The following is a 50,601-nucleotide window of genomic DNA, read 5'->3' as shown; positions in this document are numbered from 1 at the left end:
GCAATTTCGTCGGCAGCGTCAGATGTGTATAAGAGACAGGCCCGCTAGCGCGGTAGCGGCCACCGCGAGGCCCGCCAAGATAGCTCGGTATCGCACGGGGTAGTTCACGCGGTGATCTCCTCGATAAGCGCCTCGACCTCGGGGTTTTCAGTGGCGAGTGGGTCGTTGAGGACCGCACTGGAATTCCCATTGGCTTCCATAAGGCGCAGGGTGGACCAGTCCACCGCCACATCGCGCCGGGCTTGCCGTGCCGCGGCCAGGAAACGCCCCCGCAGTGCGGCTCGGGTGGTTTGCGGCGGAGTCGTCATCGCTGCGGTGGCGCGTGCGGGCGCGATAACCCGGCGCAGGAGCCCGGATTCTTCCATCCGGTCGCGCAGACCTCCTTCGGTAATATCGTGATATGCCAAATCCAGGCGTGCCACGCGGGTATCGCAGAGTTTCGCCCCGGTGCGTTCCCGGTAGCGGGTGAGGAGGGCAAGTTTGGCAGCCCAGTCGATTTCGGTGGCAATAGCGCTCGGATCACGGCGTTCCACCGCGTCAATGGCGCGCTCCCACAGCTCGAGGAGATAGCGCCGGGTGGGGTCGAGCTCCGCCAGGTATCCTTTCCGATCCAGGTGGTTCAGCGCGGCCTCGTACATCCGCTGCTGTACCGAAATCGGATCGGTCAATCCGCCGCTGGCCAGTTCCAGATTCGCCCGCCCTGATAGGTCCGCGCCCGTGATCCGGATGGCGTGCATGGGGTCGGCGAGCTCCAGGTCCGGAAGGATAGCTCCTTCTTCCACGAGGGTGAGGAGAGCTTCGGTGGCCGCAACTTTGAGGCCGGTTGTTGCCTGGGAGATATTGGAATCCCCCACGATGACGTGCATGCGCCGATAGAGTTCCGCATCAGCGTGGGGTTCATCGCGGGTGTTGATCATGGGTCGGGACCGCGTGGATGCCGAAGAGATAGCCTCCCACATTTGGTGGGAGCGCTGGGAGAACTCATAGCGAACCTGCCCGTCTTCCCCGCGGTGCAGGCTACCGGCTCCCGCTACGATCTGCCTGGTCACGAAGAAGGGGATGAGCCGAGCAATGCGCTGGCGGTAGTCAGGGCGCCGGTGCACCATGTAGTTTTCGTGGCAGCCGAAAGAATGCCCCTCTGAATCAACATTGTTTTTCAGGAGGTGGATAGCCCCAGGTACGCCGTCGTCCTGTAGTTTTTCATTGGCGCGTTTCGCGAGCCGCGCAAAAATGAGTTCGCCGGCGCGGTCATGCGCGAGGAGATCGTCAATGTTGTCACATTCGGCCGTGGCATATTCCGGGTGTGCACCCACGTCCAGGTAGAGACGTGACCCGTTTTCTAGAAAAGTGTTCGTGGACCGATGCACGGCAACTACCGGCGCGAAGAGTCGCTGTGCGGATTCTTCGGCGTCCAGCGGTGGGCGTGTACCGCGCTGCGCCGCGCAGGTGATCCCGTACTCGGTCTCAATGCCCATAACGCGACGGGGTATCACTGTCCGCCTTTCTGTACGAATCCTTGCACGAAGGAGGACGCATTGCTTTCCAGCACGGCGTCGATATCGTCGAGCAGCGCATCAATACCAAAATCTTGGTTCTGTGCCTGCGGGGCCTCCACTTCGGGGTGTTCTTCCTGGCGGCGTTGGGGCTGCAGGAATTCTTGACTGGACATTTCTTCCTTTCCTCTTCTCTGGTAGTGATATGCGCACGGGTGGCCGGGTGCTGCGGGCCGAGTGCGCGGGCGGGGCAGGGTGCCGGTCCGGGCGCGGTGGCGCGACTTCGCCTAGGAACCCGCCGCGGTGAGCGCGGCTATAACGTCGTCTATCGTGTGTGCGGCGGTCAGGGTAGCTCCCAGTGCGGCTTCGTTCGCGGCGTTCGGATTGGGCAAGTTGAGGCGATGAAGCTGGCCGGTGCTATCGCGTAGCAGCACGCTCGACCAGCTGGCTGCAGCCACGTGATCGGAAAAACGGGAGATGAGCTGCCCGCGGAGATACGCGCGGGTGGAGCCCGGGGCCTGCCGGGCAGCGTGGGCGATCTCCGCCTCCGAGAACAGCTCCTCCACCCGGCCCGCGGCCCGGAGCTTCGCTACGATGGAGCGCTCGGGGCGCAGGTCGTGCCATTGGACATCGAGGGCACGCAGCTTATCCGAATCCCAGCTTCCCCCACCGCGTTCGCGTAATTCGTTGAGGATCTGGTATTTCGCTACCCATTCCACCTGGGGTGCGGCGGAAAAAATATCACGGGAGAGCAGGTCAAGAATGTTTTGCCAGCGTTCGAGAATCTCGGCGGTATCCGGGTCTACCTCACCGTGTTCGGCCAGCGCATCGCGCACCGCATCGAGGTAGATCTGCTGAATCTCCAGGGCGGTGCGCGGTTCGCCTTCGTGTACTTCGAGTTTGGTGGAGAGGGTGGGATCCTGGGATACCGTCCACGTGAGGGGCACGGGATTATCCATGATGACGGATTCCAGCCCGAGCGGCACCGCATCCTGTTCTAGCATCCACAGCACCAGCGAGGTGGTGCCGACCTTGAGCAGGATAGACACGTCGAATTGGTTGGCATCTCCCCCGATGACGTGCAGGCGCCGGAACCGCTGCGCGGCCGCATGGGGTTCATCGCGGGTATTGATAATGGGCCGGTTGAAAGTAGTTTCCAGCCCGACGTCATTTTCCACGTAGTCAGCGCGTTGCGAGATTTGGAATCCGGGTTGTTCGGAGCGCGGGCCGAGCCCCACGCGCCCGGTGCCGCACAGAATCGGCCGGGTCACGAAAAATGGAATGAGGTAGCGGATGATTTCCGTAAAAGGTAGCGCCCGATCCACCAGGTAGTTTTCGTGGGAACCGTAGGCCGCGCCTTTTCCGTCCACATTGTTTTTGTAGATCGCAAATTCTCGCCCGCGCTCGCGCAACAATTCCATGCCGCGCCGCGCGATGAGTTCACCCGCGCGGTCCCACAGCACCGCTTGCCGTGGAGTTGCGGTTTCCGGCGCCGAATATTCCGGGTGGGCATGATCAACGTAGAGGCGTCCGCCGTTGGTGAGGACCGCGTTGGCGGCGCGCGGGCGGCGCAGCTCTGCGTCATCTTCCGTACTAGGTACGACGACGACGCCAGCGGGCGGGGCGGGATGTTCGGGGTCATCGGTGAGCTGAGAGGGATCCGCCTCCTCCCGGCTCATCCGGAAACCGCGCGCGTCATTGAGGGGGTCTTCCCCGGTGTAGTCCCAGGCCACCGGGCCATGCGCGCCGGCTCCTTCCCCGCCCTGCCCGTAGCTTTCTACAAAATCGGCCGAGAGCACCACGGGATTTGCCCGCGGCGCAGCGGGTTCCATAATCCCAAATTCTGTTTCCAGGCCGATGACTCGACGTGCTGTCACCGTGACTCCTTCCCCGTTGTGTTGCGTGCGGGCTGCGCACTTGCGTCGGCCTGGCATGCCGGATCAACCTGGCGCGGCCGCACCGCCACGATTCGCTCCCCGCGGTTTTTACCGTTGACTTTGGCCCATTCATCCGGGTTGGAGATCTGATCCAGTTCCGAGCTATCACGCGCTTCAGCGTGGACCGCGGCCACGGCGTGTTCCGCGGTAATGCCGCGCACACCGCTCGTCAAATATGTTTTGATAGCTGCCTTTTTCGCGCGATCAACAATGCCTGCCAGCAGCGCCCCAGATACAAAATCGGCAAGGTAAAGAGTTTCTTTCCGCCCCGAGGCGTAGGTGACATCAACAAATCGATTCTCCGGGGATGCCTCGAAAACGCTATCCGCGATGAGGCGAGCCAGATGGGCAGCAGCTCCGGCCCCGCCACCGTAGGCTTCGATATCAGCCGGAGCGTAGGGCAAATCCGGAGTGAGGTACTTGGAGAGAATATCCACGCTTCCCGCGTAATCGGGGCGTTCTACCCGAATTTTCACGTCGAGTCGGCCGGGCCGCAAGATAGCCGGGTCGATCATATCTTCCCGGTTGGAGGCGCCGATAACAATGACGTTAGAAAGTTGTTCCACCCCGTCAATTTCGGCAAGAAGTTGGGGCACCACGGTTGTTTCCACATCGGAAGAAACCCCTGAGCCGCGGGTGCGGAAGAGGGCTTCCATTTCGTCGAAGAAAATAACAACGGGAATACCCGAGGAGGCCCGGTCCCGGGCCCGCGAAAAGATTTCGCGGATCTGGCGTTCGGTTTCCCCCACGTATTTATCGAGAAGCTGCGGGCCCTTGATATTGAGGAAGTACGAGGATGCCTTGGCTACCCCCTGGGCGCGCGCAGCATTCTCCGCGAGGGAGGTGGCCACCGCTTTCGCGATCATTGTTTTCCCGGTTCCCGGAGGCCCGTAGAGCAAAATTCCCTTGGGTGGGCGCAGGCCGTGCTCTCGGTAGAGTTCGGGTTGCTGGAAGGGTAATTCGATACTGTCACGAATTTCCTCAATCTGGGCATCCAGACCGCCAATATCCGCGTAAGAAACATCCGGCACCTCTTCGAGTAAGAGGTGTTCGACATCCGGCCGTTCCACTTTTTCAACCAGGAACCCGGTTTTCAGATCCGCCATGCAGGTATCTCCCACCCGCAGGCTAGAGGCTGAGAGTTTCCCGCCGATGCGCAGCACCTTTGTTTCATCCGCGTGCACTCGCACGAGCACCCGCTGGGGATCCAGGACAAGCTCCACGGCCACAAGTTGCCCGGTATTTTCGTAGCCGCCGATGCCGACCACCACGAGTTCTTCATTCAGGCGTACTTCTTGGCCGGGGCGTAATTGTTCCAAGGCGACATACGGGGACACAGCCACATTCATTTTTCGGCCGCCTACGAGGGCGTCAATGGAATGATCAGAAGAATGCCCGCGAATAAAGGTGGCGAAAGTAGCCGGCGGCCGGGAAAGGGAATCGAGTTTCTCCCCCAATTCCTGGATCCGTTTGCGGGCGGCGACCAGCGAGGTGGAAAGCCGTTCATTTTTCTCACGCAAGGACGCGATTTCGGCAAGAGCCGCGCTCGACTCCGATGTGCTCATGGCTTCCTTTCTGATCGTCCCTTTATTCTAGGACAGGCCAACCTTACCGCCCACCCCGGGATATAGCATCCCCGGCGCTCCCGAAGCTAGGCCACTAGTCCTCTACCTGGCGGGATTCCTCCACCTGCCCTTGTGTTTCCGCGTGCCGGAGTTCCTCTGCTTGCCGCTGTTTTTCGGCTTCGCGGACGGCGATTTCCGCCGCGATTTTCTCAGCTATCTTGCGAGAATGTTCCCCCGGGGTAGATACCCCGCTTTCTTCTACGTCGGCTCGGTGTGCCAGGTCACGGCGGACTTTACGCAGTTTCTTTTCTGCAATCGGGCGTTCTTGAAGTGGTGCAGCTGCGCTATTTTCCCAGGGCATAGGTTCGGCGTAGGCGCCCTTGGCCGGGCGGGATGCCGGAGTTAGCCGGGTGGGCCCGGCTAGCCGACGCGCCAAAATGAGGAAGCCGGTATGCGCGACCATCCGGTGATCGGGACGCACCGCGAGTCCCTCTAAGTGCCAGGTACGCACCAGAGTTTCACTGGCCTCGGGGCCGGTGAAAAGTCCGGTGGCTTTGAGATCTTCGGCGCAGCGGGAGAGCTGCGTCGTCGTTGCAACGTAGGCGAGGAAAACCCCGCCGGGCACCAGAGCCTGCGCGGCCGCCGGAATGATTTCCCAGGGAGCGAGCATATCGAGGATAACGCGATCAAAACCTGCCGGGTGAGCAGCCAAAATATCAGCGGCCTCCCCGCATTCCACCCGCCAGTTATCCGGGTGCTTCCCCCACCAGGACACCAGATTGGCCTGCGCTATCTCCGCGAATTCCGGGCGGCGTTCCGCGCTCAGAAGAAAACCTTCGGTGCCGACCGCCTGGAGCAGCGAAATGGAGAGCGCGCCGGAGCCCACCCCGGCTTCAAAAACTCGCGCACCCGGATAGATATCCGCGGCGTGGATGATTTGCGCCGCATCTTTCGGGTACACAATGGTGGCACCGCGGGGCATGGAGAGCACGTAATCGCTCAGGAGCGGGCGCAGCGCAAGGAATTCGCGGCCCTCCTGGGTGGTGATGAGGCTGCCTTCCTCTTGTCCAATAAGTTCGCTGTGGCGGAAGGAACCGCGCGTGGACTGGAAATAGCCATCAACCGTGAGGTTGATGGTGTAATGCCGCCCTTTAGGATCGGTGAGTTGCACGCGTTCACCGGGGCGGAAGGGGCCTCGTCGTAGTGTCATTCCTCCAGTGTAGTTTGTCCGTGCGACAGATTTTTCTGTCGCAGCGAGTTGTTAAAGTGGAATCATGACTCGTCACGCCGCACTATCACCATCACGTGCCAAAGATTTCAAGCAGTGCCCGCTACTCTTCCGTTTCCGGAGCGTCGATCACCTTCCCGAAGCGCCTTCCCTCGCCGCGCTACGCGGCACTCTCGTGCATTCTGTTTTGGAGTACCTGTACGCCGCACCGCAGCACGAACGCACCGAGGAATATGCCCAGTCCCTCCTGCTGCCGCGCTGGGAAGCCCACCTGGAAAAGTCCCCTCAGGATGCCGATCTTTTCGAATCCGCGGATGCACTCTCGCAATGGCTGGAGCAGGCCCGCGCTCTTATTAGTAACTATTTCCATATGGAGAATCCGCGTTTTTTGGCGCCGCGGGATCGGGAGAAGTTCATCAATGCCCGCCTGCCGTCCGGTTTAGCGCTGCGCGGAATCGTGGATCGAATTGACGCGGCACCCGATGGAGCCTTGCGCGTGGTTGACTACAAAACGGGGAAGTCACCACACCCGCGCTACCAGAACGAAGCGCTGTACCAGATGCGCTTTTATGCGCTGCTTTTAGAGCTGACGGAAGGGCAGCGCCCGGCTCGCACCCAACTTGTCTACCTCAAAGATGGACGCACCCTCACCTATGATCCGCTCCCGGAAGATACCCGGCGCATTGCCATGGATTTAGAGGAAACCTGGCGGGCCATCGCCGCACGCCTGGATTCGGGGGAATTCGAACCGCGTACCTCCCGGCTGTGCGATTGGTGCTATTTCCAGCAGATCTGCCCGGCCTTCGGCGGTACTCCCCCGCAGCTCAGCAGTGAGGGGGTGGAGCAGATGCGCACTGCACATAGTTAACGCCGTGCCGCATCGCCCGTGCTGCCCTCGGGCACCAGGCCCGCCCTCAGGCACCACACCTGAGCCATCTGCCTCAGGTGTGGTGCCTCGAACACCTGGCCCCTGTTCTGCGGTTAGTGGGTAAGAAGCCGAATCCCCAGGAGTGCATCAACGGCGCGGGCCACCTGTTCCGTATCAGGTGCCCCGGCTGCCGCCCAGTCATCCAGGATGCGCAGTGCCTGCGGAGTATCCAGATCATCGGAAATAGCGTCAATAAGTGCCCGGCACGTTGGAGCTAACTCCGCGGGTGTTGTGCCTGGCGCAGCGGAAGTTTCGGATGCGCTCGCAGCGGCCGCGGGCTTTGCAAGCGCACTGCGGGCTGCCTGCTGCCAGCATTCCAGGCGGGCTTCGGCACGCCGGAGCGCACTCGCCTCGTATTCCCAATCGGAGCGGTAATGATTGGCCAAAAGAACCAGGCGAATAGCACTCGGGTGCGCACCTGCCGCGGTCAGCTCTGAAACTCGAACCAGATTGCCCAGCGACTTGGACATTTTTTCGCCCTGGTAGGCCACCATGCCCACGTGGAAGTGGATATCTACCCGGCCGCGATCATCGGTCATCTCCCGCAGATGACTCTCACTCATTTCATGGTGCGGGAACAGCAGATCACGCCCGCCGGCCTGCACGGTGATATGTTCCCCCAGGTAGGTACGGGCTATCAGCGCGCATTCCACATGCCAGCCCGGCCGCCAGAACCCGGGCTTCTCCCCCGCGGGCCGGAAGTCATTGCCACGCACACCCTTCCACACCAGCGGGTCCAGGGTGCGGCGTTTGCCGGGGCGAGTTGAGTCGCCACCGTGCTCGTCAAAAATCTGCTCGAGATCCAAATACTCAAATACCGGCGCGGCGGCAAAACTCGGATCGCGGGTGAGATCAACATAGATATCTTCCGAGCCATCCCCATTGGGAAGTCGGTACGTGAGACCGCGAGCTTCAAAATCGCGGACGACCGCCTCCACCTCGTCCAGCACCTCGGACACCGCAACCCAGTTCCCGGGCGGGACAACTCGCAGCGCATCCATATCGGAACGGAAAAGCGCTATTTGAGAATTGGCAAGTTCGCGCCAATCCACCCGCGTTTGCTCGGCGCGTTCGAAAAGCGGATCGTCAATATCCGTAATGTTTTGGGCGTAGCGAACCGGAAGGCCAGCCGCCATCCAGTACCGCACCAAGGTATCGGCGCTCACATAGGTAAAAGCGTGCCCCAGGTGAGTGGCATCGTAGGGTGTGATACCGCAGGTATAGAGGGTAGGTTGCCGAGTTTCTACCCGGCAGATTTCCTCATTATCGGAATCGTAAAGGTTGAGGTCCGGGGTGAATCCCAGTGGTGGTACCTCCGGGCGTGTCCAAGTCTCCATCTGGTTATCCGTTAGTCTCCTACGTCGCGAGTCCTCCGCGTGAGGAACTCAAGCACAGTTTACCCAGTACGCCGCTAGCTCTCAGAGAACACCGGTGCAAGGCGAGCCATCGCGGCGTCGTCGTTAAAAAACAGAGAGCGTACCGGTGCCCAAGAGCACCACCACGAGTAGCGCCAATCCAAGACGGTAGATCACGAAGGGCAGGTACGAACGCGTGGAGACCAAACGCAAGAACCACACGATCACCGCGTACCCCAGAACGAAAGAAATCACCGTGGCAAGAATCGTGGGCCCGGCCGGAATCGAGGCGTCTCCGGCGTATTTGACCAGCTGGTAGAAACCGGAGAGCAGCACCGCGGGCACCGCCATAAGGAAAGAGACCCGCGCGGCAGCTTCGCGCGTGTAGCCGAGGAGCAGGCCGGTGGTAATCGTTCCACCCGAACGAGACACCCCCGGAATAAGCGCGAGAGCCTGCCCGCAACCGAGAAGCAAGCCGTCGCGGTAGCTCATATCGCGCAGCTCTTTGCGCTGGCTGGCCCAGCGATCCGCCAGCCCGAGGAAAATCGCGAACAGCGCCAGCACAGCCGCGGTGATATAAAGATTGCGCAGCGATGTTTCAATCGTGTCCGCGAAAAGAAGGCCGAGAATGCCAATGGGAAGCGTGCCGATAATGACCACCCAGCCCATGCGTACATCCGCGTTCGTGCGCGCCACCCGCCCGGTCCACGAACACAACCACTTCCGGATAATGCGCACGATATCTTTCCAGAAATAGCAGAGTACCGCTGCTTCGGTACCCAGTTGAATAATCGCGGTGAACGCCGCACCCGGATCTCCCCACCCGAAAAGATCACCGACAATCCGGATGTGCGCCGAGGAAGAAATCGGCAAGAATTCCGTTAGCGCTTGCACAAAGCCAAGAATGGCTGCTTCTAGATAACCCACGGGGCCTAAGCATAGCGGGCGGGGCGTGCGCGCGCGGTGAGGTGTCCGGCTGACACAGTGGTTTAGAGTGGAGCTATGGATTATCGTGCGGTTGGTGCCAGCGGGCTTCTTGTATCCGCTCTCGGCTTGGGAACGCTCACGTGGGGTCGCGATACCGATGAGGAGGAGGCCCGCGGGCAGTTGCGCGCTTTCCTCGACGCGGGCGGCACCCTCGTAGATACCTCACCGGCTTTCGGTGATGGCGCGGCAGAAGCACTGCTCGGCTCCTTGCTCGGCTCTTTTTTTGGCGACGACGCCGCTCGCTCCCAGCTCACCATCTGCACCCGCGTAGGTTTCCTCGATAATCCGAGCGGTCCGAGCTATAGCGTGTCGCGGGCCGGTATTGAACGTTCCCTCGCCGCCTCGCTCTCCCGGCTCGCTATCGAGACCGTAGATATCGCCGTAGCCGGTGGCCCCGATGGCGTGACCCCGGATGAGGAAACCGCACTAGCCCTGGCCGGGCTGGTGACCCGCGGTAAAGCACGCTACATCGGAGTATCGGGGTATGAACCCTGGCGGGTGGCGGCTATGCAAACTATGCTGCGGGAACGCCATCTGCCTCCGCTGACCGTGGTGGAAGAAGAATACTCGCTGGTGGAGCGCAGTGTAGAAAGATCCACTCTTCCCATGTGTGAAGCTATGGGGATCGGGGTGCTCGCCACCTCAGCACTCGGCCGCGGGGTGCTCACCGGGAAATACCGGCATTCTATTCCCGCCACCTCGCGGGCTGCCTCCGATCACCTGGCTGCTTTTGTGGCCCCCTATTTGAGCGAAGGACCGCGCCGGATCGTGGAGGCCGTGGCGAAAGCCGCTGACGGCTTGAACTGGAATCCCGCAGAAGTTGCGCTGGGTTGGCTCCTATCCACCCCCGTAAGCGCGGCGCTGGTGGGCGCACGTACCGCCAGTCAATTAACAAGCCTGCTGGGAGGAACCCTCGCGGGTGGTGAAGAACTTCCCGATCTGGTGATCGAGGCGCTCAACGATATTTCTTAGGAACGGGATGCGGGGGCGTCGTCGTCTTCTTCGTCATCGAGACCGGGGTAATCCTCATCATCGTCATCGTAATCATCGTCTGAATCGTCATCATCGTCGTCCAGATCGTCGTAATCATCGGTGTCGTAGAGGTAATCCTCTGAATCGTCATCCTCGTAAAAATCTTCGCTATCGCTATCGAAGACATCCAGCGGTGTTTCGACATCAAAATTCGTGAAGATGACGTCATCGTAAATGGTGTAAGCATCCGCCAGCTTATCGGCGGCTTCCAGCACCGCCGGAGCTTCCGGGTCATCAGCGGTAGTAGCCGCCTGGTGGAAATCCTCGAAAGCACCGATGAGACGGTCAAGCGCAGCGCGCGGATTCGTAGCCATGGCCCTAGAATACCCCGAAAGGCACGCGATTCGCTAACTTCTTCGGCGCCGAGCCTCTCCCCAGGCCGGGCCGGGGAACCCCAGCCATGCGAAAAGCCCCGGAATTTGTGTTTTCCGGGGCTTTCTCACCGTGCGCGGAGGGGGACTTGAACCCCCACCCTCTATACGAGGACTAGCACCTCAAGCTAGCGCGTCTGCCTATTCCGCCACCCGCGCGGTGATTGCCATTCAGCACGCCGTGCTGAGCAACAGAGAAGAATCTACCAGGCCCGCGCCTGCTTTTTCAAATCGCAGGCCCGCGCAGAGGTGTGATTCCACTTACGCCTGATTATGCCTGGCCACGCCGGTACTTGTCGTGCGAGCCGTGCTGGTACTTGTTCGGCCCGGCCCGCTACCGTTAAGCCTATGAGTACTCTCTTACCTGATTTTTCGCATGTGACCCCGGCATCCCAACTTGCCACGGTCCTTGATTTGATGGAGCACCAGCGCGGCGTCGTCGCCTCTCTTCTCGAGGTGACGGATGCGCCAACCGTTGATAATTTCCTGCGCCCCTTTGAGCTCTCCGGAGCGCAGCTCGAGGTGGAAGCTTCGATTTTCTACACCTATTGTTCCTCGATTGGCGGGGCTGATTGGGATCGCGTGGAGGCCGAGCTCAGCCCGAAGATGACCGCGCACGAGGACGCGCTCTATATGGATCCGCGGTTGTACCGGCGTTTTGAACAGCTATGCGAGGCGGACCTGGATCCCGAAACCGCCTATACCGCCCGCGAACACCTCAAGCGCTGCCAGCAGTCCGGTGCCGGGCTCGCTGAGGCAGCGCGGGGCGAACTGGCGGCTATCAATAACCGCATGGCCGAACTCTCTACCGAGATCGGTCAGCGTATCGTACAGGCCGGTCTGGATGACGCAGTGGAATTCACCGAAGCCGAGCTCAGCGGCCTTTCCGCTTCCCAGCGGGAGGGGCTGGCCGGGGAGGCCGCCGCGGCTGATAGCTCGGCCGCCTATCTCGCCACGCTGCGTCTTCCCACGCAGCAGCCGCTGCTGGATAATTTGGACGACGCCGCGGCTCGCGCTCGCCTCCTGGAGGCATCCCTGCGGCGCTGCGACGGCCACGACGCGGCAACCGATACCCGCGAATCCATTTTGGAACTGGTGCGGCTGCGGGCTCGGGCCGCCAAGCTGCTCGGCTACCCGAACCACGCCGCCTACGTGGCCGCGAATTCTTCGGCCGGGACGCTCGAGAACATCGATGCGCTTCTCTCCCCCATGATGGCGCCCATCGCCCGCAACGTTGCTGCCGAAGCTGAGGAGCTGGCCGCTTTCGTCAAGGAACGCTGGGGTAAGGACACCTTCACCGCCAGCGATTGGGTGCGGGCCCAGAATCAGGCGCGCGCCGAAAAGTTCAGCATTGATGACGAGGCCCTCACCCCGTACCTCGAACTCGATAACGTGCTGGAAAAGGGTGTTTTCTACGCGGCGAATAAGCTCTACGGGCTGACCTTCACCCGGACCGAAGAGCACGGGTACACCGATGACGTGGTCGTGTGGGAGGTTGCTGAAGAAGACGGCACCTTCCTTGGCTACTTCCTCGGTGATTACTATGCGCGGCCCGGTAAGCGCGGGGGCGCGTGGATGCACGCCATCGTGCAAAAATCCGCGGAGGGATCCCCCGCTTCGGTTATCTGCAATAACCTCAATATCACCAAGCCGGCTCCCGGCGAGCCCACCTTGCTGAGCTGGGACGAAGTGGAAACTGCTTTCCACGAATTCGGGCACGCCTTGCACGGTTTCCTCTCCGACGTGCGCTGGCCCTCGGTGGCCGGAACGAATGTTCCGCGTGATTTTGTGGAGTACCCCTCCCAGGTCAACGAGATTTGGGCCCGGCATCCGGAGGTACTCGCACGCTACGCTCGCCACTACCAGACCGGGGAAGTCCTTCCCGCCGCCCAAACTGAGGCCCTCGTTGCCTCGCGCGGCTACGGTGCTGGCTTCCGCATGTGCGAAATCGAGCAGGCGGTGCTTCTCGATCAGGCATGGCATCGGCTCAGCGAAGCCGAAGTCCCGGCAAGCCCCGCCGACTTCGAAGCTTTCGAGGAGAAGGCTTTGCGGGCCACGGGTGTCCAGCATGAGCTGGTGCCGCCCCGGTACCGCAGCGCCTACTTCAACCATGTTTTCTCCGGTGGATATTCTGCCGGATACTACTCTTACACCTGGTGTGAAGCCCTGGATGCGGATACGGTGGCGTGGTTCCAGAACGACGCCGCGCGGGAGGGCGATCTGGGCCTCAATCGCGAGGCTGGCGAGAAGTTGCGCCGCGAGGTCCTCTCGCGGGGTAATTCACGTGATCCGAAGGAGTCCTTCGCGGCGCTCCTGGGGCGGGACGTGGATGCCACCGCGCTGCTCAAGCGGCACGGCCTGGTGGAAGCCTAAGCCCTGAGGTTAGCTGCTTCTTGCGGTTCTTCTGAGATTCCGCGAAGAGCGCGAGGGTTGGCGCGAGGCCCGAACTGTGTGGCGGTTCGGGCCTCGCGTTTTTGTAGGCTTGCTGGCCTGCGTACACTAAAGCCATGCAGGAGTTCACACTAACCACGCCGTCGTACTTTCTCAGCGCTCCGCGCCCCGCGGATGTTCCCGCACTAGCGACGATATGCGCAGATCCGGATATTCAACGCTGGACCACGATTCCGGCCGGGTATTCGCGCTCTGATGCCGAAGCTTTCGTCACGGAGTTCGCGCCGCGGAAATGGGCCGAAGGTTCACCGGTGTGGTTGATCCGCCACACCTCTCAATCCGCGCCGCTGGGATGCGTTCAGGTAGATGTAACGGGAAACGGACGCATCGGCCGGCTCGGCTTTTGGGCCGCCAAAGAGGCCCGTAACACCGGCATGGTGACGGAAGCCGTTCGCGCAGCGCTGGAATATTTCTTTGATAAAACCGATCTTGCCGCCATGCATTGGGATTGTGAAGTGCAAGGTTCAGATATTAATTGGGCTTCGGCAAAGATCGCGTGGAAGCTCGGCTTTTCCTTCCTTGGTATTCGCCCGGCGGTCACGGTAAATAAGGGCGAGGTCTACGGTTTATTCCAAGCAACTCTCCAGCGCGGGGAGGCCATGGAGCCCGCGCACGCTTGGTTTGGGCCCAGTGAAAAGCATCCGGCTTTTTCCGATCCGCGCCGCCCGGAGGATCTGGTACGGCAATTCCACGAAACGTACGCCCTTCCCATCGTCACCGACGGGCCGAATGCGCATCGGCCGCGCCTGCCGATGCGTATGTCCCTTATCGCTGAGGAATTCACCGAATTGGTGACCGCTGCCTACGGTAAGGCGGCTGGTGAGCAGATCAGCGCAGCTTTTGAGCGCGCTGTTGATCTTGATGATGAGAGCCGCGATATCGTTGAGATTTCGGATGCGCTCGCGGATTTGGTGTATGTCATTTACGGGATGGCTTTAGAGCTGGGTATTCCGATGGCCGATGTGCTTGCCGAGGTACAGGCTTCGAATCTATCGAAGCTTGGGGCGGACGGGCGGCCGATCTATCGGGAGGACGGCAAAGTTCTCAAGGGCCCACATTTCTTCAACCCGGATATCCCGCGTGTTTTGGGACTGGCCCCGCACAATTCTGCGGAGCACTCGCGCTAATGGCGATTCGTTCCGGGGCTGTCAGTTTCGGGGGCGCCGGGAGTAGCGTCGTCACCCGGCGCCGCGTTCCCGGGGGCAGCTGCGTCGTCGTCAATAATGGCGTCTTCAATGTAATCGCTGAGGCTGGCGGAAAGAATGCTCTGGGATAGCGCGTCGATCCGCTTGGAGAGCTTGCGCTGCTCGCTGAGCCGCTGGGTGCGGGCCATCGCATCAAGGACGGGGATCGCCCGGTCAATAGAATCGAGTTCCGCACGCCAGGCCGCAGCTTTTTCGGCAATTTCCGGAGTGTTAGCCGAGGCGTAGAGATAGGTGACCTGCTCTTTGAGGATCTCGATGCGGCCGCTCAGGCTGTGCGATTCCCGCTCGTTTGGGTTTTTCCCGGCAAGCTGATGCATACGATTCTGGAGTTTGGACACAATTTGCGGATTCTCGCGGATGAGGGCGCGTAGTTGCGGTCCGTAGCGCGTGATCACGAAAACGATGGCGGGGCCGATCCGACGCGCAAGCCGCAACAGTGCCCGATATTTACCCATTACCTTGTGCCTCCAGATTCTGTGCGGGTGATGCTCCGGGTAGGGAGCAACTTCAGTTATCGTATCGATTGTTCACGGCTGGTTGCGTTCTTTTCGCTAAGAGGTTTTAAGCTACGACGACGCCGCACTTTCGCCACCGGCCCTATCGCGCGGCTAGCGAAAATCCCGGGAAGGCAGGCTGATCCCGAGCGGGATAGCTTCGATTCCATCCGCGTGGAAAACAGCGGCTCCGCCATCGCGTTCAATCATCCCGCGGATGACCAGGGTGTTCGAGGTGCGCGCAATCTCCCGGTATCGTTCCCACAGCTGCGGAGTGATGAGGACGTTGAGCATCCCGGTTTCGTCCTCGAGGTTGAGGAAGGTGATGCCTTTCGCGGTATGGGGACGCTGGCGGTGAGTAACAAGCCCGGCCACTTTGCACCGGCTTTTTTCCGGATGCGTGGACGCTGCGGCAACCGTAAGAATTCCACGCGCGCTAAGAGCTGGGCGAATAAATTCCGTCGGGTAGGAGTCGGGAGAAATACCGGTGGCGCGCAGATCCGCATGAGCTTGTTCCACGGCGGTGAGTTCCGGGAACTCCGGTACCGCTCCGAAAGGTTCGGTTCCGGGAATCGCGGGCTGATATGTGGTGCCCCGTGCGATATCAGCATTGCTCACGACTTGGGCAATCCAGACACCTGCCCGTCGGCTCAGCCCCAGACTATCCGTGGCTCCGGCGCGGGAGAGAATTTCAATATCCGCTGTTTTTAGCCGGGCTCGCTGCGCCAGATCCGCGAGGTCACGGAAAGGCGCGTGGGAGCGTGCCGCGAGAATTCGCTGGACTGCTGCGTTCCCGAGGCCTTTGATGCTAGTGAGCCCGAGCTGGAGGTAGCGCTGGCTATCCACGTGGACACGCGGATGTTCCCGTTTCTGATGCAGCTCCGTATCGCACAGTTTTTCCACACTTGCGTGTTCTTGCGAACGCGTGACATCCGCCCGCCGCACCACGAGGTGATGCCGCCGCGCATCGGCAACGAGGGATTGCGGGGAGTAAAAGCCCATCGGTTGCGCATTCAGCAAACCCATATAGAACTCTTCCGGGTGGTGAACTTTGAGCCAGGCGGAAGCATAAACGAGGTAGGCGAAGGAAAAGGCGTGTGATTCGGGGAAACCGAATTCGGCGAAGGCGGCGAGTTTCTCATAGATTTCTGCGCGCACCACCGGATCAGCTATCCCCTGTTTTTCCATGCCTTCCATGAGTTGGCCGCGCAGGCGTTCCATGCGGGCAGCTGAGCGTTTGGAGCCCATGGCTTTGCGGAGTTGATCGGCCTGCGCGGGGGTGAAGCCCGCGGCGTCAATGGCAATATGCATGAGCTGTTCTTGGAAAAGCGGCACCCCCAGGGTTTTTTCCAGCGCGTTTTTCAGGAGTGGATGGGGATAGGTAACTTTTTCTTTGCCTTGTTTACGCCGAATATACGGGTTGACGGATCCACCTTGAATAGGTCCGGGTCGGATGAGAGCCACCTCGATAACAAGATCATAGAAGCATTCGGGTTTCAGGCGCGGCAGGGTGGCGATTTGCGCGCGAGATTCCACCTGGAACACTCCGACGGTATCGGCTGCTTGGAGGAGCTTATAAACGTCCGGATCTTCTGCCGGCACATTGTGCAAGCTGAGGGGGTGGCCATTAGGAGCCAGAATTCCGCGGTGCGCGAGTTCGGTGAAGCTGATACGCAAGGCGGTGAGCATTCCGAGTCCGAGAAGATCGAATTTCACGAGCCCTGCGGTAGCGCAATCGTCTTTATCCCATTGCAGTACTGTTCTTCCCGGTTTGGAGGCCCAACCTACCGGGCAAACATCAATGACCGGGCGGTCACAGAGCACCATTCCGGAGGAATGAATACTAAGATGCCGCGGGAGCCGCTGTATCCGGTTAGCCAACGTGGCAACACGTTCGGGCATCCCGGCTGGCTGGAGCTGTGCGCCACTGCCCGAGCTGATACTGCGATGGTGGAATGCTGATGCCCACTGGTCGATACGGCCCTCCGGATATCCGAAAGCCCGAGCCACATCGCGGAGAGCAGAGCGGGGCCGATAGGAGATAACATTGGCGACCTGGGCAGCGCGGGAGCGTCCGTACCGTTCGTACACATGCTGGATGACTTCTTCGCGGCGTGAGGATTCGATATCAATATCAATATCGGGTGGTCCCGAGCGCCCCGGGGATAAAAATCGTTCAAAAAGCATGGCATGTTTCACGGCATCTACCGCGGTGATTCCCAGGGCGAAACAGACGGCAGAGTTCGCGGCCGAGCCGCGCCCCTGGCACCAAATGTCACGCGAGTGGCAAAAGGACACTATTTCTTCCACGATAAGGAAGTATCCGGGGAAACCCAGGTTGGTAATAACCTCGAGTTCGTGCTCAATCACTTCCCAAGCCCGCGGGTATTGCGCGGGTGTTCCGTAGCGTTCGCGGGCTTTACGCATCACCAGTTCCCTCAGCCACGTGGCTTCGGTATATCCTTCCGGGACTGGGAAAGGTGGAAGATTCGGCGCGACGAGGGAGAGGTCAAAGGCACATTCCGCTGCGATGCGAGCCGCGGCTTCCAGGTAGCGTTCACGCCCGCGGTGCAGAATACGCAAGGCGTGACCGGAGCGCAGATAGGCTCCGGCGGCGGGCAGGTAGGGATCTATCTCATCGAGAGTGCGGCGGGCCCGGGTGGCCGCGAATATATCGGCAATCGGACGGTCCGCGGGACGCGCATAGTGGATGTTTCCGGTGACCGCCGCGCGAACCCCAGCTTCCCGGGCTAGTTCTTCGAGAAGGTCACATCGCTGCGCATCAAGAGGCCCGGCATGGGAGGTGAGTTCCACGACGACGTTATCTTTCCCGAAGGTGTCGATAAGAAGATCAAGTTCTTGCCGGGCCGCGCGGCGGGCCCCACTGCCGCGCTGGGTATCAAGAATTCGTCGGAGGGCGCTTTTACGGCAGCCGCCGGTGAGGACGAGAATATCGCCATTATTGCGTGCAAGCTGAGCCAGAGTATGGTGTGCGATTCCTTTTGCACCGCTGGTGAGCATGGCTGTTCCGATAGCGCGGGAGAGGTGCTGATATCCGGCCGGGGTGCGGGCAAGGAAAACAAGATGGTCACCTTCCAGATCCGGGCCTTCGCGTGGCTGGGTGCTATCCAGTGTTATTTCGGTGCCGGTAATGGTGGGTAAGCCGGTCTCTCGCCCGGCTTGCGCGAGCTGCATGACGCCGGGAAAACCATCGTGGTCGGTGAGCGCGAGGGCTTCGATACGCAGATCCAGGCAGCCTTGCACGAGGTCTTCGGGCAGGCTGGCTCCGTCAAGAAAACTGAAAGCCGAGTGGGTATGCAGTTCCGCATACGGAATATAGGGAGGGCTGCTGATAAGAGTGGTCATGACTAGATATAGCTGGCAGCAAGGTACCAGCGCTCCTGTTCTCTATAGAGAAGTACAGCCCCGGTGGTGGTGACTGCTTGAATATAGGCGCGCCGGGTGGGGCGCGCCCACCAGCGCTGTTCGCTAACCCAGGGACCGGCGTAGTCGAGCACCCTGAGGAAACCTTCCGCACCGAAAAGAGGGTGGAGCGATGCGGTGGGAGGTCTGGTTCTACCCGTAGCTGAGGTGACACCGCCGAATACAGCAACACTTCCGACACCTGGAGCGGCATGTTCCGCGGGTAAAGCCGCACGGACAGTAACGGGAAAGGGATGCCAGCACTCCCCCGGGCACTGCAGCGCGGTGGTTGCTGTAATGGCAAGTGGTTGCCCGCAGGCACACAGTACAGTCACGGGATAGGGTGTGCGCAGGAGTTGTACCGGAGCGGGTTCGGGCAGCCGGCCCGGCCAGGGAAGCTGAGCCCGGGAGGTATCTACCGCCTGGCCCCAGGGAATTTCTTGTATATCTTCTTCGGGGAGGCGCCCGCCCACCCTGCGGGGTACCCGCACGTATTCTTCACCGAGGAGACTTTGGAGGCGGTGAGCCCCACGAGCTGCCGCCGCATCGCTGGCGATGCGCGTACCCCAGAGAGGCACCGGATGGTTGCCAGCGGGAGTAATATCTCGAGCTATCAGCTCTAATTGAGTAATACCTCCGCGGGTTTCCGCTGGAGCTTCGCTGGCATCATGCCGCCGTGCTATCCAAGCGGATATTTGCCACCGCACCCGATCCACCACATCTTCTTGGGTGAGGAGCTCGAGGTGCCAGCTGCGTGTCATCACTTCGCCGTGTGCGGCACTCGCCCGAATATCCAAGCGAGCTGAGCCAGCCGCACCGGCACGCATTTTTGTTTCGAGCTGCCCGGCGAGATTACGCGCGGCAAAAGCCGCGTGTTCCGCGTGACTCAAAGGCGGATCAAAAGTGGCAACCACGGATATATCACGAGTATCCGGAGTCGCCTCACGAGCTGTCAGGGTGCGCGCTGTAGCCAGGTCCCACAGGTATTGCCCCATATTGCCGAAACGCGTGACAAGGGAACGCTGCCCCAGCCCGATAGCATCAGCGATAGTAGTGATACCCAGATCATGAAGTAACTCCACACAATCGCGAAGCGCGGGGCGTGTTGCTGGTGTCGCGGCAAGAAGAAAAAGTGAGATCGGTTGGCTGGCCAGCGCCTGTTCCGAAGCACCCGGAGCAATAATGCGCGAAGTGCGAGCTGCCCACAAGCTAGGAAGAGTTCCTTCCGCGATTCCAACCCGGACTTCGCACCCGGCGGCATCAACAATATCTCCCACGAGGTTTTCACACAGGCGTTCTTCTCCCCCTTCGGTACGCGCCGGCCCCGCCGCTGAAAAGATAACCACCCCCGGTTCCACCAGCGAAAAACGCGCCACTCTAGTGGAGATAGCACGCAGCACCGGATCGAAGAAACGCAGTTCACGCGCCCCATCACGTTGGATAACCTGGCATTGAGGTACGAGAGATTGCAGCTGCCGGGTAGACATATCCACCCGGGCGCCTTGCTGCCAGGCCCAGATATTGAGACTGGCCACCCGATGATGTTCCACAACAGCTACGGGAATTTCTCTACTAACGATCCCTGCCATTTCCGCCGCGATAATGGGCCAGTTAGGAACCCATACCGTTGCCTGGCGCATTATTTTTCACCCCTCCCCCGCGTACCGTTGACGGGTACCAAACGGAGCCCGCCCCCGGTAACCTGCCCGCGCGGAACCCGGTGTGCCGGAGTAGCTTCGCGTACAGATGGCACCGCACGCAGGCCCGCGGCTGGATGCCAGCCAGTAGCATCCCATTCAATACGCAGGCGCGCACCGTGCCCGGAGCGAAGCTCCACAGTGATATACGCTATATGCCCGCTTCCGTTAGCCGGGCCCCTCACCGATTCATAGCGCGCATTCACCCGATCCCGAACCTGCCAATTTTCCGCAATAAGAAGCGTTTCCCGGTTACGTGCCCGCTGTGCAAGCCGGCGCTGCTCCCGCGTATCTAGGCGCAGCGCACTCCCCACAATCACCACGTCAAAAAGATCAATAGCGGCTGAAAGGGCTGCCCCGCTCCGCGCCGGCGGGAGGTAGGGAATAGTAACAATCCGATTGAGATCACTGCCTAACCCGACGCAGGCCTCCCAGCCCATATCAGGCATACCCAAGTAGATGCACCACGCGCCTTGTGCGCTCACCAGGGAGGCCACCAAGGCCAGTGCAATACGCGAACCGCTGACTCCGAGCGTCATTCCCGGGGCGAGGCCCCGCGGAAAAAGCGGAGAAAGTTCCGGGGGAAGATCCCAGCCTTTCCCGCCCGACTGCGGTTGTACTTGCGGTTGCGAGCCGGCTAATCCCACCGCGGATTCCGCCCGGGCAAGTGCGGCCCGCGCGGCCGCTAATTTCTGCGCACCCATAGCACCCCCCACAACACATTAGAACGCATGTTCGATTTTACGGTACGGCTTTACTCTACCGAAGGGATACGACACAAAAATCGCGCGCGAAATTCTCAGGCTAGTACCCTAGATGGGTGCTTCATATTGTTTTCTTCGAGCCGCGCATTCCTGGTAATACCGGCGCGGCCATTCGCCTAGCGGCGTGCACCGGCGCCACCTTGCACCTGATTGAGCCCCTCGGTTTCGATTTCTCTGACGCGCATCTCAAACGCGCCGGCTTGGACTACCACGACCTCGCCAGCCTCGTTATTCACCCGAATTTTGAGGAGTTTCTCACCAGCGCACCCGATGCTCGCATCTTTGCTTTTACCGGACACACCCAAAACAACTTCGCCGAAGTCTCCTACCAGCCCAACGACTATCTCCTTTTCGGGCCGGAACCAACCGGCTTGCCCGCGCGCGTCGTCGCCCACGAACGTATCACCGCGGCGGTGCGCATACCAATGCTCCCCCACCTACGATCTCTTAATCTTGCTAATGCGGCATCCATCGCCGTTTACGAAGCCTGGCGTCAGCTCGGATACCCCGGCGCCGCCCAATTTTCCTAAGGTATTTCACTGGCCCATCTCAGTGCGATGGCCCGCGCCTTATGTCCGGTGTATCAAACTACCTCACACCAACGCTGGCCAGGGCTCAGGCTACAAGCCCTCCTCACGAAGCGCCTGATCGTAGAGGCGCTCGGCTTCACCGAGGAGTTCCCCGGCGGACATTTCGAGCGCTCGGGCCAATTGGAGCAGTGTGCGCAGCTGCGGATTAGATGGCTTTCCGGTTTTATGATCGGAGCGCCCACTTTCTAGCGATTGCAACGTGGTGCGGTTGAGATTGGCGCGCAAAGCGAGATCTTCTTGCGACATTCCCAGGCTTTCACGCCGGTCACGTACTGTTTTCGCCAAGCGCCACGCGACGAGCGAATCAATTCGGGAACTGTCCTGCACCCTTCCACTTTCGTCGTGCGTAGCACCTTCTTTCCACCGGGTATACCCGGCATTAACAGTAATTATTTTCTCAATTAGCCGCTCTACATGCCGCTTCGTTACGCTCCGCTTCTCTCAGTGACGCTTCCACCCCGGGGCAGTATCAGCACGCGCCCGCTGCTTCTGCCTCAGTTGCGGGGGCGCAGCGCCCAGCAGGCCACCGCGCTCGCGGCAGCCACATTGAGGGAGTCCACGTGCCCGGCCATGGGAATAATGACCCGGGTATCCGCGCTCGCGACAGTGCGTGAGCTCAGGCCGTCCCCTTCCGTTCCGAGAATAAGCGCGACCCGCGAATCCGGGGCCAACACATCAGCTCGGTTCGCAAAATCGTCCAGAGTTTCGGCGTCGTCCTCCAAAGCTAGTGCGGCCGTGAGGAAACCGAGACCGTGCAATTTTTCGATACTGCGCGGCCATTCGTGGATTCGCGTCCACGGCACCTGGAACACGGTCCCCATGGATACTCGGACCGAGCGGCGATACAGCGGATCGGCACAGGTATCGGTCACCAGCACCGCATCGACCCCGAGTCCGGCGCAGGAACGAAAAATAGCGCCCACATTTGTGTGGTCCACCAGGCCTTCTAGAACGACGACGCGCCGTGCCCCGCGCCCCTCGCGTGCCTGCGATAGCAGGGTTGCCACATCGGCCAATTCCGGGCGGTGCATCGCGGCCAGGGCACCCCGATGAACTTTGAAGCCGGTTACTGCCTGGAGCATCTCATCGGTACCCACGTAGATGGGCGCCGCCGCTCCGTCTGCCTCCCAACCGCAGCGTTCCAAGCAGGATTGCAAATCCGGGAGCCAGCGGGGGGAGGTGAGAAAAGAGCGCGGCTGATGGCCGGCCTGCAACGCACGCTCAATAACTTTCGTCGATTCGGCCATATACACCCCACGCTCAGGCTCGAGTAAGCGGCGCAGGTGCACATCGGTGAGCCGGAAATAATCATCGAGTTCGGGAGCGGCAACGTTATCGAGGTAAATCAACACATAGCAAGCGTGCCACCGCGTCGGTACCGGATACAAATCACCGGGGCCGCACCGCGCGTTGTGCACAGGGTCAGCCCCGGTCATTTATCGTTATTCAAGCTCCGCGACTCCACACGCCGGTGAGCCTTCTTTTTCGCTTAGTTCTTCGGGATCTGGGTGGGATCGGAAACGGAACCGCGCGCATCGTCAACAGCGCGATTAGCTTCTCCGCGCGCATCTGCCAGCGCCGAATCAATATCGGGGAGGGTTGTTTCCTTGAGAACATCCGCTACATCGGCCGCGTTCTCAAAATCGACCCCGGTGGGCCCTGTCGGGCTGGGTTCGTCTCCCCCGCTGCTACGGCCGCCGCCGAAACCCTTCTGCACCGCATCGAGCGCGGCGGTGAGCTCGGTAGGAACAATCCACAGCTTCGAAGACTGCGAATTAGCGATCTGCGGCAGCGTCTTGATGTATTCGTAGGAGAGCAGCTTCGGATCAGCATTGCCCTTGTGGATAGCGTCGAAGACTTGGAGGATAGCGCGGGACTCACCCTGAGCCTTGAGAACAGTGGCCTGAGCTTGACCTTCAGCCTTGAGAATAGCCGATTGCTTCTCACCCTCAGCGGTCAAAATCTGAGATTGCTTAATGCCTTCCGCGGTGAGGATTGCGGCGCGGCGGTCACGTTCCGCCTTCATCTGCTGCTCCATCGCACCCTGGACCGTGGCCGGCGGATCAATCGCCTTCAATTCCACGCGCGAGACACGAATGCCCCAACGCCCGGTCGCATCATCAAGTACGCTGCGGAGCTGATCATTAATACGGTCACGACCGGTGAGGGCCTGTTCCATATCCATCGTGCCGATGATATTACGCAAGGTGGTGACGGCCAGCTGCTCAATACCCGTCATCGGGTCGGCAATTTCGTAGGTTGCGGAATAAGCGTTCGTCACCTGGTAGTAGATAACCGTGTCAATGGAGACGTTGATGTTATCGGAGGTAATAACCGGCTGGGGCGGGAAAGGCACCACTTGCTCACGCATATCGATGCGTTGGCGTACCGCGTCGAAGAACGGCACCAAGAAGTGCAGCCCCGGTTGCAGCACGGAGTGGTAGCGCCCCAGGCGTTCCACCACTACCTGGTAGCCTTGCTGCACCTTGATGACGGAACGGAACACCGCCACCACCACAAGGAGAAGGAGTAAGAGCAGGAGCACGCCAATAATCGTGCTCGCGTTGAGATCAACATCCATGATTGTTCCTTTGTGCCGCTAGGCGGCCTCGGTGACTTTTCGGTGATACGTGAGTAGATACAATTTACGATTCTGGTGTCACGATTGCGGTAGCACCGTCAATTGCTTGTACAAGTACGACGCCGCCCTCCGGGATGCGCCCCGCAGCGGTCCGCGCACTCCATTCATCTCCGCCAATTTTCACGCGCCCGCTGCGCTCGTTAATTTCCGTGAGCGCGTATGCCCGCCGACCCACCTGCGCTTCCACATTGCCGACGGCAGCTCCGCGCGGATTGACGTGACGGCGCGCCCAGGGGCGCGCGAAAAGCAAGAGAATAAGAGCGAAAACCCCGTAGGCCACAATCTGAATCCACAGAATCTCTGTTCCCAGGGCCACACCCGCGGTAGCCAGGGCAGATAGTCCCAGCATAAGGAAAGTGAAATCGAGGGTAAACATCTCAACAATTGCGAGTGCCAACCCGGCTATGACCCAAATTTGCCACGTCATTGTTCTCCCTTTCCTGAGAGTTCCGTACCGCCGGTTCTCCGACTCCGGGCCTCTTCGTCCTCTGGTGCCATGCTACCGGACGCACTGTGCCTCGGATATACCGAGCGCCCGATCCCTTAGCGGGCAGCGCGCGCGGTATACCGACCCGCGTTTTCCTCCACCTGCAGCGGGTAATCAAAAGTATCCGAGAGGCGCGCGGAGGTTAAAACCTCCGCTAGCGGCCCGGCCGCCACAACATTGCCCGCTTTAAGAAGCAGCATATGGGTAAATCCGACCGGGATTTCCTCCACGTGGTGGGTGACCAGAAGCATGGCCGGGGCGTATACTTCCCCGGCCAGCCGCGACAGGGTAGCCAGCAGGCGTTCGCGCCCGCCCAGATCCAGGCCCGAGGTTGGTTCATCCAAAATGAGGACTTCCGGATTGGGCATGAGGGCCCGCGCAATCCCTAAGCGCTTACGTTCCCCGGAGGATAGGTGCGTGACCTTGCGTTCCTCAAGGTCACGCAAACCGAGCCGGCGCAACATGGCACGGGCGCGGGAGTCATCTGCGGCGTCGTACTCTTCATTCCACGCGGCTAGGTGCCCATACGCAGCGCTGCGCACCGCCTGGAAAACCGTTTCCCCACCGGGAATACGATCATCAATCCCGGCCGAGGTTACGCCCACGGCGCTGCGCAGCTCCCGCACGTCCACCGTGCCGAGGCGTTCGCCCATGAGCTCTACGCTTCCCGAACTGGGGAAGAGTCGCGCGGCAGCCACCTGTATAAGCGTGGTTTTCCCGGCACCATTCGGCCCGAAAATCACCCAGCGTTCCCCGGAATTAACATCCCAGGATACCGAGCGGAGAATTTCCGTGGCCCCGCGGCGTAGCGTTACATCTTTCAACGACAGCACGTCACCCATGGTTCTAGAATAGCGTGCTGCTGCGACAGGTCGAGTTAGCGCCGCGGATAGTTATCCACGAGTTCACGGTAGAACTCCATAGTTTTTTCGCCAATAGCTTCCCAGGAGAAATGATCTTCCACCCGGCGCCTGCCCGCAGCTCCCATCTGCGCGGCCCGTTCCGGATCGGAGCACACCTCGTTGAGAGCCTCAGCCAGATCTGCCTCGAATTGCTCGGGGTTGAGCGGAGTACCCGTACCGTCCTGGGCTTGTTCGATGGGAACGAGGAGCCCGGTGGCTCCGTGGACAATGCAATCGGGAATCCCCCCGGTTTCGGTGCCAACCACCGGTAACCCCACCGCCATAGCCTCGAGATTGACAATGCCGAGGGGCTCATAAATGGAGGGGGTAACGAAAGTGGTGCAGCATGATTCCAGGGCAACAATACGATCCTGACTGAGCATATCGTCAATCCACACCACGCCTTCGCGTTCGGCCTGCAGCTCGGCCACGAGTTCCTTTGTTTCCTCCAGAATTTCAGGAGTATCGGGAGCCCCGGCACACAGTACCACCTGGATCCCCTTATCTACCTGGCGGAGGGCACGCAGCAGGCCCGGCACCCCCTTCTGACGAGTGATACGCCCGACGAACATAATGGTAGGCTGGTCCGGATCCAGACCGTAGCTGGCGAAATACCGGCGGGCATCTTCCTTCTCTGCGGTGGTTTCCGGAGCTTTCCACGCGTTCAAATCAATACCGTTGTGGATCACCCGCACCCGTTCGGGGGCAATATTCGGGTAGCAGCGCAAAATATCGGAACGCATCGCGTGAGATACCGCCACGATTCCGGCCGCGGATTCATACGCGGTCTTTTCCACCCAGGAGCTCAAGTGATAGCCGCCCCCGAGCTGTTCGCGCTTCCACGGGCGCAGCGGTTCGAGCGAGTGAGCCGAAATCACGTGCGGAATTCCGTAAAGAATCGAGGCGATATGCCCGGCGAAATTCGCGTACCAGGTATGGGAGTGCACCAGATCCGCTCCCTCAACATCCGTGACCATCGCGAGATCAACGCCCATGGTGCGCACAGCCGCATTAGCCCCCTCGAGTTCCGTGAGGTAGTCATAGCCTTGCAGCGCCACACCCGCGGGAACATCGTTGTTCTCCGCGGGGGCACGCGGACCATCAAAAGCACGCACGTGAATATCAGCGTGCTGGGCGAGAACACGAGAAAGCTCCGTAACGTGAACTCCCGCGCCTCCGTACACATGCGGGGGGTATTCGCGAGTCAGTAAATCAATGCGCATGGCTGCCTCCGGCTTCTTCGCCGCCGTCCGCTTCCCCACGAAGCGAATCATGCGTGCGTACTACCTCAAGGGTATCCCACCGCACGGGGAAACACAGCCGTGGCGCTCATCTATCCACAGCGTGGACCGACGCTCACCTTGTCCACACTCACCTCGAGAGGTGGGTGTTCAACTTCACGTTTTACGGTACGCTGTAGGCATGAGGAGAGATTTACGCGTTCTGGCCATCGTCCTTGCGGGAGGCGAAGGCAAGCGTCTAATGCCGCTCACTGAAGATCGAGCGAAACCCGCGGTTCCTTTCGGGGGCATTTACCGGTTGATCGACTTTGCGTTGAGTAACATCGTGAATTCTGGATACCTCCAGATCATCGTGCTTACCCAGTACAAGTCACATTCGCTGGACCGCCACATTACAAGAACCTGGCGTATGTCCAACCTCTTGGGCAATTATGTGGCCCCGGTTCCCGCCCAGCAGCGGCGCGGCAAGGGCTGGTTCTCCGGAAGTGCGGATGCCATCTATCAGTCCATGAACGTCATCGATGATGAACGGCCCGATGTTGTGCTCGTGACCGGTGCCGACAATATCTACCGCATGGACTTTTCCCAGATGATGGACCAGCACGTGGAATCCGGTTTTGACCTAACCATCGCCGGTATCCGCCAGCCGCTGGAACTGGCACCCTCCTTCGGTGTTATCGATGTGGATGAGAAAAACCACCAAAAGGTTTCCCGGTTCCTAGAAAAACCGCAGGATACTACCGGTCTAGGTCTGGAAGAAGCTCCGGACCAGTTCCTGGCGTCCATGGGGAACTACATTTTCAATACTGACGCGCTGGTTGAGGCTCTCCAGAATGACGCCGCGGATCCCAGTTCCGCCCATGATATGGGCGGAAGCATTGTTCCGAGGTTCGTGGAAGCCGGTAATTGCGGTGTCTACGATTTCACCTACAACCGCATCCCCGGTGAGGGTGAACGCGATAAGGACTACTGGCGTGATGTGGGTACCATTGATGCCTACTACGCGGCAAATATGGATCTTATTTCAGTTACCCCGGATTTCAACCTGTACAACGAGCGCTGGCCCATCCTGACCGGCTACACCGGGTTACCGCCCGCAAAATTCGTGTACGGGCATCACGAACGTCTCGGACACGCCCTGGATTCCATCGTTTCCCCCGGGGTGATCGTCTCCGGTGGCGAAGTGATCGGATCGGTACTCTCCCCCGGGGTGCGGGTGAATTCCTGGTCCTCGGTGCGCGAATCGGTGCTGCTGGACGGGGTGAACGTTGGCCGCAATGCCACCGTTATCCGCGCCATCGTGGATAAGAACGTCCAGATCGAAGAAGGCGCGCAGCTGGGTGTCAATCACGATTATGATCGCGAACGCGGTTTCTATGTTTCCGAAGGCGGCGTGGTTGTGGTTCCCAAGAATGCGGTGGTGCGCCGCTAAGCACGTGAATTGCTCGGCACGCACCCTGGGCGGCTAGCCGCAAACCAGTATCTGTGCCCGGTATCGGTTTCCGGTACCGGGCACAGGCGTACCCGCAGCCAGATTTTTCCCGCGTGACAGCTCCGCGAATGCTCACCGGCACCTAGGCGAGGGAGACCAACTCCAGATAGTCGTCGCTCCACAAGTCTTCATCCCCGTCTGGGAGGAGAAGCACCCGCTCGGGATCAAGTGCGGTCACGGCACCTTCGTCGTGCGTGACCAGCACGACGGCTCCCTCATATTTACCCAGGGCACCCAGGATTTTCTCTCGAGATGCCGGGTCAAGATTATTCGTCGGTTCGTCCAGCAACAGCACGTTGGCGCGCGAGACGACCAGCATGGCCAGCGCTAAACGGGTCTTTTCACCGCCCGAAAGGACACGTGCGGGCTTATCGGCGTCGTCGCCCGAAAACAAAAACGAACCGAGAACGGTACGTAAGCCTGTTTCATCGAACTCGGGGGCGACATAGCGCAAATTATCCACCACAGTTTTATCGGTATCGATAAAATCGTGTTCCTGTGCGTAATAGCCCAGCTTGAGACCGTGCCCCGGGATTATTTCGCCGGTATCCGGAGTTTCCGTTCCGTACAGTAAACGCAAAAGTGTAGTTTTACCCGCGCCGTTGAGGCCCAGAACGACGACGCGCGAACCGCGATCAATTGCCAGATCAACACCGGTGAAAACCTCCAGCGAACCGTAGGATTTCGACAGGCCGCGGGCCCGCAACGGTGTTTTTCCGCAGGGGGCCGGCTCCGGGAAACGCAGCGCTGCGACCTTATCATCCGAGCGTTCTTCTTCCAGCCCCTCAAGCAGCTTCTCCGCGCGTTTCGCCATATTTTGGGCGGCCACCGCCTTCGTGGCCTTCGCGCGCATCTTATTAGCCTGCGCCAGTAGCTGATCCGCTTTCTTTTCGGCATTGGCACGCATCTGCCGGCGTCGGCGTTCATCGGTTTCGCGCTGTTTGAGATAGGCCGACCAACCCATCGCGTACTGGTCAAGAGCCGCACGGTTGGCATCCAAATGCCACACCGCCGTCACCGTTTCTTCTAGCAAATCCACCGAGTGGGAAATCACCACAAAGCCACCCGAATATGTGGAGAGGTAATCGCGCAGCCACAGCAGAGAATCATGGTCGAGGTGATTGGTCGGTTCATCTAAAAGCAGCGTATCTGCCTGGGAAAAGAGCACCCGTGCCAAATCAACGCGCCGGCGCTGCCCACCTGAAAGTGTCCCCAGCGGTTGGTTGAGAATCCGCTCATCCAAGCCCAGCGCGGCAGCCATCTGAGAGGCCTGCGCATTCGCAGCCCAGCCCCCAGCCGCGGTGAACTCCTGATCCAGGCGCACGTAGCGTTCCATAGCTTTTTGCTGGCGCGTTCCGGTACATTCCGCCATATCCTTTTCCGCTTTGCGAATCCGGCGAATCGTGGCGTCAATTCCGCGGGCTTCCAGGATACGATCCCGAGCTATCTGGTTCGGGTCCCCATCATGGGTATCTTGCGGGAGGTAGGCGATGGTACCGCTGCGGTGCAGGGTTCCTTCGTAGTCAACGGCATCCGACGTGGTGCCCTCACCCGCCAGCAGGCGAGTCATCGTGGTTTTGCCGGCGCCATTGCGCCCCACGAGGCCCACGCGCATACCCTTGTGGACCTGAAAACTGGCGTGCTGGACAAGTTCACGCGTGCCGATGCGGATCGTGAGATCAGAAGCCGTAATCACAAGGGCCTACTTTACCGAGAAAACCATCTCCGAGCCGCATTGCTCATCACGTCAGCGCGCCACCGGTGACCCCGGCCTGCATATGCTGTCACGGCAACGCACCACTGGTGCACGTAGCTCGCACGCGGGACAATAGAAAGGTGACGACAGCATCTTCCGCCCCCGATTCGAATCCCGGCGAACAGCCGGAGAGCCACGCCACCTATGTGCTACCCGTGATGATATCCGTCTGCGCTGCCGCCTGCGTATTTCTCGGACACGGTCGCCTGCTCGTCCAACTCCTCGCCTGGCTCGGCACCGTGGCAGGCCTAGTACTCACCGCCGTCACCCTCTCGCGCGAACAGCGCGCTACTCCCGGACAACTACGGTTCCGCAGGGCAGCCGGATGGAGTTTCCTCGCTTGTGTCCTTTGTGTGATCGTAGCCGCGCTCCCCCTCGGATACGCCATCGCGCAATACTGACCCGCGGTTGCGGAAACGGGTACGAGGTGCGAAGCAGAAGGGTAGGCTCGAAGCATGAGTGTTAACGACGGCGTGCGCCTCGACGGGGCGAGAGTACAAAATCGCGGCCGCGGACGCGGTGCCATGGTTGGCGGCGGCATGGGCGTGACCGGCATCATTATTGCCCTGGTGTGGTACATCGTAACCGGCACTCCCCCGCCGGCGACCATTACCCAGGGCGCCTCCCCTCAGGGCAGCTCCGCACAGCAATCCACCACCTCCGATTTTGCGGACAAGTGCCGTACCGGGGCGGATGCCAATGCCTCCACCGAGTGCTTTATGGTGGCGATAGCTCAATCCCTCGATGCGTTTTGGGACAAGGAACTACCCCGCGCGGCGCGCACCGCTTATGAACTTCCCGGATTCGCGCTCTTTTCCGAGGGAGTGAGCACCGGATGTGGGAATGCCTCCAGTCAGGTGGGTCCCTTCTACTGCCCCGCCGATGCAACCGTCTACCTCGACACCACCTTTTTTGACGAGCTAGAAGCTAATTTTGGGGCAGAGAACACCACCCTGGTACAGGCCTATGTGGTAGCCCACGAATTCGGGCATCATATCCAAAATCTCACCGGGGTATTCGAACGTATTAATCCGCGTGATACCGGCCCTGATTCTTCGCAGGTACGCTCGGAGTTGCAAGCTGATTGCTTCGCTGGCCTCTGGCTGCATCACGCTGCAAGTACGGTGGATCCGGCCAGCGGGATCCCGATTCTCAAGGCCCCCACCCGTGAGCAGCTCGCCAGCGCGATTGATGCCGCGGCAGCGATCGGCGATGACCATATCCAAGAAAGCGCCGGGATGGATGTCAGCCCGGAAAAATTCTCCCATGGGTCATCTGCCCAGCGGATGGATGCACTGACAACCGGCTATGAAACAGGCGATTTCTATGCCTGCAATACCTGGCGCTAAAGGGGCGCTGGCGGAAGCGACGTGCGCCCAGAGTTTTCTGGGCGCACGGGCGTCGTCGTACTAAATATTGAAACCGAGGGCGCGCAGGTCATCGCGGCCGTCTTCGGTAATGCGTTCGGGGCCCCACGGCGGTAGCCACACCCAGTTAATATCCACGTCGTCAACAAGATCCTCCGTGGCGATAATGATGCCATCAGTAATGGCATCTGTAAGCGGGCAGGCCGGCGAAGTGAGAGTCATATCGAGGTGGAGGTGGCGGCCGTTCGTGGTCACGCCGTAGACCAGGCCGAGGTCGACGATATTGACGCCCAGCTCCGGATCGATAACATCTTTCATCGCCTCGAGGACGAGGTAAGGGTCGACGTCGTCCACCGGGCTATCGCCATCCGTGTAAATAACTTCACCAATATGTTCCTCGGCCGCGGTCGGAGTCGCTTGAGGAATGCTCGTCGCGCTCAAGGTTTCCGCTACGGGCACTGTGGCCTCGGGTACCGGCGAGGTTGTGTCCTTCTCCGTCATTGTTCCGGGGTCTCCTTCGTGTTCTGCGGCATATGTCCCGCGACATCCTTCGTCGCGGAGATGCTCTCCTGCCCGTTGGAATTGCCGAGATGCTGAAGAGCTTCGTCAGTTGCTTCGCGGACCGCCATCCAGCCGAGCAGCGCGCATTTGATACGCATGGGGAACCGCGCGACACCGTGAAAAGCGGCGGCATCTTCCAGCGCATCCGCGGCCGCCTCCGACAGCTCCGCCCCGCGGCTATCCATCATCTCGCGGAAATAAGTGTAGAGCGCGGCGAGATGTTCGATAGACTGCCCGGCGACCAGGTCATTCATAATGGAAATCGAGGCCTGGGAAATAGAACACCCCTGCCCTCGCCAAGCAAGTTCGGCGATCTTCTCCCCATCCGGGGACAGGCGCACCTCAAGGGTCACTTCATCCCCGCACATGGGATTGACCTGGGTGGACTCCCCATGCGGCCCGGCCTGCAGGGCCGCGTCAGCCGCGTTGCCCTCGGTAGCCGCACCCGCGCCGGCTCCCACCGGCGCCAGCTCGCCTTCCCCGTGACGTTCACGCGCCGCGTCAAGAATAATCTGCTGGTAGAGCTCATCGAGTTCGCTCACGTACCTATCCTTCCGCCCGGAAATAGCCGCGGACCTGGCTCAACGCCTCCAGAAACACGTCGATATCCGAGCTTGTTGTATATATCCCCACGGAGGCACGCACCGAGGCAGGCACCCCGAAGAAATCGTGGATGGGCTGGGCACAATGGTGCCCCACCCGCACGGCAATACCGCGCGCATCCAAGAATTGCCCCACGTCATGCGGGTGCACACCGTCAACGGTAAAAGCCGCGATCCCGGTGCGACCAATTCCCCCGCGTGGTCCGAGCACCCGAATCCCCGGGATCTGCCCGAGGCCTTCAAGGAGCTGGACCGTCAGCGCATCTTCATAGCGTGCCACCTTCTCCATGCCGATAGCGCTGAGGTAATCAACCGCATGCGCAAGGCCCACAATCTGGGTGACCGGCTGACTTCCCGCCTCAAAACGGGCCGGCGGACGCGCATAGCGCGTTTTTTCCATCGTCACCCGTTCGATCATCGAGCCACCGAATTGGTAAGGCGGCAGATCCGCGAGGAGTTCTTCACGCCCGTACAGCGCACCCACACCGGTGGGCCCGTACATTTTATGTCCTGAAAAAGCAGCGAAATCCACGTCCAATTCCCGGACATTCACGGGCAGGTGCGGCACCGATTGACAGGCATCCAGAACCGTAAAAGCACCCACCGCGCGGGCAGCTTCCACGATCTGCGCTACCGGAGATACCGCCCCGGTCACATTCGAAACGTGGGTGAAAGCAACGATACGAGTGCGCCGCCCGATAACCCCGAGACTAGCCGGGTCAATTCTTCCTTCGCTATCCAGATCAAGCCACGTGAGTCGGGCACCGGTACGTTCGCACAGCTCTTGCCAAGGCAGCAGATTCGCGTGGTGTTCGGCCCGGGTGACCACAATGTCGTCACCGGCACGCAGCAGAAAACGATCCGCATTACCCCATCCGCGTCCCGCCGTGGCATTCGAGATCGCGTAGGCGAGGAGATTGAGGGACTGGGTGCTCCCGCTGGTCCACACGATTTCCTGGGGCGCCGCCCCGATAAAGGCCGCCACTTTCGCGCGGGCTTCTTCGTAAGCCACGGTAGATTCCTCCGCGAGAAGGTGGCTGCCGCGTTTGACCGCTCCGTTGGAGCGCGTATCGAAATCCACCATCGCGTCCAGAACGGCGCGCGGACGCTGCGCCGTCGCCCCAGAATCTAAGTACACGAGGGCCTGGCCGGCGCGCATCGGGCGGGCGAGGATCGGGAAATCTTCCCGCGCCACCAGCGGGCGCACGGCGCTCACCTACTTCGCCTCCGCTTCGATGTAGCTGTCGTAACCGGAAGCTTCCAGTTCGCTGGCCAGATCCGGTCCGCCGGTGCGCACAATCTTGCCGCCGGCGAAAACGTGGACGTAATCGGGTTTGACGTACTGCAAAATTCGGTTGTAGTGGGTGATGAGCAGCAGCGAATTACCGGTGCGTTCATGCACATCGACGATCCCTTCAGAGACCACGCGCAGCGCGTCCACGTCCAGCCCGGAATCCGTTTCATCCAGCACGGCGATCTTGGGTTCCAGTAATTCCATCTGGAGCACTTCGGTGCGTTTCTTCTCCCCACCGGAGAAGCCCACATTGAGATCACGCTTAATGAAATCAGCATCCACGCGCAATTTCTCCGTGACCTTGCGCAATGCCTGGGACCATTCACGCAGTTTCGGAGCTTCTCCATCAATCGCGGTTTTCGCGGTGCGCAAGAAATTCGAGACAGATACCCCCGGCACTTCAACCGGGTACTGCATGGCGAGGAAAAGTCCCTCGCGGGCGCGTTCATCAGCGGTCATATCCGTAATATCCACGCCGTCGAGCAGCACCTGGCCGGAGGTGATCTCATAGGAAGGGTGCCCGGCCAGCGCGTACGCCGTGGTCGATTTACCCGAACCGTTCGGGCCCATAATCGCGTGGATCTCATTATCACCGATATGCAAGTTGACACCGTGCAGAATCGGTTTGGGGCCTTCGGGAGTGATCACCGAGGCGTGCAGATCAATAATATCGAGAGTAGCCATTACTTCTCCTCAGGTCTTGTGTCCACGTCAATAAAAACGCGGCCGTCGTTATCGCAGGTCAAGGGGTAGACGGGCACGGGTGTGACCGCCGGGAGCGTGAGCGCACGCCCGGAACACAGGTCGAATTCCGCACCGTGTTTGGGACATTCAATTGTGGTATCAAAAACTTCGCCGTCGCTGAGATTGACGTCTTCGTGAGTGCAGATATCGCCCACGGCATGCCAGGTGCCGTGGCAGTCGCGTGCGATGCATACCGGTACGACGGCGCCGTTCGCAGCGCGGACTTCCACGCTCAGGGCGCTTTCCGGCTCGAGATCCGCGGTGGTACACACCTGCTGCCAGCTCATGCATCCTCCCCGTTTCCAGCATCGGCTAAATCGAGTTCCCGTTCGATGGCATCCATGAGCTTGATACGCACCGAATCCACTTCGATCTGCTCCACCAATTCGGCGAAGAAACCGCGCACTACCAGGCGGCGCGCCACATCGGCGGGAATGCCCCGTGCCATGAGGTAGAAGAGTTGTTCATCATCAAAACGGCCCGTTGCTGAGGCATGCCCAGCCCCAGCGATATCTCCGGTGAGAATCTCCAGGTTAGGCACCGAATCGGCCTTGGCTCCCTCGGTGAGTACCAGGTTGCGGTTGAGTTCATACGTATCGGTCTGGGCGGCCTGAGCCCGGATGAGCACATCCCCGATCCACACCGAATGCGCCTCATCGCCCTGGAGCGCACCCTTGTAGGTAGCGCGAGATTTGCAGTGCGGGGCCACGTGATCCACGAAAATGCGGTGCTCGTGATGCTGGTGGCTTTCGGTGATATAGGCACCCAGCAGCTCGCTATCGGAACGCTCTCCTTCCAACTCGCACGCGGTGGTCATGCGGATGAGATCCCCACCGATGGTCACCACGATATGCCGGAATTTTGCGCCTTCTCCCACTCGGATCCGCTGGGCGGAATGTTGGGAAGCACAGCGTTCCTGTTCCTGCACGGAAACAACGGTGAGATCCGCATGCGCCCCCACCTCAATTTCCACGGTTTCGGTGAGGTTGCCGCTACCGGTGTGCTCGAGCACTACGGTGCCGCTAGCCTCCGGGGCCGCGGTAATAAGGGTGTGGGCAACGCTCAGCTTTCCTTCCCCGTTGATAATGGCGACGACGTCCGCGTGCTCGCTTCCATCGAGGGTGACGATATGCGCACGCCTAAAAGCGGACCAGGCGAGGGCCGCCGCGCGGTCGTCGGGTTTCCCGACTGTACCTAAGCGCGGATCGCTGCGGTCCACTTCTTCCACACAGGCACCGCCCACGACGGTGGCGGTGACGGTGGCATCTCGCACCCCCTCCACGTCCTTAATGAACGGGGCTACCCGATCCATCGGCGTAAAACGCCAATCTTCTTCCTCTCCGGTTCCGCGCGGAATCGGGAACTCCTCCGGATTAAAGGAGGCGAAGCGATCCGAGCGGTCGGCGTGCGCGGTATGGAATCCTTCATCTGCCAGCACCGCCTGGGAATGATCAGTACTGACCATTAGCCCACACTCCCTTCCATTTGCAGATCAATAAGACGATTGAGTTCCAGTGCGTATTCCATAGGCAGTTCCCGAGCGATGGGCTCTACGAAACCGCGCACGATCATACCCATGGCTTCCTGCTCGGATAGGCCACGTTGCATGAGATAGAAGAGCTGTTCCTCGCTCACCTTCGTCACGGTGGCTTCGTGCCCCATCTCGACGTCGTCCGTGCGTACGTCCACGTACGGGTAGGTATCCGTGCGGGAAATATCGTCTACGAGCAGCGCATCGCAGACCACATTAGATTTCGAGCCACGAGCATCTTCCGAAACCTGCACGAGACCGCGATAGGAGGAGCGCCCGCCCCCGCGCGAAATCGACTTCGAGACAATCGAGGAGGTGGTATTGGGCGCCAGGTGCTGCATTTTCGCGCCGGTATCCTGATGCTGGCCGGGGCCGGAGAAAGCCGCGGAAAGCGCTTCCCCGTGCGCGTGTTCACCCAGGAGCACACAAGCCGGGTATTTCATATTGAGACGTGAACCGATATTACCGTCCACCCATTCCATCGTGGCCCCCTCTGCTACGGTCGCACGCTGGGTGACGAGGTTGAGCACGTTATTCGACCAATTCTGGATCGTGGTGTAACGGCAGTGGGCGTTCTTTTTCACAATGATTTCTACGATGGCGGCGTGGAGGGAGTCCTCAGAGTAGATCGGGGCGGTACAGCCTTCCACGTAGTGCACGTAGGAGCCTTCATCACAAATAATGAGCGTACGTTCAAACTGCCCCATTGCCTGGGTGTTGATACGGAAGTACGCCTGCAAGGGAATATCCACGTGGACGTTCTTCGGGACATAAATGAAAGAGCCACCCGACCATACCGCGGTATTGAGGGATGCGAATTTATTATCACCGGCCGGAATAACGGTACCGAAGTATTCCCGCACCAGGTCCTCGTGCTCACGCAGGGCGGTATCGGTATCCACGAAAATAACGCCCTGTTCTTCCAAATCCGCGCGAATCGAGTTGTAGACCACCTCGGATTCGTACTGGGCAGCCACCCCGGCTACCAGGCGTTCTTTTTCAGCTTCCGGAATGCCGAGCCGATCATAGGTGTTTTTGATCTCCGGGGGAAGGTCGTTCCAATCGGTCACCTGACGGTCGGTGGCACGCACGAAGTATTTGAAGTCATCAAAGTTGATACCGGAAAGATCAGCTCCCCACGTGGGCATGGGGCGTTTCTCAAAAAGGCGCAAAGCGCGCAGGCGCCGTTTGAGCATCCATTCCGGTTCTTCCTTCGCCGCGCTAATCGCGCGCACGACACCTTCATCTAGACCGCGGCGCGCGTGAGCCCCGGCGGTATCGGTATCGTGCCACCCAAATTCATAGGCGCCAGACAGGTTCGCAATAACGTGTTCCTGCTGCGCCACGGCCTCCGCAATTGCTGCCTCGTGCCGTGTTTGTGCCATGTGTTTCCTCCCGATTTAAACGCTGTTAGCGTGCAGCGTCACCGTGCACACGTGACTCCCCGATGCAATGGTTGCCAACCGCTGCACGGGAACCCCGAGTAGTTCGTGAAAAGCGCGGGTTTCCGCCGCGCATAAAAAGTTATTCTGTGTGGCGACGTCGCGCAGGGGGCAGCGCCCCTGACACAACTGGATCATCTGCCGCGGCCCATCCTGGGTACCCGGAACATCGCGAACCGAAGCGGCATAACCATCTTGGGTGAGGGCTCGCGCCAGACGGCGCAACCGTTCCACCGAATTTTCCGTATCCCCAAGCACATCGCGGTAACGAGCGACCAAAGCACGCTCGCGGCGGCGCGCAAATTCCGCCACTCCGGCCTCCCCCAGATTTTCACGCAGAAAATCAAGAGCTGCATTCGCCATGGTGTGATAAGAGGTTGCCCCGGCATTCTGCCCGGCATCCGTTGCCACGTAGTAGCGTGCTGGCCGCCCGGCCCGCGCCTCACGCTGCCCGGGTTTCTCACATTCGGTAATAGCACCCGCATCTTCGAGCGCCACAAGATGGCGCCGCACCCCAGCTGGAGTAAGGATAGCTAAGCGGGCAAGTTCCGTGGCGCTAATGGGTCCGCGTTCCATAATGAGACGCAGAATACCTTCGCGGGTTGTTTCTTCACGGGGGCGGATCTTTGCGCCTTCATCTTCGGACACTTGGAACACCACCCCCGTTACAGTTCTACATCCTCGCCAAGCACGTATGCGCGCCCGGACCACGACCGCAGGTTCTTTCGAATTGAGCACCGCCACTTACCACGCGGTGGTCGACCATATCTAGGACCTCGCCTCCCAATTAAACAACACCAACGTTGCGTAATCTAGTTTGGACAGCCTAACCGGACGGAAAAAGGACCGTTGTTACCGGCGCGGGTCCACACGCCCACACGAGTTACGCTCGTGGCTAAGAGCGGTGCAGAACCGCCGTAGAACCGCTGTTAAACAGCCGTTGAACCGCAACAGCGATCGGCCCGGACCCTCCTAGTCGTTAAGAGCTACGCGCCAGGTAAGCAAGTACCGCTGCCACCAGTTGCGGATTAGCAACTCGCCCGGTCATAATTGCCTCCCGCACCAGGGCTAGCGGCACCCACCGCACCTCAATTTCGGCCTCTTCATCCTCGCGAGCAAAAGCTGCCGCGGCTGGCTCGGGATTACGAGTGAGATAGACCGTGAGCTGCTCGTTAGTGAAACCGGGCGAGGTGTAGAAACGGGTAAGAAACTCCAGTTCCCCGGCGGCATAATCGGTTTCTTCGCGCAGTTCCCGGCGAGCGGCCTCCATCGGATCCTCACCCTCTATATCGAGGATGCCAGCCGGAATTTCCCACAGGAGCGAGCGAACCGGAATCCGATACTGCCGGATAAGCAGTACTTCCTCAGGTGCGCCGTCGCCACTGCCCCGTACCGCAAGCACGGCCACCGCATCGCGGTGCTCCACCCAGTAACGATCCATTCGCGCTCCTACGCTGGGCAGTTCCACCGTATCCTCGTACACGTTAATGAACGGAGACGTGAGCACGTTGCGCCGCTCCAGGAGCCGCATATGCTCGGGGCAGTACTCATCACTCAGACCGTTGTACATAAAATTTCCTTTCCCACCTGCGCGGGCGTGCAGGCCGCAGACCAAGTTTTATGCATTCGCTTCGTCGAAAGCCACGGCAATAGCGGGCATTTCTTGGGTCGACGGCGCCTCCGCGTCACGCGCCAGCCGCAGCGCCCGTCGGTCAACGAAGTAGAGCGCCACTCCCCCGATCGCGAGGGTGAGTGCACCGGCCACGGCAGTTGCTCCCAGGGCACCCAGGGCGCCTTCCCCCCACCAGCGTAGTATCCCGCGCCCGCTGGTATATCCGACCGTGCCAGCTACTACAGCGGCAGGCAGCACGATCCGCAGGGAGTAACCGACACCGCGCAGCGCCCCGGGGCCTACCGCGCGCCGGATCGCGAAGATATGGCCAATACCTCCAACGGTCATTCCCGTGGACATCGCCACACCGATGCTGATGAGCACTTCGGTGCGTCCGTGCACCCCCAGGCCCGCCGCCCCGATAAGAACCACAACGACCATCAGCCACGCCGCCGAATTGACAATAATAACCGCACGAGCTGCCTCCACTGCGTAGAGAACCCGCGACCCATGGTAAATAAAGGCATAGCCGAGGAGTGCGGGCGCCATAGCCAACATGGCAATATCCATATGAGCCACCGGACGCGCCACCGCGAAGAGTGCCTGGGCAGGCTCTGCAACCGCCACCAGCAGTGCCACGCAGAGCAGTCCAATATCAAAAACGAGACGGGAAGAGCGAGCGGTGATCCGAGCCAGACCCGGGCGCCCGGGGATCGCGGCGGCTTCTGCGAGGCGTGGGAAAACCGCGGTGGCGATCGGAACAGCCAGCACGGCGTAGGGCACCATATAGAGCTGGTTCGCGAAAGTGAAAATCGGGTAGGTTCCCACATCACCGCGGGCATTGGCAAAAAGCATGACCGCGATGATTTGGATCTGTTGAGCGAGCAGGCCGGCCAGCCCCGCCGCGCTTAACCGTAGCGCACGGCGCCCTACCCCCGGCGGGAAACGGAATGTAGGTCGCAAGCTGATGCGGCGTAGCACCGGGATAAGCTGGGGTAGGGAGAAGACCGCGACCCCCGCCGTGGTTCCCCAGGCCAGCACATAGAGGGCCGCCCGAGAAATCCGTGCCGGATCGTGCTGATTACCCCCGGCGAGCTGCGTGAAAATAACGAAAGTAATAATAACCGTGACCGACGAGAGCAGTGGGGCGAGAGCGGGAAGCACAAATTTTTTATGCGCCTGCAAAAGTCCCGTGCACACCACCGACAATCCGTAGAGGGGGATTTGCCAGGCGAAAATCCGGAGGAGGGTGGCGGCGAAATCCACGCTGGCTGCCGGCGAGCCCTCCCCCAGGAGCACGTCCATAATCGGCCGGGCACCCAGGGTAACAATCCCCGCAACCGGAATTCCGATGGCAAGTACCCAAGTGAACAAGGCCGAGGCAGTGCGGGATACTTCCGCGGCCAGTGCCTTCGCTAGGAATCCGGAGACCAACGGGATGACCGCGGCAGCCAAGGCACCGCCGGCCGCGATTTCAAAAAGCACATTAGGGACGGTATTCGCCGTCGAATACGCCTCCCCGGCGAGGGAATCTCCCAACGCCCCATTTTGCACCCAGGCCCGCACGAAGCCCATGGCACGCGAGAGCAGGGTAAGAATCGCTATGGTTCCGGCTGCTCCAAGTGCAGTTCCAAGAACTTTTTTCATGCCCGGCCTGCCTGGTCGAGAGCGCGCAGCCACGGGTGGGTTGCGATAACCCGCGAAAATGATATTTTTTCGCTCGCGATATTCAGGGCGACGACGATGCCCAGCGCCCCGCGCCGCACCCAAGGACCACGGCTGGCGAGCGTCCAGCCCAGTGCCGCTCCCAGCGCATTTGCCCCGGTATCGCCGAGCATGACCCTACCCGCGAGGTCCTCAGGCAGGCAGGCTGTGCCAGTACCCACGAGAGCCGCGGCAATGGGACCTGCCGGCGGGTAGCTGACCAGGGAGAAGGGAGCCGCGGCTATGAGCGTTCCTTTCCAGGCCCGGCCCGGCGCGAGGTCAAGGAGATTAATAAGATTCGCGGTAGCAGCGATGAGAATGGTGCGTTCGCCGCGCAGCGCGAGCTGCCGCGCGCAAGAACCACTACTACGAGAGCCGTCCACAGTAACCGGGACGCATGAGGCCAGGGCCGCACCGGCCCCAATAATGACTATTTTCAGAGCCCCGGAGGTCAGATGGCCCCGGGAAAGTGCACCGAGGTGGCCGCGTAGCCCTTTGGAGGTACGTGAAAATGCACCTTCGTAAAAATCGTCAATATAACCGGCCAGTCCTCCGCTGAGCGCCGCGATCACCGAACCAGCCGAGCTCGTGCCTCCGGAGAGTAGAGCACCCACCGCGCCTCCGGTAACCGTGCCTGCTACCGCAACCGGGCCTTCCCGCAAACTCACAGTACGCCGGTCCTTAGCAGTACGCTGCCAGGCGGGCGCGGCGCGCCGGGCGAGCAGCTTCTCGGCTGCGCGGGCCGCGGCGAATCCGGCCAGTGCGGCAACGCCCAGGCGCACTTGATTCCTCCAGAAAGCAGAAAGGGTCATGCACCCATGGTACCGTTACTGCCCAGCCGGGGCCTGCCCGCCTTCGGGAGCTTGCCCGCCTTCCGCGGGTGCGGGGGCCGGAGCAGGAGCCTGTTCAGGCTGCGGAGCGGGCGCTGTTTGCGCGGGTGCGGAGGCACTTTGGCGCTCTCCAATCGCACTATCAGCTCCGGGCGCTACCCCGAGGTGTACGTGGCGTTCATGCAATTCGGCAGCTGCCGCCATGGGAATATTGACATCACCAAGCGCGGTTTGCGCAGAATCCACCGTGGATCCGTTTTTTGCTGAACGCACGGCTCCCAACACCGAGTTTCCGTCTGTTCCCGCACCGACGGCCACGGCCGGGCCCCGCCCGGCAATAGCCGCAAAGGCAGCCTGGTAGGTATCCGTGATATGCGGCGAAGTGGTCGCCTTATCGGCGGGAACCGGTGCGGTCTCAGCCGGATCCGAGGTGATGAAAACAACCACCTCCGCGGCTTCACTCGGAGCAACCGCCACGTCAATCAGCTTATTTTCCGGAGAGGTGAGAAGAGTGATGAGCGTCGTCGCCCCCGCATCTTCCGGAGCAGAGCGTACCACGGTATCCACGGCCGCCCCGAGAATCGCATCCGCGGAACCACCGGCCGGCAAGTCCTTGACATAAGAGCCGAGGTTACCGGAAAGGGTGGAACGGTAGGTGGCGTATTCGGTATCCGTAAAAGCTGGAGCCAAAGTGATTTCACCCGTGATACGCGCCCCGGCCGCGGTCAGGCTCTGCCGGGTCTTCTCCACGATAGCTCCGTCCGCGCCGGCCGCCGCCACGATAGCAACGCGCCGGTTGGTCAGCGTTCCAGCATTGAGTTGTTCGCCGGCACCGAGCAGCGCCGTCGACGCCGCATCGAGCTGCGCCCCGCGTTGATCAAGCTCCACGCGCATCTTGTCACGCGATTCACGCAAGGAATCCACCTGGCCGGTGAGCCCGTGCGCGATGGAATTTTGCAGCGGTCCGGCCCCGAGAATCACTCCGATGGCAAGCGCCAAAAACACCGAAACCAGGGAAACGAGATGATACCTAAAATCAACCATCAGCTAACTTTCCTAGAAGAGATTACGGAACCACTCGGCAAGATCCCCGAGGCGAGTGGTGAGCACGGACAGGAAGGTTTGGCCCGCACCGGTGACGGCCAGGGCAGCGAAGAGCGCAAAGACTCCCGCAAGAATGAGGGCGACGAGCATCCAATTCGAGATCGAGGAGCGGTAGAGGCGCGAAACTCCTTTCGCGTCAATGAGCTTGCCCCCCACCACCAGACGGGTAAGGAAAGTGGATGCCATTCCCGCCCGGCCTTTATCGAGGAATTCAAGAATCGTATTGTGCGTGCCCACCGCCACAATGAGCTTGGCACCTTTGGAATCAGCCAGCAGCATGGCAACATCTTCGGAGGTTCCGGTAGCCGGGAAGACCACGTGATCCACTCCCAGATCCTCCACCCGCTTCTTACCCGGTGCGCGCCCATCGCGATAGGCGTGCACCACTACCTCAGCACCGCAGCGCAAGGCTTTATCGGAAACCGAATCCATATCGCCCACGATAATATCCGGAGTGTAGCCAAGTTCCAGAAGCGCATCGGCCCCGCCGTCCACCCCGATCATAAGCGGGCGATTTTCCCGGATATAGGGGCGCAGGGCGCGCAGGTCTTCACGGTAGTCGTAGCCGCGCACCACCACGAGCACGTGGCGGTGCTCCATGGACGTACGGATATCGGGAATTCCCACCCCGTCAAGGATAAGACCCTGTTCCTCGTTGAGATATTCGAGGGTATTGGCGGCAAAAGCACGCAGTTGCACGGTCATACCCGCGCGGGCGGCCTCGCTATCACGAGCGATGCTCTGCGCGGTTTGCAAGGTGCCCTCCGCAATAACGCGCCCGCCTGCCACCACGCGCGCCCCGTCAATATCGACCCACTGGCCCTCGGAGATATCCATAATTTCTGGGCCGAGGTCATCGATAAGCGGAATACCGGCTTCTTCCAGAATAGCCGGGCCAAGATTCGGGTAGCGCCCCGAGATAGACTTCGCGGCATTGAGCACGGCAACGGGCTGCGCGGCCACGAGGTTTTCCGCCGCAACCCTATCCAGATCTGTGTGGTTAATAATCGCTACATCGCCGGCTTGGAGACGACGAGTGAGATTTTTGGTGCGCGCGTCCACCCGGGCCGGACCGGCCAGGGTTCCTTCCGCAACGACCTTCTTTTTTCGCCATAACTTCGATGCCACAAGCTTTATAGTGCCACACTCGCGGCCTTAAGTAGCTCAGCGGCGTGCGCGCGTGCCACATCGGTATCGCTGCCCGAAAGCATGCGCGCCAGTTCCGCTTCGCGTTGCGGCCCGGTGACGTCACGCAGCTCCGTGCGTGCGGCACTTTCTTCAAGTTGTTTCACGACGACGAGTTGGTGCTCGGCACAGGCCGCGACCTGGGCGAGGTGGGTAACAACAATAACCTGGGCGCTGCCGGCCAGTTTTGCCAGTCTTTTCCCGACCGCGGTGGCGGCACGGCCCCCAATCCCGGCATCAACTTCGTCGAAAAGGAAGGTGTGGCCGCGCTGAGCGCGCCGCGCCGCCAATCCCACTTCGAGGGCGAGCATAACGCGCGAGAGCTCACCACCCGAAGCGCCCGATGCGAGCGAAGAGAGCGGAGCACCGCGGTGAGCGGCAAGCAAAAAAGTGACGGAATCCGCACCGCTTGGACCGGGATCCGCGGCGCTCACAGCCACGGTGAAACGCGCATCGGGCAAAGAGAGTTCGGGAAGTTCCGTTTCCACCGCGCGGGCGAGTTCTTCCCCGGCAGCGGTACGCACCGCCCGCAGGGCTGCTCCGGCTTGTTCCAAGGCAGTGTGAGCTTGCGAAAGCTCTTTTTCAAGACGTTCCACGGTAGCTGCCGGGTCATCGAGATTTTCTAGGCCAGCTCGGGCCTCAGCGGCAGCCCGCAGGATTTCTTCGCCGCTCATTCCCAGTTGTTTGCGCAGCCCGGCCAGTTCAGAACGACGCGAATAAATGGTGGAGAGCTCCTCGGGTTGGGCTTGGGTGCAACGTGCCAGTTCCGCAATCTCGGTGTGGATATCCGTGATATCGGCTTCGGCGCTTTCCAGGCGTTCTCGGAGCTCTCCGAGCTTCGTATTCGGCACATCCGGGCCGCTGAGCTCAAGGACGCGTTCGAGTTGCGCACCCGCACTACCCAGCGCGGATATGGCTCCGTTTTCGGTATCGCTCCCGCTCAGGGCTTCAGCAGCCGCGGAGTAGGCCCCGTACATTTCCACCGCATTTTCGAGCACCCGGGCGCGCGCCCGCAGGGCTTCTTCCTCACCGGGCTGAGGATCGACCGCCTCAACTTTGTCAAGCAAGGCTCGGTAGGCTAAACGCTGTTGCGCAGCACGCTGCGCCCCGGCCCGAAAGGCATCGCGAGCTTCCCGGGCTTCCCCGTAGTTTTTCCATGCCTGTTCCCACGTTTTTTTCGCCCGCGTAACGGCTTCGCCTCCGAATTCATCAACCGCCGCGCGCTGCTGGCTGGGGTTACCCAGCCGAATCTGATCGGATTGGCCGTGCACGGTCACAAGTTCGGCCGCGATATCGGTGAGTACCGCCGTGGGAACCGAGCGCCCCCCGACGAAGGCACGGGAACGCCCTTTCGCGGGAATATGCCGGGCAATAATCACGGCGGCGGTATCGCCGTCCACGTCGTACCGCCCCCCGGCCTCGGTGATGCGTTCCAGAAGCGGAGAAGCGGCGTCCACGAGAAACGTTCCTTCCACTTCCGCTTGGACGGCCCCGGCCCGCACCCGTGCGGGATTCGCTTTAGCTCCGAGAAGCAACGTAAGGGAGGTCACCGCCATAGTTTTTCCCGCCCCGGTTTCCCCCGTTAGTGCGGTGAGCCCGCGAGATAGATTAAGCTCGGCTTCCGCGATAACACCGAGATTGCGGATACGTACCTGTTCGATCATTCCCGTACCTCACGCTCGCGCCAGCCGCGCACCGGCAGGTGGAAGCGCGCCACCAGACGCCCGGAGAAAGGGGTTTCATTCAGTCGGGCGAGCTTGACGGGACGCTCCCCCCGCACCGCGGTAATCACGGTCCCTTCAGGTGCTACGAGCCGGCGCCGTGAATCACAGGAAACCATCGCCTCATCACGCAAAACCCGTACTTCCAAGGTTGAGTAGGGGCTCACCACCAGAGGACGGGTGAAAAGCGCGTGAGCGGCCACCGGGGTGAGAAGAAGTGCTTCCACGCTGGGCCATACCACCGGTCCACCCGCCGAAAAATTGTAGGCAGTAGAACCGGTGGGCGTGGAGAGTAGCACCGCGTCGGCTTTGAAAGCAGAGATTTCGCGCCCGTCCACACCGATAGAAGCTTCGATGAGACGTGAATTAAAAGCCTTTTCCACCGATACTTCGTTGAGGGCCCACTGGACGTTACAGGAGCCATCCGGGCGCTGCACATGCACATCAATGGTCATTCGTTCGGAAATAACCCAATCGCGCGCGGCAATCCTTTCCACGACGGCAGGGAGCTCATCAGGTTGAGCTTCGGAAAGAAAACCCATATGCCCGTAGTTAATACCGAGGATGGGCACGCCGGTACTACGTCCTAACTCAGCCCCGCGCAAAATCGTGCCGTCCCCACCCATGACGAGGATGAGATCCGCATTGCGGGCACCCGCCAGAGTTTCACTGGTATCCACCCGTACGCCGCGGTCTTCTAGGGCAACAATCGCATCGTGAGCGGCGCGCTCCATCTGCGGTGGTAACGTGCGATTGACGACCAGGGCGACTTTTGGTTCTGCCATCGAATGCCTCCCCTCTCCCAGGTATCCTACCCCGCTACCGCGCTGGCCGTCCTTGCCCCGCTGGTCCAGCTTTCACCGCGGCCCGGACACTTTCTTCGAGGTTCTCGCCAAGCTGATCAATAGCATTTTTCTTCATATAAAGAAAGTATTCAACGTTCCCCGCCGGTCCAGGAAGGGGCGAAGGCGCGATCGCTTGCAGGCCCAGCCCTGCGGCACGGGCGGAAAGGGCGACGTCGCATACCGCCTCCACGTGGTACTCCGGGTTTCGTACCACCCCGTGCGCACCGATTTTCTCCCGACCCACCTCGAATTGAGGCTTGACCATAAGCAAAAAATCGGCCGTTGGCGAACTCGCCGCAGCGAGCGGTGCAACGAGGAGCCGCAAAGAAATAAAAGATAGATCCCCCACAACCAGATCAGGCGCGGGGGCGACCGCCGCGGGATCCAGGGTGCGCACATTCGTGCGTTCCAGCACGGTGACACGAGGGTCTTCACGGAGCTTCCAGGCCAGTTGGCCGTAGCCAACATCCACGGCAACCACGTGGGCAGCACCGCGCCGCAACAGCACATCGGTAAATCCACCCGTGGAAGCTCCCGCATCCAGGGCACGGACTCCTTCCACGCGTGGGCCGGCATCTCCGAGATAATCGAGGGCTCCCAGGAGTTTATATGCTCCGCGGGAGACGTAACGATCCTGAGCTGCTTCTTTCACAAGAAGCGCCTGTGCCGGATCCATCTGTCGAGCGGGTTTCGTTACCTCAGCTCCGTCAAGGAATACCTGACCTTCACGGATGAGCACCGCAGCATCCTGGCGGGAGCGCGCGAGCCCGCGCCGGACAAGTTCCGCATCAACGCGCCTTAAACGCCCCATAGGCTCGCCTTTCTGATTTAGAGCCGCGCCCGGGATAAGCGCCGACCGAGTTCGGTGTGAATCGCCTCCAACTGTTCAATCTGTTCGGGCAGATCGAGTTCGTCGAGATTCTCCAAGGCGGCTTCAATATTGAGCGGAGCACTCGGCAACGGTACCGTTGCCTCCGGTGCCGTGGCTTTTTCCTGGTCCGTCATCGCCGCTCCACGATGATCTCCTCGAGCGTGACGTTCGCCTTCAGCCCGCGATCTCGGGCCTCCCATATCGCGTGCACCGCGGCCCGGTAAGTATCCAGCCCCAAATGTGGCCCGCATCCATCGGAGGTGACCAAGCGGGCCGCTGCGCCGTCGTGTCCCTCCTCAACCTGTGCCCAGGATGTGCCTGCCACCCAGCGTTCACCTTCCCGATGAATCTCCGGGTAGTCCTCGTTGAGGACCCGCAGATCATCACCGAGATAATCGGGGCGTTCTTCCTGTGCAGCCAGCATAATATCGCGAGCAGAACTCACTCCGGTAAGCACGTGGAGACTGGCGATCCCTGCGGCACGCGCTCCACGAATATCGGTATTGAGCCGGTCACCAATAGCGAGAGGATGGCTGGCGCCGAGCATATCCATCCCAATGGCAAAAATCGCAGGATCGGGTTTGCCCGCGGAGAGTGGTTGCACCCCGGTGGCATTAACTACCGCGGCCACGAGTGATCCGCAGCCGACCATAAATCCACGCTCCATGGGGAGGGTGGCATCGAGGTTCGTGGCCACGAAAAGGGCGCCGCGGCGAATGGCCAGGGCAACTTCTGAAAGCGCTGCCCAGTCAATTGTCGGGTAAAACCCCATAATGACCACGTCGGGGTTATCATCCGCGGATGATACCGGGACAAGGCTAGTTTCACTCACCGCACGATGCAGACCGTTACCCCCGATGACCAGTGCTTTTGCTCCGGCCGGCACCTGCGACACGGCGAGCTGCGTACTTGCCATTGCAGAGGTAAGCACCGTTGAAGCCGGGGCTGATATTCCCACTGTCGCGAGGTGCGCGGCGACTTCTTCCTGGGTGCGCGAGGCATTATTGGTGAGGAAAAGCGGGCGCATACCAGCAGCGATGGCGCGTCCGTAGGCATCGGCAGCGTGAGGGGCCGGATCGGTGCCGAGGTAAACGACACCGTCCAGATCGAAAATCGCGCCGTCAAAATGCGATATCAGGCTCACCATTACTCTTCTTCTGATTCCTGCTCGGAGTCCGTCTCCGAGTTTACCTGCGCCTCGGCCTCAGCTTCGTGCGCCAGTTCAGGTCCGGCTTCGGCTGCACACGTCGGTTCACTCTCGGATTCCGCATCAGACTCGGCAAGTGCCGCAGGCTCATGCTCTGCCTCCGATGCCTGTTCCGCTTCCGTTTCCGCGTCTTCGTTCGTCTCGGTTTCAAAATCGGGCACGTCTGTTGTCTCGGACTCAGGCTCGTCCGCGGTGAAAAGCTCGACTTCGCCTTCTGCATTGTAGACCGGATTCCAGCGCGCACGCAGATCTTCGGCCTCCTCCACGCGTCCTAGTTCTTCGAGACGATCTGCCTTAATGAGCTCAACGCGGGCGCGTAATTCTTCATCAAGGTTCTCAACCTTGATTTTCTCCAGGACGGCCAGTCCGGCCTCGGAATCCCCCGCGTCCGCACGGGCGCCGGAGGTCACCAGCGCCAATTCCAACGTGGTGGCGGTATTGAGCCGCTTGAGCGGAATTTCGGCAATAAAGGCAAGAGCCTTTTCAGGCCGCCCCAATCCGCGCTCGGAATCAGCCTCAAGGGCCACATGCGAGTAATCATCGGTCATGCGCCGATAGGTGCGCAGCTCACGCAGAGCTTCGGAGTACCGGCCGGTCAAGTAGGACGTCAATCCCAGTGCCTCACGCACGATGTCGATGCGCGCGGCGTGCCGGTAGGCTGCTTTCGCGTGCTCGTAGGCGAGTTCCGGGTTCTGATCCATCATGGATCCGGCATAAACCAGATGCCGTGCCACGTTCTCGGACACCGCTGGCGCAAGAACCTTGAGTTTACGACGCGATTCCGCCGCGAGATCCTGTGCATTAACCGTTTCCGGAATAAAGGGATCTTTCACGCCGCGGCTGCGGCGGTCATCACGCCGGCGTTTATCTTCTTCGCGATGTCCACCACGTTCGTCACGCCTGTTGCTATCGCGACGGCGCTCATCACGGCGCCGGTCATCCTGCCGGTGGTTGTCACGCCGGCGCTCACCGCGATCAAACTGCTGCTTGTCGTCATACTGGTCGCGGCGCCCGTAGTTGTTATTATCACGGGGTTCGTTTTCGTTGGTACGACGACGATCTTCGCGCCCGGAACGCTCATTATAACGATCATCACGCCGCTCCCCGAATCGCCTGTCCTGGCCCCGGCGATTATCGCGCCACTGGCCACCGCGTCCGCCGCGCCGGTCGTAGCGGCCTTCACCGCCGCGATCCCAGGAGCCTCGGGATTCGCGCGATTCACTCGAATCCCTGTCATTCCAATCGCGCCGGTATCCACGATGGTTGTCACGGTCACGTCGGTTGTGGAATCCACCCTTCTGTCCCCGTTCGCCGCTACCATCATGGAATTCACCCTGACGGTTCCACGAAGAGCGCCGGGAACCACCATCGCGCCCGCCACGGGAATCTCGCGATTCCCAGGAGTCACGGTCGTGGCCGCGATCGTAACGACGGCCACCACGTCGATCCCCTTGGTGACGGTTCCAGTTTTCTTCTCGATTATCCCGACGCCGTGGGCCTCCGCGGCGGTCATTCCAGGCATCGCGGGGATCGCCCGAATCGCGGGTCGCGCCGCCCTCTCCATCGTGCTGCGAGGGTTCGCGCCGTTGCCGCGCGGACCGCCATTGTCCTTTCGGACGATCGTCTTCGGAGCGCTCTTGGCTCCACTCTTCGTGGTCAGACATTTCATTCCTCGCAGTTCGATTGTTAAGAATCACGATGCTGTGCTTATTTTAGGCCGACTCCAGCTCGGCCGCGCGCTGAGCATTGAATTTTTGGCGCGCAGAGATTAAAAAGTGTGGGGTGTGTACTATGCCTACCAAAAAGACATAAACACACCCCACACTCTAAAAAACATGGCGGCAGCAACCTACTCTCCCACACCCCACCGAGTGCAGTACCATCAGCGCAAACAACCTTAGCTACCGGGTTCGAAAAGGATACCGGGCGTAACCTTGCCGCT

The 50,601-nt window shown here is 60.5% G+C and carries 47 protein-coding genes, 1 tRNA gene and 1 rRNA gene; 8 read left to right on the top strand and 41 right to left on the bottom strand.

The window, feature by feature from the left end; genetic code table 11:
• Positions 1–104: 104 nt before the first annotated feature.
• The 5 genes from pafA to PWJ82_RS04215 all read right to left on the bottom strand — a co-directional run bounded on the left by pafA (position 105) and on the right by PWJ82_RS04215 (position 6,205).
• The gene (gene pafA / locus PWJ82_RS04235) at positions 105–1,475 is read right to left on the bottom strand and encodes a Pup--protein ligase (RefSeq protein WP_274735496.1); all 1,371 of its coding nucleotides are present in this window, start codon (positions 1,473–1,475) and stop codon (positions 105–107) included.
• A gap of 14 nt (positions 1,476–1,489) precedes the next feature.
• Complete coding sequence (locus PWJ82_RS04230) at positions 1,490–1,669, bottom strand: ubiquitin-like protein Pup (RefSeq protein WP_274735494.1); 180 nt, start codon at positions 1,667–1,669, stop codon at positions 1,490–1,492.
• Between the two features lie 111 nt (positions 1,670–1,780).
• Complete coding sequence (dop, locus tag PWJ82_RS04225) at positions 1,781–3,370, bottom strand: depupylase/deamidase Dop (protein ID WP_274734049.1); 1,590 nt, start codon at positions 3,368–3,370, stop codon at positions 1,781–1,783.
• Positions 3,367–4,995 (bottom strand): proteasome ATPase, encoded by a 1,629-nt coding sequence (arc, locus tag PWJ82_RS04220; RefSeq protein ID WP_274734050.1) that lies wholly within the window; start codon positions 4,993–4,995, stop codon positions 3,367–3,369. The genes dop and arc overlap by 4 nt, the downstream gene beginning before the upstream one ends.
• 94 nt (positions 4,996–5,089) lie before the next feature.
• Positions 5,090–6,205 carry a tRNA (adenine-N1)-methyltransferase gene (locus tag PWJ82_RS04215; protein ID WP_274735492.1) on the bottom strand — a complete coding sequence of 372 codons (1,116 nt, stop codon included), beginning with the start codon at positions 6,203–6,205 and terminating at the stop codon, positions 5,090–5,092.
• A 64-nt stretch (positions 6,206–6,269) separates the two neighbouring features.
• On the opposite strand from PWJ82_RS04215, the gene PWJ82_RS04210 reads away from it, so the two are divergent.
• Positions 6,270–7,091, top strand: a complete 822-nt coding sequence (locus tag PWJ82_RS04210; RefSeq protein ID WP_126134954.1) for a RecB family exonuclease — start codon at positions 6,270–6,272, stop codon at positions 7,089–7,091.
• A 113-nt stretch (positions 7,092–7,204) separates the two neighbouring features.
• Here PWJ82_RS04210 and PWJ82_RS04205 read toward each other — a convergent pair whose 3' ends face one another.
• Positions 7,205–8,488, bottom strand: coding sequence for a hypothetical protein (locus tag PWJ82_RS04205; protein WP_274735489.1), 1,284 nt, complete (start codon positions 8,486–8,488; stop codon positions 7,205–7,207).
• A gap of 123 nt (positions 8,489–8,611) precedes the next feature.
• A complete protein-coding gene (locus PWJ82_RS04200) occupies positions 8,612–9,433 on the bottom strand; it encodes an undecaprenyl-diphosphate phosphatase (RefSeq protein WP_274735487.1) in 822 nt (273 codons plus the stop codon).
• Positions 9,434–9,508: 75 nt separating this feature from the next.
• Between PWJ82_RS04200 and PWJ82_RS04195 the strand changes: the two genes are divergently transcribed.
• Positions 9,509–10,465, top strand: coding sequence for an aldo/keto reductase (locus tag PWJ82_RS04195; RefSeq protein ID WP_274735486.1), 957 nt, complete (start codon positions 9,509–9,511; stop codon positions 10,463–10,465).
• Here PWJ82_RS04195 and PWJ82_RS04190 read toward each other — a convergent pair.
• Positions 10,462–10,839, bottom strand: coding sequence for a hypothetical protein (locus PWJ82_RS04190; RefSeq protein WP_126134958.1), 378 nt, complete (start codon positions 10,837–10,839; stop codon positions 10,462–10,464). The two genes, PWJ82_RS04195 and PWJ82_RS04190, sit on opposite strands and share 4 nt — an antisense overlap.
• 131 nt (positions 10,840–10,970) lie before the next feature.
• Positions 10,971–11,055, bottom strand: a tRNA-Leu gene (locus PWJ82_RS04185).
• A gap of 189 nt (positions 11,056–11,244) precedes the next feature.
• Between PWJ82_RS04185 and PWJ82_RS04180 the strand changes: the two genes are divergently transcribed.
• Complete coding sequence (locus tag PWJ82_RS04180) at positions 11,245–13,269, top strand: M3 family metallopeptidase (RefSeq protein ID WP_274735484.1); 2,025 nt, start codon at positions 11,245–11,247, stop codon at positions 13,267–13,269.
• Between the two features lie 134 nt (positions 13,270–13,403).
• Complete coding sequence (locus tag PWJ82_RS04175; RefSeq protein ID WP_274735482.1) at positions 13,404–14,474, top strand: GNAT family N-acetyltransferase; 1,071 nt, start codon at positions 13,404–13,406, stop codon at positions 14,472–14,474.
• Here the strand turns inward: PWJ82_RS04175 and PWJ82_RS04170 are convergent.
• The 4 genes from PWJ82_RS04170 to PWJ82_RS04155 form a co-directional block, all read right to left on the bottom strand.
• Entirely contained in the window at positions 14,471–15,007 is a 537-nt protein-coding gene (locus PWJ82_RS04170; protein ID WP_274735481.1) for a hypothetical protein, read from the bottom strand. The two genes, PWJ82_RS04175 and PWJ82_RS04170, sit on opposite strands and share 4 nt — an antisense overlap.
• A 153-nt stretch (positions 15,008–15,160) precedes the next feature.
• On the bottom strand, positions 15,161–18,412 hold the full coding sequence (locus PWJ82_RS04165; RefSeq protein WP_274735480.1) for an error-prone DNA polymerase: 3,252 nt from the start codon (positions 18,410–18,412) through the stop codon (positions 15,161–15,163).
• 2 nt (positions 18,413–18,414) lie between these two features.
• On the bottom strand, positions 18,415–20,109 hold the full coding sequence (locus tag PWJ82_RS04160; RefSeq protein WP_274735478.1) for a Y-family DNA polymerase: 1,695 nt from the start codon (positions 20,107–20,109) through the stop codon (positions 18,415–18,417).
• On the bottom strand, positions 20,109–20,870 hold the full coding sequence (locus tag PWJ82_RS04155) for a hypothetical protein (RefSeq protein ID WP_016442722.1): 762 nt from the start codon (positions 20,868–20,870) through the stop codon (positions 20,109–20,111). The genes PWJ82_RS04160 and PWJ82_RS04155 overlap by 1 nt, the downstream gene beginning before the upstream one ends.
• A 116-nt stretch (positions 20,871–20,986) precedes the next feature.
• On the opposite strand from PWJ82_RS04155, the gene PWJ82_RS04150 reads away from it, so the two are divergent.
• Positions 20,987–21,460: a tRNA (cytidine(34)-2'-O)-methyltransferase gene (locus PWJ82_RS04150; protein ID WP_016442721.1), complete on the top strand. Its 474-nt coding sequence runs from the start codon at positions 20,987–20,989 to the stop codon at positions 21,458–21,460.
• A 90-nt stretch (positions 21,461–21,550) separates the two neighbouring features.
• Here the strand turns inward: PWJ82_RS04150 and PWJ82_RS04145 are convergent, their stop codons facing one another.
• From PWJ82_RS04145 to glgA, 6 genes are all read right to left on the bottom strand, one after another.
• Positions 21,551–21,847: a helix-turn-helix transcriptional regulator gene (locus PWJ82_RS04145; protein ID WP_016442720.1), complete on the bottom strand. Its 297-nt coding sequence runs from the start codon at positions 21,845–21,847 to the stop codon at positions 21,551–21,553.
• A 167-nt stretch (positions 21,848–22,014) separates the two neighbouring features.
• A complete protein-coding gene (locus PWJ82_RS04140; RefSeq protein WP_274735473.1) occupies positions 22,015–22,872 on the bottom strand; it encodes a TrmH family RNA methyltransferase in 858 nt (285 codons plus the stop codon).
• Positions 22,873–23,009: 137 nt separating this feature from the next.
• A complete protein-coding gene (locus tag PWJ82_RS04135; protein WP_274735472.1) occupies positions 23,010–24,101 on the bottom strand; it encodes an SPFH domain-containing protein in 1,092 nt (363 codons plus the stop codon).
• 64 nt (positions 24,102–24,165) lie between these two features.
• Entirely contained in the window at positions 24,166–24,588 is a 423-nt protein-coding gene (locus tag PWJ82_RS04130; protein WP_016442717.1) for an NfeD family protein, read from the bottom strand.
• 116 nt (positions 24,589–24,704) lie between these two features.
• On the bottom strand, positions 24,705–25,490 hold the full coding sequence (locus tag PWJ82_RS04125; RefSeq protein WP_274735470.1) for an ABC transporter ATP-binding protein: 786 nt from the start codon (positions 25,488–25,490) through the stop codon (positions 24,705–24,707).
• A gap of 35 nt (positions 25,491–25,525) precedes the next feature.
• Positions 25,526–26,773 carry a glycogen synthase gene (gene glgA, locus PWJ82_RS04120; protein ID WP_274734104.1) on the bottom strand — a complete coding sequence of 416 codons (1,248 nt, stop codon included), beginning with the start codon at positions 26,771–26,773 and terminating at the stop codon, positions 25,526–25,528.
• 199 nt (positions 26,774–26,972) lie between these two features.
• On the opposite strand from glgA, the gene glgC reads away from it, so the two are divergent.
• Positions 26,973–28,223, top strand: a complete 1,251-nt coding sequence (gene glgC / locus PWJ82_RS04115) for a glucose-1-phosphate adenylyltransferase (RefSeq protein WP_274734073.1) — start codon at positions 26,973–26,975, stop codon at positions 28,221–28,223.
• A gap of 142 nt (positions 28,224–28,365) precedes the next feature.
• Here glgC and PWJ82_RS04110 read toward each other — a convergent pair whose 3' ends face one another.
• Positions 28,366–29,979: an ABC-F family ATP-binding cassette domain-containing protein gene (locus PWJ82_RS04110; protein ID WP_274734075.1), complete on the bottom strand. Its 1,614-nt coding sequence runs from the start codon at positions 29,977–29,979 to the stop codon at positions 28,366–28,368.
• A gap of 140 nt (positions 29,980–30,119) precedes the next feature.
• Between PWJ82_RS04110 and PWJ82_RS04105 the strand changes: the two genes are divergently transcribed.
• The gene (locus tag PWJ82_RS04105) at positions 30,120–30,440 is read left to right on the top strand and encodes a hypothetical protein (RefSeq protein ID WP_274734076.1); all 321 of its coding nucleotides are present in this window, start codon (positions 30,120–30,122) and stop codon (positions 30,438–30,440) included.
• A 54-nt stretch (positions 30,441–30,494) separates the two neighbouring features.
• A complete protein-coding gene (gene ypfJ / locus PWJ82_RS04100) occupies positions 30,495–31,388 on the top strand; it encodes a KPN_02809 family neutral zinc metallopeptidase (RefSeq protein WP_274734077.1) in 894 nt (297 codons plus the stop codon).
• Positions 31,389–31,448: 60 nt separating this feature from the next.
• On the opposite strand, the gene PWJ82_RS04095 is transcribed toward ypfJ, so the two are convergent.
• From PWJ82_RS04095 to rrf, 21 genes are all read right to left on the bottom strand, one after another.
• The gene (locus PWJ82_RS04095) at positions 31,449–31,907 is read right to left on the bottom strand and encodes a metal-sulfur cluster assembly factor (protein ID WP_274734079.1); all 459 of its coding nucleotides are present in this window, start codon (positions 31,905–31,907) and stop codon (positions 31,449–31,451) included.
• Entirely contained in the window at positions 31,904–32,509 is a 606-nt protein-coding gene (gene sufU, locus PWJ82_RS04090; RefSeq protein WP_274735469.1) for a Fe-S cluster assembly sulfur transfer protein SufU, read from the bottom strand. The genes PWJ82_RS04095 and sufU overlap by 4 nt, the downstream gene beginning before the upstream one ends.
• A 4-nt stretch (positions 32,510–32,513) precedes the next feature.
• Entirely contained in the window at positions 32,514–33,785 is a 1,272-nt protein-coding gene (locus tag PWJ82_RS04085; RefSeq protein WP_274735468.1) for a SufS family cysteine desulfurase, read from the bottom strand.
• Positions 33,786–34,547, bottom strand: coding sequence for a Fe-S cluster assembly ATPase SufC (sufC, locus tag PWJ82_RS04080; protein WP_016442707.1), 762 nt, complete (start codon positions 34,545–34,547; stop codon positions 33,786–33,788).
• Positions 34,547–34,894, bottom strand: coding sequence for a Rieske (2Fe-2S) protein (locus PWJ82_RS04075; protein ID WP_274735466.1), 348 nt, complete (start codon positions 34,892–34,894; stop codon positions 34,547–34,549). Before PWJ82_RS04075 ends, sufC begins: the two co-directional genes overlap by 1 nt.
• Entirely contained in the window at positions 34,891–36,072 is a 1,182-nt protein-coding gene (gene sufD / locus PWJ82_RS04070; RefSeq protein ID WP_274735464.1) for a Fe-S cluster assembly protein SufD, read from the bottom strand. Before sufD ends, PWJ82_RS04075 begins: the two co-directional genes overlap by 4 nt.
• A complete protein-coding gene (sufB, locus tag PWJ82_RS04065) occupies positions 36,072–37,523 on the bottom strand; it encodes a Fe-S cluster assembly protein SufB (protein WP_016442704.1) in 1,452 nt (483 codons plus the stop codon). Before sufB ends, sufD begins: the two co-directional genes overlap by 1 nt.
• 15 nt (positions 37,524–37,538) lie before the next feature.
• Positions 37,539–38,228: a helix-turn-helix transcriptional regulator gene (locus PWJ82_RS04060; RefSeq protein WP_274735462.1), complete on the bottom strand. Its 690-nt coding sequence runs from the start codon at positions 38,226–38,228 to the stop codon at positions 37,539–37,541.
• A gap of 331 nt (positions 38,229–38,559) precedes the next feature.
• Positions 38,560–39,150 (bottom strand): NUDIX domain-containing protein, encoded by a 591-nt coding sequence (locus PWJ82_RS04055; protein WP_016442702.1) that lies wholly within the window; start codon positions 39,148–39,150, stop codon positions 38,560–38,562.
• 48 nt (positions 39,151–39,198) lie between these two features.
• Entirely contained in the window at positions 39,199–40,839 is a 1,641-nt protein-coding gene (murJ, locus tag PWJ82_RS04050) for a murein biosynthesis integral membrane protein MurJ (RefSeq protein ID WP_274735460.1), read from the bottom strand.
• The gene (locus PWJ82_RS04045) at positions 40,836–41,708 is read right to left on the bottom strand and encodes a hypothetical protein (RefSeq protein ID WP_274735458.1); all 873 of its coding nucleotides are present in this window, start codon (positions 41,706–41,708) and stop codon (positions 40,836–40,838) included. Before PWJ82_RS04045 ends, murJ begins: the two co-directional genes overlap by 4 nt.
• Before the next feature lie 15 nt (positions 41,709–41,723).
• Entirely contained in the window at positions 41,724–42,770 is a 1,047-nt protein-coding gene (locus PWJ82_RS04040) for a copper transporter (RefSeq protein WP_016442699.1), read from the bottom strand.
• Between the two features lie 12 nt (positions 42,771–42,782).
• Complete coding sequence (steA, locus tag PWJ82_RS04035; protein WP_016442698.1) at positions 42,783–43,958, bottom strand: putative cytokinetic ring protein SteA; 1,176 nt, start codon at positions 43,956–43,958, stop codon at positions 42,783–42,785.
• 5 nt (positions 43,959–43,963) lie between these two features.
• The gene (gene recN / locus PWJ82_RS04030) at positions 43,964–45,679 is read right to left on the bottom strand and encodes a DNA repair protein RecN (RefSeq protein ID WP_274735456.1); all 1,716 of its coding nucleotides are present in this window, start codon (positions 45,677–45,679) and stop codon (positions 43,964–43,966) included.
• Positions 45,676–46,521 (bottom strand): NAD kinase, encoded by an 846-nt coding sequence (locus PWJ82_RS04025; protein ID WP_016442696.1) that lies wholly within the window; start codon positions 46,519–46,521, stop codon positions 45,676–45,678. Before PWJ82_RS04025 ends, recN begins: the two co-directional genes overlap by 4 nt.
• A 34-nt stretch (positions 46,522–46,555) precedes the next feature.
• Positions 46,556–47,392: a TlyA family RNA methyltransferase gene (locus PWJ82_RS04020; protein ID WP_016442695.1), complete on the bottom strand. Its 837-nt coding sequence runs from the start codon at positions 47,390–47,392 to the stop codon at positions 46,556–46,558.
• Between the two features lie 17 nt (positions 47,393–47,409).
• The gene (locus PWJ82_RS04015; protein ID WP_274735454.1) at positions 47,410–47,586 is read right to left on the bottom strand and encodes a hypothetical protein; all 177 of its coding nucleotides are present in this window, start codon (positions 47,584–47,586) and stop codon (positions 47,410–47,412) included.
• Positions 47,583–48,599 (bottom strand): HAD-IIA family hydrolase, encoded by a 1,017-nt coding sequence (locus PWJ82_RS04010; protein WP_274735452.1) that lies wholly within the window; start codon positions 48,597–48,599, stop codon positions 47,583–47,585. The genes PWJ82_RS04015 and PWJ82_RS04010 overlap by 4 nt, the downstream gene beginning before the upstream one ends.
• Positions 48,599–49,492, bottom strand: coding sequence for a hypothetical protein (locus PWJ82_RS04005; RefSeq protein ID WP_274735450.1), 894 nt, complete (start codon positions 49,490–49,492; stop codon positions 48,599–48,601). Before PWJ82_RS04005 ends, PWJ82_RS04010 begins: the two co-directional genes overlap by 1 nt.
• Positions 49,489–50,172 (bottom strand): hypothetical protein, encoded by a 684-nt coding sequence (locus tag PWJ82_RS04000; protein ID WP_274735449.1) that lies wholly within the window; start codon positions 50,170–50,172, stop codon positions 49,489–49,491. The genes PWJ82_RS04005 and PWJ82_RS04000 overlap by 4 nt, the downstream gene beginning before the upstream one ends.
• A 323-nt stretch (positions 50,173–50,495) precedes the next feature.
• A 5S ribosomal RNA gene (rrf, locus tag PWJ82_RS03995) occupies positions 50,496–50,601 on the bottom strand; the annotation flags it as partial.

Origin of the sequence: Actinotignum schaalii, from assembly GCF_028864145.1 — a bacterium.
GTDB lineage: Bacteria > Actinomycetota > Actinomycetes > Actinomycetales > Actinomycetaceae > Actinotignum > Actinotignum schaalii_B.
This window is presented reverse-complemented; position numbering and strand designations above follow the sequence as displayed.

Coding starts and splice junctions, on each gene's coding strand:
- PWJ82_RS04210 (WP_126134954.1), top strand. CDS start 6,270: ATGACTCGTCACGCCGCACTATCACCATCACGTGCCAAAGATTTCAAG.
- murJ (WP_274735460.1), bottom strand. CDS start 40,839: ATGAAAAAAGTTCTTGGAACTGCACTTGGAGCAGCCGGAACCATAGCG.
- PWJ82_RS04160 (WP_274735478.1), bottom strand. CDS start 20,109: ATGCGCCAGGCAACGGTATGGGTTCCTAACTGGCCCATTATCGCGGCG.
- sufD (WP_274735464.1), bottom strand. CDS start 36,072: ATGGTCAGTACTGATCATTCCCAGGCGGTGCTGGCAGATGAAGGATTC.
- PWJ82_RS04130 (WP_016442717.1), bottom strand. CDS start 24,588: ATGACGTGGCAAATTTGGGTCATAGCCGGGTTGGCACTCGCAATTGTT.
- PWJ82_RS04020 (WP_016442695.1), bottom strand. CDS start 47,392: ATGGGGCGTTTAAGGCGCGTTGATGCGGAACTTGTCCGGCGCGGGCTC.
- PWJ82_RS04230 (WP_274735494.1), bottom strand. CDS start 1,669: ATGTCCAGTCAAGAATTCCTGCAGCCCCAACGCCGCCAGGAAGAACAC.
- PWJ82_RS04095 (WP_274734079.1), bottom strand. CDS start 31,907: ATGACGGAGAAGGACACAACCTCGCCGGTACCCGAGGCCACAGTGCCC.
- PWJ82_RS04180 (WP_274735484.1), top strand. CDS start 11,245: ATGAGTACTCTCTTACCTGATTTTTCGCATGTGACCCCGGCATCCCAA.
- PWJ82_RS04040 (WP_016442699.1), bottom strand. CDS start 42,770: ATGGTTGATTTTAGGTATCATCTCGTTTCCCTGGTTTCGGTGTTTTTG.
- glgA (WP_274734104.1), bottom strand. CDS start 26,773: ATGCGCATTGATTTACTGACTCGCGAATACCCCCCGCATGTGTACGGA.
- PWJ82_RS04075 (WP_274735466.1), bottom strand. CDS start 34,894: ATGAGCTGGCAGCAGGTGTGTACCACCGCGGATCTCGAGCCGGAAAGC.
- PWJ82_RS04010 (WP_274735452.1), bottom strand. CDS start 48,599: ATGGTGAGCCTGATATCGCATTTTGACGGCGCGATTTTCGATCTGGAC.
- PWJ82_RS04025 (WP_016442696.1), bottom strand. CDS start 46,521: ATGGCAGAACCAAAAGTCGCCCTGGTCGTCAATCGCACGTTACCACCG.
- PWJ82_RS04190 (WP_126134958.1), bottom strand. CDS start 10,839: ATGGCTACGAATCCGCGCGCTGCGCTTGACCGTCTCATCGGTGCTTTC.
- arc (WP_274734050.1), bottom strand. CDS start 4,995: ATGAGCACATCGGAGTCGAGCGCGGCTCTTGCCGAAATCGCGTCCTTG.
- PWJ82_RS04170 (WP_274735481.1), bottom strand. CDS start 15,007: ATGGGTAAATATCGGGCACTGTTGCGGCTTGCGCGTCGGATCGGCCCC.
- recN (WP_274735456.1), bottom strand. CDS start 45,679: ATGATCGAACAGGTACGTATCCGCAATCTCGGTGTTATCGCGGAAGCC.
- PWJ82_RS04175 (WP_274735482.1), top strand. CDS start 13,404: ATGCAGGAGTTCACACTAACCACGCCGTCGTACTTTCTCAGCGCTCCG.
- PWJ82_RS04205 (WP_274735489.1), bottom strand. CDS start 8,488: ATGGAGACTTGGACACGCCCGGAGGTACCACCACTGGGATTCACCCCG.
- PWJ82_RS04055 (WP_016442702.1), bottom strand. CDS start 39,150: ATGTACAACGGTCTGAGTGATGAGTACTGCCCCGAGCATATGCGGCTC.
- pafA (WP_274735496.1), bottom strand. CDS start 1,475: ATGGGCATTGAGACCGAGTACGGGATCACCTGCGCGGCGCAGCGCGGT.
- sufB (WP_016442704.1), bottom strand. CDS start 37,523: ATGGCACAAACACGGCACGAGGCAGCAATTGCGGAGGCCGTGGCGCAG.
- PWJ82_RS04000 (WP_274735449.1), bottom strand. CDS start 50,172: ATGACCGCCGCGGAGGCCCACGGCGTCGGGATAATCGAGAAGAAAACT.
- PWJ82_RS04125 (WP_274735470.1), bottom strand. CDS start 25,490: ATGGGTGACGTGCTGTCGTTGAAAGATGTAACGCTACGCCGCGGGGCC.
- PWJ82_RS04165 (WP_274735480.1), bottom strand. CDS start 18,412: ATGACCACTCTTATCAGCAGCCCTCCCTATATTCCGTATGCGGAACTG.
- PWJ82_RS04015 (WP_274735454.1), bottom strand. CDS start 47,586: ATGACGGACCAGGAAAAAGCCACGGCACCGGAGGCAACGGTACCGTTG.
- PWJ82_RS04215 (WP_274735492.1), bottom strand. CDS start 6,205: ATGACACTACGACGAGGCCCCTTCCGCCCCGGTGAACGCGTGCAACTC.
- sufC (WP_016442707.1), bottom strand. CDS start 34,547: ATGGCTACTCTCGATATTATTGATCTGCACGCCTCGGTGATCACTCCC.
- PWJ82_RS04155 (WP_016442722.1), bottom strand. CDS start 20,870: ATGGGTGCGCAGAAATTAGCGGCCGCGCGGGCCGCACTTGCCCGGGCG.
- PWJ82_RS04195 (WP_274735486.1), top strand. CDS start 9,509: ATGGATTATCGTGCGGTTGGTGCCAGCGGGCTTCTTGTATCCGCTCTC.
- PWJ82_RS04135 (WP_274735472.1), bottom strand. CDS start 24,101: ATGGATGTTGATCTCAACGCGAGCACGATTATTGGCGTGCTCCTGCTC.
- glgC (WP_274734073.1), top strand. CDS start 26,973: ATGAGGAGAGATTTACGCGTTCTGGCCATCGTCCTTGCGGGAGGCGAA.
- ypfJ (WP_274734077.1), top strand. CDS start 30,495: ATGAGTGTTAACGACGGCGTGCGCCTCGACGGGGCGAGAGTACAAAAT.
- PWJ82_RS04045 (WP_274735458.1), bottom strand. CDS start 41,708: ATGACCCTTTCTGCTTTCTGGAGGAATCAAGTGCGCCTGGGCGTTGCC.